This is a genomic window from Streptobacillus ratti, assembly GCF_001891165.1.
Classification (GTDB): Bacteria; Fusobacteriota; Fusobacteriia; order Fusobacteriales; family Leptotrichiaceae; genus Streptobacillus; species Streptobacillus ratti.
This window is the reverse complement of record NZ_LKKW01000006.1, coordinates 1-46,033: the sequence shown is the minus strand read 5'-3', so window position 1 is coordinate 46,033 and position 46,033 is coordinate 1. Positions and strand designations below refer to the sequence as shown.

The window sequence follows — 46,033 nt, the reverse complement described above, 5'->3', positions numbered from 1 at the left end:
TCAACATTTTTAGGTGGATAAATATATGCAAAATAATACCACCATACAAAATATAATAAATAAATTATACTTGTTATTAAAGCCTCTTTATCAATTTGTTTTTTCATAAAATATCCCCTTTAAAAATAATTTTTTCTAAAACTAAAAATTTAGGATCCATAGGTTCTTTTTTTCCTTTTAAAATATATCCACTCATTCTTCTAACTTGTTGTGGCATAAAAGAATTACCCTCAAAATAAAGCCTATCTTCTATATAGGTTACTTTAATATCTCTAAAATGATTTTTTAGTTTTAACCCCTTATGATTTGTAAATTCTGAAAAATCCTTATATCCACTAACTTCTTCACATCTTTTTAATATAGTTTCCTCATCAACATTTAAAAATTTCTTAGGGTAAAAATAGATATATATTCTTTTTTCAACAATATCTGGTAAAACTATATCATTTCTTGTCTTTATAACATTTTTAATTTTTAATCCTTGAATATCTACATCTATATCAAGTATATTTAAGTCAAAATCATCAGCTATAAAATAAATATAATTTGAATATGCTGATACCCTTGCATCTGTTCTACCAGCTTGTTGTAATCCCTTATATATCTTTATTCCTTTTGATAAAATATATTCTTTAAGTACACCTTTTACTGTTTTTTTATCCTTAATTTCATCAAAACAATAAAATTTCTTACCCTTATATGATATTTCTAATAAATATCCATTTTTTCTATTTCCCATTATATTCCTTTAATGCTATTTCTAATAAATTTATACCCTCTTCAATTTCTCTAAGATTATTCCCACAGAAAGAAAATCTTAATTCATTTTTACCTAAGTTTCTATGTTCACTTGCATAAAATCCACTACCTGAGGCAAACATTAAAGTTTTTCCATTATGTCTAAAATCACATAATAACCACTTATTAAATTCTTCGGTATCTTCAACAGGAAGTGAGGCAAAAATATAGAAAGCTGCATCTGGTTTATTTGCTTTTACACCCTCTATTAAACTTAATTTTTCATACATTAAATCTCTTCTTTTCTTATACTCTGCTCTAACATCATCTATATATACATCAATTCCTCTTACAAGATTTGCACTAGCATACTGCTCTATAGTTGAAACAGATAATCTTGCTTGACAGAATTTTAAAGATTGAGAAATAATATCCTTATTTCTCGATGCAAGTATTCCTATTCTAGCTCCACATGCACTATAATGCTTAGATATACTATCTATCATTATTACTCTATCTGAGATGTCCTCAAAACTTAAAAATGATTTAAATTTTGTATCAACATCATATATAAACTGTCTATATACTTCATCAGAAATAATAAATAAATCAAATTCTAATGCTAACCTCTTTATATCTTCTATTTCTCTTTCATTTAATACAACACCAGTTGGATTAGATGGATTAGAAAACAATATAGCCTTAGTTTTAGGTGTAATTAATTTCTTCATTTCCTCATAACTCGGTAATCTATATCCCTCTTCTATCTTTGTAACTATAGGAACTAATTTAGCATCTGCTATTCTTAAAAAAGAATCATAATTTGAATAATATGGCTCTGGAACTAATACTTCATCATCTTTATTACATATTGTATTAATTGCAAACTGTAATGCCTCACTACCACCATTAGTTACTAAAATTTCATTTTTAGAAATTTTAAGATTGTATCTTGAATAATATTCAACAAAAGCATCAAGTAATTCTTCTAACCCTTGTGAATTTGTATATTTAATTATTTTTTCTTGATATTTTGTAACTCCATTAAAAAAAGAATCAGGAGTTTTAACATCTGGTTGACCTATATGAAATTCAAATATTTTTACACCATCTTTTTTTGCTTTATCAGCAAAAGGTACAAATTTTCTTATAGGTGAATATTGCATTCCTAAAACTTTATCTGATAATTTCATTTTTTCCCACTCTCTCTATAATATATAATATTAATAACAATATTAAAACACAAACATATATTGAAAATTTATCTAAAAATATTATACTAATATCTCCTAATAAAGCACCTGATAGAAAACCACTAACTACAACAAAATAATCTTTAATATCTTGTTTTTTCCCATTAGCTAAAGCTTCAACCAATGCTCTAGTATTACCTGTACACATAGTAGACATGTATACATTATCTGAAATTCTTCTAAATGTTTGTATTTGTATTCCTGATATAAAAGCTATCAAAGATACAGCAATTAACTGTAAACCTATAAAAGGTATAAATAATAAAATTAATATTTCTAAAAATATTACTAATTTAGAAAATTTAATTGTAATTTTTGATTTAATTTTTTCTGCGATTAAAACACCAAAACAAAAAAATATTATTGGAACTACATATTTAGTAACATTACTTAATTCAAATCTTTTCAAATTAAAAACCATTAATACTAAATTTCCAGTAATAGTTGTAGCAAATACTTTTCCTAACAATAAATATGAATAAATTTCTAAAAAACCACCTATCATTGTAAGAAAAAATGCAATTCTTCTCTTATTTATAACAATACTATTTATCATATTTTTCTAACTCTTTCATTGCTTCTTCAAATGAATAAACTAAAACACCATATTTTAGTATTCCACCAAGTACAAAATGATTCATTGCATAACTTGGTATATCATATTTATTTGCTGATTTAAGTCTAATATCTGAATTTATTGCAATAATCTTTTTATTATGTGCAATTGCAAGTCCTAATTCAACCATTACTCCTGAATCTTCATTAGTCATGTCAAGAATAACTATATCTGAATTAATAATTGCATTAGCATCGCCCTCATATATATCTATAGGTGTTGGTAATGTTTGCTTATTTTCATTAAATGGTTGTTCAATTGGATTAAATAAATCAATATTTGAAAATTTTTCTCTTAATAATTTTCCTTCTTTTAATCTTTGTGCTACTTCAGCTTCATTAAATAATGACCCTGCTAAATAAACTTTCATTTTATTCCTCCTCTAAAATTATTACAAATAATTGTATAAATGCAAACAATAATATATACTTAATATTCTCAGTATTTATTTGTTTAATAAAAACATAAAAAGTTTTACTTGGATAAATAAATAAGTCCCATGAATTTAATCTAATAAATCTTCCCACAAAAACTGCAAGACCTGTTAAAAATGAAACCACTGAATAAAAAGTATATTTTGTAAATTTACTCATTCTATACTTCTTAACATAATTATTTATTGCAAGATAACTTAATTTCATAGAAATAATAACAGCTAGAAATATAAGGGAAACTTTTATCCAATTTAAATAGTTCATAAAATAAACTACTTCAGCTCCTCTTTTATAAAAAGTTAAATTGCTAATATGTATTAAATCTGTAAATAAATAAACTGCATTAGGATAAAATATTAATGCAATGAAAGATAAAATAATATCTACAAAAATATTTTTCTTCTTTATATTGCTAATATAAAATGGAACATATGCTAAAAATAAATTCCATGTTAAAAAATAATATTTGGGATAAATTAAATTTGAAAGTATAGCAAATCCTAAAGAAATTAAACTATATTTTATAAATGTTTTTCTCATTTTTCTCCTTAAAAATAAAACATACATCACTATGTATGCTTATATATTATTTAATAATTTTATCATATTTTATTATTTTTTTCTATTGATTTTTAATAAAAAGTGTTGTATACTCTTTATGTATATGAGCCAGTAGCTCAGTTGGCAGAGCAACGGACTCTTAATCCGTGTGTCCAGGGTTCGACCCCCTGCTGGCTCACCATTGTATATTAAAAATTAATTGCTAGTAAATACTAGCTTTTTTTATTTATATATTTTATTAAAAACATGTATCATTAAAGATACATGTCATATTTATTATTTATCTTCTAAATTTAACATTAATATTACAGTTCCTATAAAAGATAAGATTAAAGAAGTCAATAACATGAAATTTAATGAATATATTTCAATTATTTTCCCACCCAATAAATTTCCTAATATAGAACCTATAGTTGCTGATACAGCCATATAAGCTTGTCCTTTTATTCTATCTTTTTCTTCCATAATATGATTTGTATAATAAACTGAAACAGGTACATATATTGCATATCCAGCAAATTGTGTAATTTGTGCTATATAAAATAAGGTAATATTACCTGTTAAAAGTGTAGCATATGTTATTATTACCTTTGTTAAAAAGGCAATAGATGATATTTTTAATAATTTTGAATAACCAAATTTTTGATTTAGTTTCAATATATAAAACATGGCTGGTAATTCAACTACAGCAGATAGCATAAACCCTATACCTACTTCTTCCGAACCTCTACCTAAACTTTCTAAAATATTTCTCATAAATGTATTTAAAGTAGTATGTGTAAAAAATACAAATACCATTCCTAAAAGTACATAACAAAACTTATTATACTTATGAAAAAAATCTATAAAATTTGTTTTAAGTTCTAATTCATTATTTATTATTTCTTTCTTTATATCTTTAAAACTAATGATGACAAATATAACAAACAATGATAATATAGTTGCCCATATAGGTATAAATTCAAATCCTATCTTAGAACCTAATAATCCATAAAAATATGATGAAATTGCAAATGCAGCAGATCCCATACCTCTTGCTAACCCAAAATTTACATTTTCTCCCTTATTTATATATTGAAATATAAAAGTATACATATATGTTTGAGCATTAAGTAATCCTGTAATTAAAATTACAAAAAATACTGAAACCATAATCTTATTACTTGTATAACTAATAAATAAAGCATTTACTAAAACTAATCCCATTGATGCTACAAGTGAATTTTTTACTGTTATTGGCTTATAAATCTCAATAAATTTTGCCGTTAAAGGTTGTAATAAAACAGAAAAAAATGAAGACAATGCCATAATAGTTCCAATTAATGTTGAATTAAATCCTCTCGAACTTAAAAAGCTATTTGCAAAAGCATATACAGAACTAAACATTGCCCAATATAATATTTGCATCAAAGTATATTTTTTAGTCATTTTTACCTCCTAAATATCTAAATCTGTATCAAAATCTTCTTTCCAATCATCATCATTTAAATGTACAACTTCTAAGGTCTTTTCATAATTTGTAGATTTTTTAGAAAAGAAATCATGTTGTGTAGTTTCAACATTTAATCCATTTAATACTATAGCATTAACTTCTTTAATTTCAAATTCTTCCTTAAATCCTAAATTCATTAAAGCCTTATTCCCGTTATATCTAATATATTCCTTAACTTCTGATGTAAGTCCAACATCTGAATATATCTCATCAGTAAATTTCAATTCATTTTCATATAATTCATAAAATAAATTCATTATTTCTTTTTTAACACTTTCTTTTTCAACAAATGTCATTTCTTCAAATATTTCTTGAGCTAATTTACCTACGAAAACACCGTGTATAGATTCATCAGCAATTATTTTTTTAATAATATCTGAACTTGCAACCATTTGACCATGACCAGAAAGCCAAAGTGGTAAGAAAAATCCACTATAAAATAGGTATGATTCTAAAAAAACAGATGCTACTAATGCCATATATATTTCTCTTGGAGTAGCATTAGGATTATTTAAACATTGATAATATTCATCAATCTTTTCTGCTTTAAATTGTAAATATTGATTATTTTGTACCCATCTAAATATCTCATTTATTTCTTCAGTTGAAGCAACTGTAGTAAATATTGTTGAATATGATTTAGCATGTATAGATTCCATCATACACATATATGATAGAACCGATCTACATTGCAGTGATTCAATATGATCTATAATCTTAGGCATACCTGTATGAGATTGTAATGTATCAAGTAATGTTAATCCTCCTAATACCTTTTTATAAGTTTCTCTCATTTCAAATGATAAAGAATTCCATGAATCAATATCCTTTGATGGTATGTATTCTGTATCTATCCAAAATTGTCTTAAATTTTGTTCCCAAAATGTTTCTACATAATCATTATCTAATGTATTCCAATTAACAGCTTTATATATCTTTTTTTCCATTTCAATTTCCTTTCATTATACTGAACAGCTTAAACACTCTTCAATAGTTGATTTTCTAGTTCTTGTATAGTATAAAGATTTTAACCCTAACTTATGAGCTAAAATATATAGTTTTGATAAATCTCTTGTAGTATCATTAGTCTTAGTATAAAGAATAGTTGATATCCCTTGATCTACATGTCTTTGAATTACAGATATCAATTTAAGTATATTTTTTTGATCCATATCATATGCAGATTTATAGAAAAAGAAATTATCATAATTTAAATATGGCATAGGATAAAAAGTAGTAGAATCTCCATATTCTCTAACTTCAACCTTATCAACTATAGGCATAACAGATGCAGTTGCATTCATAATATATGAAGTCGATTGATTCGGTGCTATTGCCATTCTATATGCGTTATATACACCATATTTCATTACATTTTCCTTTAATCTTGTCCATTCTTCTATTCCTGGTATATTTATGTCTTCAAATAATTTTTTAACTTTATCTGTTACTGGAACATATTCTTTAGTTATATATTTTTCAAAATATTTACCATTTGCATATTCAGATTTTTCAAATCCTACAAAACTTTTACCTCTCTCTTTAGCAATTTCCATACTTCTCTCTAATGAATAATAATTCATCATCATAAAGAATACATTACAAAAATCAAGTGCTTCACGTGATTCATATTGTATCATATTTTTAGCTAAATATCCATGTAAATTCATCGCACCTAATCCAACTGAACTTAATTCCTCATTTGCCTTTTTAATGCTTGGAACTATAGAAATATTTGTAATATCTGAAACTGTAGTTAATGAATCTATTGCATTTTTAACAACCTCTTCTATTGACTTATTTTCCATAACTGTAGCAATATTTAAAGACCCTAAATTACAAGAAATACCACGTCTAATAGTATCTTCTTCATAATAATTATTAATATCTGAAACTTCAGTAATTTGCATAATCTCTGTACATAAATTAGTAAATTTAACATCTCCTATTTCTTTTAAAGCATGTTCTTTATTCGCATTATCTTTAAAGAATAAATATGGATATCCACTTTCTTTTTGTGTTTGTGCAACCTTAACTAAAAATTCTCTTGCATTAATTTTTTTCTTTTTAACTCTAGGATTTGCTACAAGTTTTTCATACCACTCATTCATATTTAAATCATCTAAATACTTTCCATATTCCATATAAACAGAATGTGGATAGAATGTGTAACAAGGTAAATCATCACTTGCAAGTTCCATAAATTTATCTGGTATTATTACTCCTATAGATAATGATTTAATTCTAATTTTTTCATCAACATTAATTTTTTTAGTATCTAAAAACTCTAATATATCTGAATGAAATACATTTAAATATACTGCCCCTGCTCCTGGTCTTTGTCCTAATTGATTAGCATATGAAAAAATATCTTCAAGTATTTTCATTATTGGAAGTACTCCACTTGCTCTACCCTCAACACCTTTAATAGATTCACCTCTTGCTCTTAGTTTAGAAAGGTTAAATGCAACTCCACCTCCTATTGAAGATAGTTTCATAGCCGATTCAAACGCATAACCTATTCCTGATAAATTATCTCCTATTTCATCTAAAAAACAAGATACAAGTTCTCCAGATCTTTTCTTTCCAGCATTTAAAAATGTTGGTGTTGCTGGTTGATACTCTTGATTTATTAACATTTTTGCATATTTTAATGCTTTTTCTTTATTTCCCTTAGCTAAATAAAGAGCTACTATAGATACTCTATCTTCATATCTTTCCAATATTTTTTCTCCAGTATCATCCATTAAAGCATAACTTTGATAAAATTTTGATGCAGCCATATATGATTGAAATCTAAATTTTTTAGAATATACAAATTTAAAAACTTCGTTAATTTCTTCAAAAGAATACATATTATAGAAATTTATATAATAATCTTTTTCAATTAAATAATCTATTTTTTCTTTTAAATTATGGAAAAACACCGTATTTTTATTAATATGGTCAACAAAATATGAATAAACTGCTTCCTTATCTTTTTCAATTTGTAATTTTCCATCACTGTTTTTTACCATTATTTCATTATTTAAATAAACCCATTTCATTAGTTACTCTCTCTTTCTTTTTCATATTTCTTTAATTTTCTAATATATTCTTTAACATCTTGCATAGTTCCAGAAAGTTCAAATTTAAAAATAAAATGAATTCCATATTTTTCACTAATAAGTTCTCCAGCTTTTGCAAAATTCTTACCCCAATTCATATTACCACTAGAACATACAGTTTTAATTTTCCTATAATTCTCATTATTAGTTAGAAAAAAATCTGTATTTTTTGAAATTTGTCCAAACCCAGTTGTAAAAGTTATCAAATGTCCCTCTTTTTCAACTATAGTTTCAGATGAAATTTTTATAAATTCAAAATCTTCATAATTCTTAATTTTACAAATAAATTTTTCAACATTACCTGTCAAACTTTCATAATATATTATAATTTTTTTATTCATATTCTACCTTTCAAAACACAATATATTGTGTTAAATACTATACATTCATTCCATTATAATGTAATTATGTATATAATAACCTTTTTCAATTTCTTTTGCAATAGATTAATTTAAAATATTTTTTTATCTTGGATAATAAAAATAGTGTATTGCTTTTTGGCAATTTTGAATGTATAATTAAAATGAAATGCTAGGGAGATGATGTTAATGAAAAAAATGCTTTTATTATCATTTTTATCTTTGATTGCATTATCTAATGTTAATAATTTTAATAAAGATAATATATCAAAAAATGATAAAAATGATTTTGAAATAGTAAGTACAAAATATACATATTTTCATTCAATAAATTCAAAAAAAGAGAAGAAATATTATGAAGATTTAATGTATAAAATAGATCGCAATAAAGCAAATCAATTCAAAAAACAGGTTGAAGATGTAGAAAAAATATTTTCACGTGTATTTAAAAGTGAAAAAAATTTAGTACCTAAAATAATAAAGTACATCTACTTTGAACCTATTAAAACAGATGATAAAAAGCTTATTGACGAACAAATACAAAAGATTATGGTAGCATTTAATGCTAATGATAATTCAATAATTTATATCAATAATACTGATAATAATGCTGAACAATTTTTAGACAGAATTTATTCAAGAGCTAATAAAAATCAGGTTTTATTATTTAACAACAGTGATAAAGATATACTTAATACTATTAATGAACAAATAAAAAAAGATTATCCTGAAAAGAATAATTTTTCATTAATAGAAGTTAGAGTATTAATAATTTCTGCTTCTTCTAAAGTAAAAGAAAAACTTGCATTATCAAATGCAATATTTAATAAAGAGCTAAAAGGAGTTGAAGTTGACGATTTTTCTTATCTTGATAAGCAAAGATATCTTTTAGATACAACAGATCAAGAAACAAGAGAAAAAACATTTAAATCATTTATTAATGGTATATATTAAGAGAATATATAAGTAAGAAAATTTAGGAGGATAAAGATGAACAAAAAACTATTAGCTGGATTATTAGCTGTTTCAACACTTGGGTTTTCAGCAAACAAAGCACTTGATTTAAGCATAATCCACATTAATGATCACCACTCTTATTTAGAACCAACTGAACAAAGAATTACAGTTGATGGTAAACAATTCAAGGTTAATATAGGTGGATTTTCAGCAGTAAACCAAAAGATAAAAGAATTAAGAAGAACTCGTAAAAATCCATTAGTATTACATGCTGGAGATGCAATTACAGGTACACTATACTTTACATTATTTGGTGGGTCAGCTGATGCTGCTGTAATGAATGAAGGTAAATTTGATTACTTTACTTTAGGTAACCATGAATTTGATGCAGGTAATGAAGGGCTATTAAAATTATTGGAACCATTAAAAATACCTGTATTATCAGCAAATGTTATACCTGATAAAAGTTCTATTTTACATAACAAATGGAAACCTTACGCTATAAAAGTTATTAATGGTGAAAAAGTTGGAATAATAGGATTAGATACAGTAAGTAAAACTGTAAATTCATCTAGTCCAGGTAAAGATGTTAAATTTTATGATGAAGTTACTACTGCACAAGTAATGGCAAACGTTTTAAAATCACAAGGTATTAACAAAATTATCTTATTATCACATGCTGGTACTGAGAAAAACTTTGAAATAGCTCAAAAAGTTAATGATATAGATATAATAATAACAGGAGATTCACACTACTTATATGGTAATGATGAATTAAGAAAATTACAATTACCTGTAATACATGAATATCCAACAGAATTCAAAAGTCCTAATGGAGAACCTGTATTCGTAGTTGAAGCATGGGCTTATTCAGGTGTAGTTGGAGATTTAGGAGTACATTTCACTAAAGATGGTATAGCATCTATAACTAGAAAAAATCCTTATGTGTTATTACATACTGATAAATTAAAAACAAAAAATAAAGATGGAGTATGGGCTGAATTAGAAGGTAAAGAAAGAGAACATATTTTATCACACTTAAAAGCTCTTAAATCAATTTCATTTGCAAAAGAAGATCCAAATACTTCTAAGATATTAGCTAAATATAAGGCTGAGAAAGATGTATTAGCAAAACAAATAATAGGTTCAATTTCAGGAGCTAATATGCCTGGTGGTTCAAATAATAGAATACCTGGAAGAAAAGGTGCTTCTGAACATGGTTCAATAGCTACAAGATTTGTTGCTGAAACTATGTTAAATGAATTAAAATTCGTTGATTATGTAATACAAAATTCAGGTGGAGTAAGAGCTGACATACTTTCTGGAGATGTATCATTTAATGATGCTTATACTTACTTACCATTTGGAAATACTCTATATACATTTAAAATATCTGGAGCAGATACTTTACAAGTATTAGAAGATGCAATTAACTTTGCTTTAACTAAATCTACAGGAGCTTTCCCATATGGAGCTGGAATAAGATATGAAGCAAATGAAACTCCTGATGCTAATGGTAAGAGAATTGTAAAAGCTGAAATATTTAATAAAGAAACTGGAATGTGGGAAGAAGTAATGCCTGAAAAAATGTATGTAGTTGGAACTAACAACTATATTGCAAGTGGTAAAGATGGTTATGCTACATTTGGAAAATTATTCAAAGATCCTGCTGCTGAAGGTACAGATTCATTCTTACCAGATGCTGAAAGCTTTATTAAATTCATGAAAAATAATCCTGGATTTGAATCATACACAACATCAAATGTTATATTCCATAACGCAAAATAAAAAAAGGCACAGATTAATTTCTGTGCTTTTATATTTCTAAAGTAATTTTCATATATTCCATTTGTTTTTTCCATGCAATAATAAATACCATTACAGATACTATTCCTTTAAATACCATTGAAAAATGTATAGTCCACCAAATAGATAATAAACCAAAGATAGGTAATGTAATCATAATTATAGGAATCCTCAAACTAGTTCCAACTATACCTATAATATTAGGTTCTTTAGTTTTTCCTACACCATTAAATGCTCCCGTAGTAATAATTTCTATCCCCTGTGGAATTTGTGCTAATCCAATAATTGTAAGATATTTAACACCCTCTTCTATAAGTCTACTATCCATAAAGAACATAGAATAAAGTGGTCTAGCAAAAAAAACAAATACTGTTGTAAGTAAAAGGCAAAATCCTGAAATACTAATAATTGACACCTTATATATCTTTAAAATTCTATCATATTTACCTGCACCATAATTATGCCCTATAAATGTTGCTACTGCTGCTGCAAATCCCCCTGCAACATTCCATGAAAATGATTCAAATTGTATCCCTAATCTTTGAACTCCTAAAATACTCTCATCTACTTCTGATATCATTTTAGCAATAACAATAGAAATTAAAGTAAATAATGCTTGACTTATACCACTAGGTAATCCTAGTTTTATTATCTTTCTATAAAATTTAATATCATCTAATTTAAAGAATTTCATATTTCTAAATACAGAATTTTTTCTCTTTAAATACAAGAATAATAAAATAACTGATATTAATTGAGAAAATACTGTTGCTATTGCAGCACCCTTTATTCCAAAAGGAAATATACCTAAAAATATATAATCAAGAAAAATATTTAATACTACTCCTAATGAAAGAAATATGAAAGGACCTAATGTATCTCCTTGTCCATTAATAATAGCTGATAAATTTTGTGATAAGAATAAAAATATAAATCCAAATGTTGATATTCTTAAAAAATCAATAGCTGGATATAAATAATTGGGGCTTTTAACTCCAACTATTTTTATTAATTGTTCTGCAAATATATATGTAATTAATCCATATAATATTGAAAAAATAACAGAAATAATTAACGATACCCTTGCATATCTTTTTGCTGAATTTTTTCTATTAGCACCTATAGATTGTGCCACATATATTTGTACACTATTTTTTGTTATAAATAACAAAGCATAACTTAAACCGATATAGAAACTTGCAGCTGTTGCAGAACTTACTGCATCATCTCCAAGATAATAACTTATAAATTTTATATCAGTAAGATTATATAATATAGACATTAATGAAGTTAAAATAATTGGAAATGCCAATTTAAATAAATTAATACCTATACTTCCTTCTACTAAACTTAATTTTCTTTTCATTGTTGCTCCATATATTAAATTTAAAAAGGAACTTACGTTCCTTTTTATTATTTTCTAATTCCTAATTTTTCGATTAATTCTCTGTATTCATCTACATTTCTATTTTTAATATAGTTTAATAATCTTCTTCTTTTACCAACTAATTTTAATAATCCTGCTCTTGAATGAACATCTTTAAAATGTAATTTTAAATGTTCTGTTAAGTGAGAAATTCTTTCTGTTAAAATTGCTACTTGAACATTAGCAGATCCTGTATCTTTTTCATCTTTTCCAAATTCTGCAATAATTTGTGATTTTGGTTTCATTGCCATTTTTATTTCCTCCTAAATATATATTATTTAAACCAAGCATATATTAGGCAAAAATATATCCTTAGTATAAATTCAAAGTTATTATAACATAACAAAATAAAACTTTCAAGTATTTTATATATCTTTGAATAATAAAGATTGATATGCAACACTCAAAAAAATTTTTATTAAAAAATGAAGTTGATTTGCAACACTTACATTGATTTATTAACTCTTATTTTATATAATATTAATGAAGATTATTTGTTCTTTAATAGAACTACCTCTTCAGATGTATAAGCCCTTAATGATAACTTATTTAAAAGTTTTATTCCAAATCTTTCAATAAACATATCATTAGGGGTTTTCCCATTATATCTAATCTTCTTTAAACTATTTATATTACTTACTACCTCATATATATCTTCTTGTGTTACACTACTTAAATCTGTATTCTTTATATATACTTTTCTAAGTAGTTTATGTATATTTTCTATTTGTGCTTTTTGGGTAGGACTTACTGCATCACAATAAAATATCTTACATCTTCTTTTTAACTTTTTCTTACTATAACATAACTCAGTATACTTTAAAAATTCACTCCCTCTATCTGTAAGTATTACTCCAAACTTTTTTTAAAATTACTAAAACCTATTTTACTTTCTATACTATCAAGAACCCTTAATACTTCTTGTGGACTTTTATTATCTAATTTATATCCCATTAAAAATCTTATTTTTGGAATAAATATTGTTAATATATATCCTTTAGTAAAAATAGAACCACAAACTAAATCCATTTCAACTGTATCAACATTTTCTTTCTTTACATATTCTAAATAATCTATATATTCTTTACCTTTTAAAAATTCATTCCTCTTTTGATATTCTACTTTCTCTTTATTATATTAATCTCTTCTTTTTATTAATATCTATTAAAATTCCCCTATTAATTAAATTATACATAGTTGTTTGAGAAAACATTTCATCATTATATTTTTCTTTCATACTAAGATATATATGACTCTTAGTTTGTCCTAATGATAATAACCTATTTATTTCTCTTATTAAATCACTATTGTTTTTCTTTATATTACTTATTGATTTTAATTTTTCATATTTTAATTGTGCTTTATATCCATCATATACCATAAAATGATATGAACATGTTTTATTTATATATCTAAAACATGAATTACATACATAGGGTGTTTTTTTTAATATACTGCATGGATGATTTACAATAATATCATTTTCACTTTTTGTTTTTAATGTAATTACTTTTGGATTTTTAACTAAATGTTTGTATTTTTCAATTTCTCTTAAAATTGTACTTGGACTTTTATTAAGTTTGTTTGCAATATTTCTTATACTTAGACCATCTTTAAGTCTTATTTCTATTTCAAGTCTTTCATTTATTTTCATCTTTATTTTTACCTTTCTAATGTTGCATATCAACTTAATAAAAAGGTGTTGCATATCAAGTTTAATTTTATCATTTTTAAAATTAAAAAAACATAGTATTAATACTACTTTTAGAACTTTTATTGTTTTAAAGCATATTCAATAAATTTTTTCTAAAACTCTGTAAGTATCATTTTTACTATGTTTCTTATTATTTTTTTAGTGTTGCATATCAATCTTTATTATTCATTTATATATCTTTTAAATTTAGGTTTGATATTTTATTTTAATCATAAAATTTTTCATTAAATTTTATAAAATAATCCCAACTCTACTCCATTACCCGTGTTTTTAACATCACTAAATCTATGTAACATATTTGTCCATAAACTTAACTTCTTATTTATCTTTATTTCTCTTAATCCCCACTTTATTTCAAAACTATTCTTACCATTATATCTATAATCTTCATCTTCTATCCTAACCCCAAATAAACTTGTATCATAATTCCAATTAAATTCTACATAAGGATTAATGTTTTTTGTTGTATATAAAATTAGATTTGTCCCAAGTCTTAATCTTAAATTAATATCAGTAAAATATTTTAATCCATCTACTTTCTTCATTATCGGTTCCGTTACTTTACTTAATATCAATTGCTCATATAAGCTTACATGCAATCTATTATTAAATATATACATATCTCCTCTTGTCCCTACCTCTATTGAACCCTTTAAAGAATGTAATCCATAATTAAATACATCTTTTATCTTTATTCTATTTTGTAAGTAATTGTAATTTATCCAATTATCTATGTAAAAATGTTTATTATTCCATGTATTATATAAACCTAATCCCAATAAGTTACTTTCTCCTTTTATTGTATTAATAAATCCTATATTTCCAAATATTCCATATTTATGTATATTGTTTTGCTTTATATCATAACCTACTAATATATTTATTATGTTACTATCTATATTTAAGTTATAACCTCTATTATTTGTAAATGTATTCTTACCTGATATATTTGATAACTTTGTCCATAATCTTTCCTTATCATGGTCATTATAGCTTAGATTAAATTCATTCCTTGCCTTTTCCATTGAATTTATTATTGTCGCTATAACAGGCTTATTATATTCTTGTTTTAAATACCATTTATTATCTTCTAATCCTAAACTATATTTAAATACTCCATGTTCTGGATTTAATAAATTAAAAGCATCTTGTGTTGAACTTGTTGTTTCTATTAATTTTAATTTCTCTTTAGTCCTTTTATACATTAAAGTATTATCTGGGCTTAATATATTTACTCCTGTTTTTCCCGTTACATTTCCATCTACTTTAAATATATCTGATTTTGGATTATTATTATCTATATATGTTCTCATTGATAATGTTCCATTATCTCCTACATAGTTTCCTTTAAGGTTAAAAGTATCTATTTCATTTTTATTCTTTAAAAAGCTTATTATTCCTTTATTGGTAAACTTTTCAGTTGCTTTTACACTTGAATTTTCTAATACATTTATAGTTGATGTTTTATCATTTGTAAACTTCTTTGTCTTTAGTTGTCCTTTATTTATATTTAATTTACTATTTTCAACTAATATTTCATTATTTGTTTTATACTCTCCATTTTTAAATGTCCAATCTGCATTTTGTAAATGTGTCTTTTCAAAATCTTTAAATTTATTAACATCATCAATTGTGTCTTTCCCTATTAATCTTAGGGTATCATTATCTCCCTCTGTACTATCTAACACTCCAGTTACATTTCCTAGTGATTTTATTGTAGTAATAGTCTCATTAGAATTAACTCTTTCTAATTTCAAATTCCCTTCTAACATTCCATTTTGTAAGTTAATTCTTAATGGTGCAAATTTTTTTATTCTTTCTTCTTCATAATTAGCACCATCAAATTTTGTATTTATATCCCCTTTAATTATACCATTATTTTCTATTAATCCAGTTAATGCTTCAAAATGAAATTGATTATTTCTATCTTTAACAAGTTCGATATAACCAAAATTTCTAAAATTTATTTTTCCAGCAGAAATATCAAAATATTTTGATTTAATTACAGCATTTTTAGTATTTAAATAATAAGAAACTTTATTATTTATATCATCATCCTCCATTGTACCTTCATCATTATATAGAGAAGTAATTTTACTAATAAGTGAAAATGTATTTATTATACCAGTATTTACAAATTTTAATTTTTTACCATAACTTAAAGCAAAATCTGAATTTGCTTCACATATTTTACCTTCATTCTTAAAATATGTTGAACCCTCATCGGTAGAATTTAACATTAAATCTCCACTTAATATTCCTGTTTTCCTGTTTATAAAAGTTACATTTTTTTCAGATTGTACAGAAACATCACCAATCATTTTTCCACCATTATCTAATAGTGATAATTCTTTACTATCAATACTAAGATTAGAATTAAATATACCTTTTCTAGAATTTTTAAAATAAGCATATTTAGAACCTATTTCAATTTTACGTGATGAGTTAGATTCTATTATGTTATTATTTATCACATATACTAAATTAGAATAATCTTCTCTTTTAACAATAAGTCGAGTCATTCCTTCAATTGAAATCCTACCATTGTTTATAAGCTTTAAGCTATTTGGTATATCATTTTCTTCTGAATATATCTTATTTTCATCAGAAGCTGTATAGTTATTATTAATTTCAATACTTGCTTTTTCATCATTTTTTAAATGAAATTTACCAGTTAAATTTTTAATAATGCTATCATATTTAATCTTTTTTTCAATTTCATTTATTTTTTTAATATCCTCATTTATTTTATCATCTATAGTTTCAGCATTAACTAAAATAGATATTAAAGAAATAAATGAAAGTATATACAGTTTTTTACTCATAATCATATCCTTTTTATTGATTGTTATTTTTTTATCAAATCAATAACATTATACCCCCCCCCAGAGATTTTGTCAATTATTATTTGTGAAATTTTATTACAATATTTCATAGTATAATAAAAAATGTATCTCTAAATCTATTGAGATACATTTCATAATCATGCTTTATGTATATTTTATCTAGTTTTAATTACTTCTGTTAATGGTGGAACTACTTGTTTTTTTCTTGAAACAACTTTTTTTAGTACTATAGTATTGTCATTTATTTTTTCATTAAATGCTCTTTCAACTACATCTAAATTATTTCCAACTACTAAACCAATTGAATTATTAGTTAAAATATTTGTAATAACAAATAGTACAAAAGTTGATTTTTCTTTTTCAATTAAATTATTCATTTCAATTAATAATTTTTCTTTTCTTTCAAGCATTTCAAATTCATTTACTGAATTTACTTGTGCTATAGACATTTTAATGTCTTCTACTTCAAACATTTTCATGTCCATATTTAACAATTCAACTTCTGTTTTTGAAGATAAATTTGTTCCAGCTTTTAACATTTCTAAACCATATTCTTTTAAATCAAGTTCTGCTATTTTAGCAAGTTCTTTACCAGCTACTACATCTTTTGGAGTACAAGTTGGTGATTTAAATAATAAAGTATCTGAAATTATAGCACTTAACATTAAACCAGCCATTTTTTTACATGGTTTAATATTATTTTCTTTATACATATCAAATAAGATAGTTGATGTACAACCAACAGGTTCAACCCTCATGTATAATGGATCAGATACATTAAAATTAGCAACTCTATGATGATCTATTACTTCTAAAACCTTAGCTTCTTCAAATCCATCTGCTGTTTGAGTTCTCTCATTATGGTCAACAAGTATAATAGATTCTCCTGCAACATTATCAATAAACTCAGGTGCATCAATACCAAAGTAATTTAATGCAAATTTTGTTTCTTCATTTATTTCCCCTAATCTTCTAGCTTCGGCTTTAATTCCTAAATCTTGTTTTAAATGTGAATAAACTATAGCTGAACAGATAGTATCTGTATCAGGATTTTTATGTCCAAAAATAATCATTTTTACCTCTCCTTTAATTTATTAAAGTTCCAAATTTATATAATATTCCTAAAATTAAAAAACTAATACTAAAACCTAAAATCGCACCTACTATAACTTCGCTTAATTTATGTATTTTAGATTTCACTCTACTTTGTGCAACTAATAACGCCATTAAAAATACTAATGTAATAATTCTAAGATCACTAGTTAAAAACATTACAATAGCAAGCATTGCAAATGCTATAGAAGAATGTCCACTAGGCATTCCACCCTCTAATGAAGTCCCTTTTTTTAAATATGCTTTTATTAATATTACAGATAATGAAACTAAGGTTATAATTATCATAGTAACATTACCTATTCTACCAACTAGTTTGAAAAAATTATCACCATTAAAATATAGTGCTATTAATCTATCATAAAAAATTAAATATCCTACACACACAGAACCTATAGCATTTACTAAAACTGCTCCTGCTGATACATCTTTTACAATTTTTGCTACCTCACTATATTCTGGAGAAACTAAATCTACAATTTTTTCTAAAGCTGTATTTAACATCTCTGAAAAAATCACTAGTGTTATCATAATTATTATTAACATAATCTCAAATTTAGTAATGTCAATTATTAAACTCAATATTAAAACCATTATTGCAAAAAATATATGTATTTTCATATGAATTTCACTTTTAATAGAATGTAATATTCCATTAATAGCATTATTGAAACTGTCAATCTGTGAATTTTTATTATTTTTCATATTTCCCTCGTATAATTAAATTCTGATAAATAATATTCTTCTTTTTCTCTCATTATTTTTTTATCATTTTCTTCAATATGATCATAACCTAATATATGCAGTAATCCATGAACTAAAACATAATAAAATTCTCTAATCACACTATGATTATATTCCTTACATTGTTCTTCAACTCTATCAAGTGAAATTACAATATCTCCTACAACTTCTACTCCACCAAAATTTTCAGTTTCATTATATGCAAACGATATAACATCTGTAGGTGTATCTTTTCCCCTATATTCTTTATTAATTTCTTGTATATTTTTGTTATCAGTTAATAATAGAGATATATATAGTTCTTTATCTAAATAATCTTTTCTTTCATTTTTAATTACAAATTCTGAAAATTCTAATATTTTATCTTCATTAATATATTCTTTATCTACTATATCTTGAAAACTGATATCTAAATTTAACATATTAATTTCCTCTCTTATATTGTATTCTCTCATGATATATACCACGAATTATACTTAAAAATGCCTTTGTAACTTTTTCAATTTCATTCATAGTCATATCACATTCTGAAAGTTGTCCATCTTCAACTTTTGATTTAATTAAATATCTTACTATTTTTTCAATATTTTCTGTACTTTTATCAGCATTAGCTCTTATGGCAGCTTCTATAGTATCAGCAAGCATTACTATACCTGATTCCTTAGTAGTAGGTTTTGGACCCTCATACCTAAAATCACTTTCAACAACTGATTCTTTATTTTCAAGTGCTTGATAGTAAAAATATTGTACTAAAGTATTACCATGATGAGATAAAATAATATCCAATATTTCATCTGGTAGGTTATATTGTTTTCCTAATATATATCCATCTTTAACATGTGATATAATAATTAAGGCACTAAGTGTAGGTTTTAAATTATTATGTGGATTTTCTATACCATATTGATTTTCAACAAAATATTCTGGTCTTTTCATCTTACCTATATCATGATAATATGAAGCAACTCTACATAATATTGGATTAGCATTTACTGCTTCTGCTCCTGCTTCTGAAAGAGCTCCTACCATTAAACTATGATGAAATGTCCCAGGTGCTGTAAGTAATAAATTTTTAAGTAATGGATTAGAAAAATTAGATAATTCTAATAATTTAATATCCGTAAGTATTTTAAATGTATTTTCAAAATATGGCAATAATCCTAAAGAAAATATACCCATAATTAGTCCTGATACAAGTGATATAATAACATTAGGAATAATTTGTATAAGATTAATATTTGAAATCAAGCCCATAGAAAATACTACTAAACTTTGTATCATTCCTATATATATACTATTTTTAACTATTTCATTTCTACTTATTACAGATTTATTAATATATATTGTTAGCATACTTAAAAAAATAACTGCAAATGTCCATTTTAAATCTTCTAAAACAAATATATAGTTAAATGTTATTACTGACATTGTAAATACCCAATTTTTAACAAGAACACTCGCTATAATTGCTGTTAAAAGATATGGTACAAAATATTTTAAATTACTATTATTATACAAAATCAAATAAATACTATTACTAAAAATTAATGTCAGCCATAATGGATAGAATGATTTTGAAGTAAATTCTTCTTTTAAATATCTAACTGAATAATTAAAGAATATCCCTGATAAGATTATAAATAATATTATCTCTCCTATTACCCTATATAATCCATCACTTTTATTAACATAGCCTAAATTTTTTAATTTATCATAAATTGAATCTGTAATTTGTGTTCCCTCTTTTAAGACAATATCTCCTTTTTCAATAACCACAACATTGTTCTTTAAGTTTTCCATATTTTTTTCTATTTTAGCTAATGTTTTAAATTTATTAATTTCTAAATTTGGTTCTATGAAATTTAACAATAGTCTTTTTTCTTCATCACTTAAAACTATCTGTTTTTCTGCAAGAATCTTATTAAAATCTGATTTATGTACAATACCATTTTTGTATATTTCTTCTAAAACATTAGATAAAAATAGATAATATTTTACACTTTTACTAATACCTATAGTTTTTACTTCCTGTAAAGTTAATTTCAAATCATTTGTCCTAATAAATTTCAAAATTTCATTATCATTATTTAAATCAATTTGACTGATATTTTGTAAAAATTGTTCTAATTTATCTAGTTGATTTTTAGCTACATCTTTTATTTCATCATACTCAGGTGTTGTATTTTGTTTGATTTTTTTTCTTAATTCATCATCAAGTATATCTCTGGTATAGCTTACATCTTTATGTGCAATAACATCTTTTTTTGCTATTGTTCCTATAGCATAATTAGTAGAATTATTATTTATTAACATAAACATAAAAAATACTGCAACCATAGAAATATACATTATTACTCTTCTATTAACATTTTGTTTAAAAAGTTTTTTTAAAATAGATTCTTTTTGTTCCATTTTATTATCAAATATATTTATTTGTAATATTTTCCCTAAAAAACTAATTTTCATTTCTATACCTCAACTCTTATTATATTAATACATTATACCATAAATTTTATTTAAAATCTATTTTAACAATATATCTTCTACATCTAATATTTCTATATTTCCTTTAGGTAAAGACTTTAAAATAGTCTTACCATAACTTTTTTTATGTATTCTTTTATCTAAAATAATAATATTACCTTTATCCTCTTTAGATCTTATTAATCTTCCTACTCCTTGTTTCATTTTAAGTACTGCATAAGGTAATTGAAATTCTCTAAAAGCACTATTTGAATTAAGTTCATTTAATCTATTACAAATACTACTAACAATAGGATCATCTGGAGCTTGGAATGGTAATTTAAATATTATTACATTGCTAAGTGCTTCCCCTTGTACATCTACACCCTCCCAAAAACTATAAGTTCCAAGTAAAATAGAATTTTCTTTTTCTCTAAACTTTCTTATAAGTTCTATTATTTCATATTCCCCTTGAGTTAAGACATTTAATCTATTACTGTACTTATTCAAATAATTACTAACAAACTTTAAATCTTTATATGATGTAAATAAGACAAAACATTTACCGTTATTCTTTTCAGCATATTCAAGAATAAATTTTGTAGCCATTTCATTAAAATTACTTTCACTAGGTAGGGGTAAATCATCAGGTAAATATATATTCATATTATTTAAATAATCAAATTCAGAGGGTATATTCTCCTCTATTACATCTGTTAATCCTAAACTATTTTTTATATACTTAAAATTACTACCTACAGTTAATGTAGCTGAAATTAATATTACTTTTCTTAATTTTTCTATAAAGTTTTCTCCAAATTCTTTAGAAATACTATATGGTGTTGCATTAATAATTGGAAATATATTGTCATTATCTAAATTAATCCAATATATATATTTTTCATAATCTAATTCAAATATTTCCTGTAAAATATCTAAATGTTCTTCCAGATTATTATATGTATTTGACAAAAATAATCTTAAATTATCTTGATCTAAATCATCTCTTTCTTCTAAAAAATTAATTAATCTACATATCTCTTTTTTTAAAATTAAATTACTACTAAATATTTTATCTAAAATACTAGTAACATTTAAATCATACATGTCATTAGTTAATATACCAACCTGATTTAAATTAGTATATTTTTCAACTATTTTTTTTCTTAATTCAACTAAAGAATAATAAATATTATCTATATTAGAAAAAAATATTTCCTTTAAGTCATCAATAAAAAAATCATTAGAATTATTAGAAATATTAACTATTATTTTAGCAATTAAACCAGCATTTTCAATATCTTTAACATTATTAGAATACAACTTCCCTATAATCTTAAATACTTCCTTAAAATTAAAAGTCATTGAAAAATATTTTCTAACAACACTTTCAAGATTATGTGCTTCATCAATAACTACTAAATCATATTTAGGTATAAGTCCTGTATTGTTATTCTGTTTAATAATATGATCAAGTAATAAAATATGATGATTGACTATAAAAATATTACAATGTTCATTCTTATTTCTTGTAGAATAAAAATAACAAGATTTGTAATAAGGACATTTTGTAGAAAATGTACTATCCTTATCAGACTTTATCTCATTCCATAATTCGTTATTTATCTTGTATTTAATATCACTTCTATCTCCACTTAGAGAAGATTTTACTGCTTCAATTAAATCTACATACTTTTCATCATTAGATTTCATAATTAAATCTTGTAATTTTCTTTTACAGATATAGTTATTTCTTCCTTTAATTAAAGTATATTTCATTTTTTCTCCAAATAATTGTTTCAAAAGTGGTAATTCTTTATTTAAGATTTGATCTTGAAGATTTAAAGTGTTAGTAGAAATTACAATGTTTTTCATTTCCTTTAATGCAAAATCTATTGTAGGTATCAAATACCCTAAAGTCTTACCAGAACCTGTTTCAGCTTCAAGTAATACAGGAGTATTATTATCTATACCTTTTTTTATTGTATTAGACATATTAATCTGATTTTCTCTTTTTTCAAAATTATAATCAGAATATAATCTACTATATATTTTTTCTATCATATTTTCACCTAATAAAATTATATCAAATATATTTCAATAAAAAAAGACTTGATTTTAATTGCTAAAAATGTTAAAATAACTTGTTAAATTGTGTATAAAGGAGGAAAACAGAATGGCACATACTAAATCATCTAAAAAAAGAATCGTTATTGGTGAAAGAAATAGATTAAGAAATCAAGCAATCACAAGTAGAGTTAAAACTTTTGTTAAAAAAGTATTAGTAGCAATAGATTCTAAAAATATTGATGATGCTAAGGCAGCATTATCTGTAGCTTATAAAGAGCTTGATAAAGCAGTAACAAAAGGTGTAATGAAAAAAAATACTGCTTCAAGAACTAAATCAAGATTAGCTACTAAAGTTCAATCTTTAAACGCATAAGCTACTCATTTGTATATTTATACACAAATATAAGTGTTATAATATATTCATAAATTATATAAATTTTATGAAAGGAGTCCGTAACATGAAAAAAGGTATACACCCAGAATACAGACTAGTTGTTTTTGAAGATACAAGTAATGGTGAAAGATTTTTAGGAAAATCTACTAAATCAGCTAAAGAAACTGTTGAATTTGAAGGACAAGAATATCCAGTAATTAAAGTTGCAATAAGCTCAACTTCTCACCCATTTTATACAGGGAAGTTCAAATTTGTTGATGAAACTGGAAGAGTTGATAAATTTAAGAAAAAATACAATTTATAATATACTACAGAATTACTCTTTCAGTAATTCTGTTTTTTTAAACCACAATAAATAGGAGGAATATTATGGCAATTTTTGAATATAAACACCCATTAATAAGCCACAAATTATCAATTTTAAGAAATGTAGACACTGATACAAAATTATTTAGAGAAAGTTTAAATGAAATTGCATCACTTATGGTTTACGAGGCTACAAAAGATTTAAAATTAAAAAATATTACAGTCAAAACACCTATACAAGAAACAATTACTCAAGTATTAGATGAACCAGTAACTATAGTCCCTATATTAAGAGCTGGATTAGGTATGGTTGATGCACTACTTGCACATATACCTAATGCAAAAGTTGGACATTTAGGAGTATATAGAAATGAAGAAACATTTGAACCTGTATATTATTATGCTAAAATGCCTTCTAATGTTGTGGAAAGTAAAGTATTAATTGTTGACCCAATGCTTGCAACAGGTGGTTCTATAATTTATACTATAGACTATTTAAAATCATTAGGTGTTAAAAATATTTCTATATTATCAATTATAGCTGCACCAGAGGGAATACTTGCTATAAAAGATAAACATGATGATGTTGATTTATATATCGCTTCAATTGACAAAGGATTAAATAAAGATAAATATATTTATCCTGGATTAGGAGATGCTGGAGATAGAATCTTCGGTACAAAATAATGGCAATTATATTTGATTATATAATTGAAGCTAATAAATTACTATTTGAATATGGGTATAAACTATCATTAAAAGATGCTTGTGGTTCTAGTTGTCTTCAAATAAAAAATTTAGATGGTAGTAGAATTACAACAACAGTAGACCCTTTAATATATTCAATAATCAATCAACATTTTATCAAACATGGTATAGAAATAGAATATAGCGAAAGTAAAGAATATTTATTTGGAAAAGATATATAAAACATAAAAAGGAATTGTTTCTATTATTAGAAATAATTCTTTTTAATTTATCCAAATTTAATAACAAAAAAAAGAAGACTTTACGTCTTCTCCTATATATTTTCTTAATTATTTGCTTGAAAATCCAGCTGCTAATAATGGATCAATTTTAATTCCAGGTCCCATAGTTAATGAGATTGCAACTGTTCTTAAGTATTGTCCTTTTGATGCAGCAGGTTTTAATTTAATTATTTGTCCTAAAGCAACTTTAAAGTTTTCAACTATTTGTTCTTTTTCAAAATTTACTTTTCCTATTGGTAAGTGAATTGATCCTAATTTATCAACTTTAAATGCAACTTTACCTTTTTTAAATTCTTCAACTGTTTGAGCAACATTAGTTGTTACAGTTCCAGATTTAGGATTAGGCATTAATCCTTTAGTTCCTAAAATTCTTCCTAATTTTCCTAATTTAGGCATCATGTCTGGAGTTGCTATAACTAAATCAAAATCCATCCATCCTGCAGAAATTTTATTAATATATTCTTCATCTCCAGCAAAATCTGCTCCAGCTGCTAATGCTTTATCAATATTTTCTCCTGAAGTTATTGCTAAAATTTTAATTGTTTTTCCAGTTCCATGAGGTAAAATAACTGTACCTCTAACTTGTTGATCTGCATGTCTTGGATCTACTCCCAATCTAATTGCTAATTCAACTGTTTCTACAAATTTTGCACTTTTTGTGTCAAACACTAATTCTAAAGCTTCTTCTGGTGTGTAGATTTTTAATTTATCTACTTTTTGAGAAATTTCACTATATCTTTTCCCTTTTTTTGACATTATTTTTTTCCTCCTTTGTGGTAATTGAAATTTTTATCTCCCACTTAATTTCATATTATTAGTCTTCTATTTTAATTCCCATACTTCTTGCTGTTCCAGCAATAATATTCATAGCTGATTCTACTGTTCCAGCATTTAAATCTGGCATTTTAGTTTCAGCAATCTCTTGTAATTGAGCTTTTGAAATTTTTCCAGCTACATCTTTAACAGAGTTTTGTGCTCCTTTTTCAACTTTTGCAGCTTTCTTTAATAAATCTGATGCAGGTGGTGTTTTTAAAACAAAACTAAAGCTTCTATCTGCATAGATTGAAATTTCTACTGGAATTATAAACCCAGGTTTATCTTGTGTTTGTGCATTAAATTGTTTACAAAATTCAGGAATATTAATTCCTTTTGGTCCTAATGCTGACCCAACTGGTGGTGCAGGATTTGCTTTACCAGCACTTAATTGTAATTTTACTTTATCCACGACTTCTTTATTGTTTTTAGCCATTTTCTATTTTCCTCCTTTGTGGTAACTGAATATTAAATCTCCCACTTTTATTACTATATAATTCTAAAATTTAGTAACTTCATTTAATCCTAAAGTTAATGTAGTAGGTCTACTTCCTACTTGAATTACTATTTTAACTTGTTTAGCAATATAGTCTATATGCTCAACTGTTCCCTCTATACCATCTAAAGTCTTAACATAATCTCCAATTTCATAATTTGATTTTTCTTGAAAATCTTCATTACTCATTTTGCTAAATATGTCTTCAACTTCCTTTTCATCCATTGGTAATGGATCAGAACCAACACCAACAAACCCTGTAACACCATTAGTATTACGTATTATATACCATGCTCTACTATCTACTCTGTAACTTACAGAATCTTCAGTCGCATCTCTAAAAGCTAACATCTCAACTAGTACATAACTAGGAAATATTTTTCTAAACACTGGTACCATTTTACCTTTTTTTTCTTCAAATACTTTTTCTTCAGGTACTAATATTCTAAAAACTTTATCATTTAAATTTTCTGACATAATTCTTTTTTCTAAATCAGTTTTTACTTTTTTTTCGTATCCTGAATAAGTATGAATTATATACCATTTTTTAACATATTCTTTATTTTCTATTATCATTAGTCTTCAGCCCCCTAACTAAATAGTGATTTTACAATACTTGAAAATCTACCCATAAATGTTGTAAAGCTAAAATCAAATATTAATATCATCAAAGAAACAAATAAAGTTATTAATAATACTACTATAGTAACTTGAAACACTTCAGCCTTACTTGGCCATTGTACTTGTTTATACTCAGCTATTATTTGATTCAATAAATTCATTTTCTCTTTTTTCATATATTAACTCCATATTCTTAAAATGGCAGGCCAGATAGGACTCGAACCTACAACATTCGGTTTTGGAGACCGACGCTCTACCATTGAACTACTGGCCTATTTTAAATAATTATTTTACTTCTCTATATAGAGAATATCTTTTCAACACTGGGTTGTATTTTCTTAACTCAATTCTTTCAGGATGAGTTTTTTTGTTCTTAGTTGTAACATAATGTCTTAACTTTGTTTCAGTGCATTCTAAAATAACTTGTACTCTCATTTTCATTCCTCCCAATATAAAAATTTGTATTGGTAATACAGATACTGATTTTATATCAGCTTTTTAATTCTAGCATAAGATACAGTATTTGTCAACTTTTTTTATCATTTTTTTACCTCTTAAAAAAATCTTGTAACGCCTTAGGTAAATATGCTTTATATCTTTCAAAATCATTTCTTATTTTTGTTGATGAAACATTGTATTCAAATCTTTTAGGATCTATTAAATGTACATCTAATTCTTTTGAAAATACTTCATTATTCACAAAATATTTTTCATAATTACTTTTATCTTCTATCTCATTTGTAAAAACTGTATTAATCTTAATATTATTTTCCTTAAGTAATTTAGCTACTCTATCTGTCCAATCTTTCCAACCATTAGGATAATATGCTATTCCCTCTTCTCTTAATATATGAACTTCAACATTAGGTAGCATTTCTACTTCTTTTTTCAAATAATATAATCTATCATTTTCAGTTAAGATTTTTGGTAATCTTGAATTAATTAATAAATTAAAATCTCTATCTCTTTCAACACACAATAACACATGCAATTTATCTACTTCATTTGAAGCATATTTAATGAAATTTACATGTCCCATATGTAATGGTATAAATTTACCAAAAATAATGCCTACTTTTTCTTTTTTATCTATTTTTTTATTCATCATAAGTACTGCATTTTCAAAGTCAGCATATGATATATTCATACAATTTAACATTGACAATAATCCTTTGGAATTATAGTAACCTATTTTTAATATATCCCCTATAATTTCTCTTTTTAATTTAGATAATTTATCTCCTATTAAACCATTTTCAAGTAACTTATCTATATTATAAACATATTTCTCTTTATTATCATTACTTACTAATTTATTAGATAAATACTCACTAAATATATCATATATTTTTTTATTATTAATATTTTCAACACCTACATTCCCATTTCTTGTAGCCTCTTCCCTGGAAACATATATATTAATGACTTTACCCTCAATATTTTTATTTATCTTTTCTCTTATTTTTTTTCCAGTAAAATCAGGGTCAGTAAAAAGTAAAATATCCTTTCTTTTTGATAATTCATTAATGTATGATATTTTTTCTTTACTAAGACCAGTACTTCCATTTAACTGTACTATTGTTGCATCTATTACTTGAGATAATCTAGTTACATCATCTCTTCCCTCAACAACAACAATTTCTTCAATTTTTAATTTTTTCATAACTAATCAACTAAATTATATTCTTTTAAAATTTGTAATAGGTAATCCCATGTTAAAGCTACACTTTCTATTTCCATTTTTTCATCAGGAGTATGTGCTCCAAATATATTCGGACCAAATGAAATTACATCTAAATCTTTTATTTTTTCTGTAAACATACCACATTCAAGTCCTGCATGTATTGCTTTAATTTCAATATCTCTTCCATATTTATTTTTAAATACTTTAGTAGCAAGTTCCCTTAAAGTTGAATCTTCCTTATATTCCCATGGATAAAATGATGGAACTTTTTCTCCATAAGTTTCATATTTTTTACCTAATTCTATTAAAAATTCTTGTAATTCATCTAATTCCTTTATATTTGAACTTCTTAATAATGAATTTACTCTAAATATTGTTTTATTACCTATTGTTTCTGTTTTTAATACTCCACAATTTAATGAAGTTTGTACTAATCCTTCAATATTTTTACTCATAGTTCTTACTCCATGAGGAAATTCATTATATAAAGCTACGACTTTTCTAGTGTCTCTTTCAGATATTTTTCTTAATGTTCTATCTGTTAAATCATTTAATTCATATCTTAAATTTGTTTCTTCTTCCTTATATTCATCAACTTTAACATCGATAAATTTATCCATTAATTCAGTAATTTCTTCCTTTGAAGCCTTAGTTGCAATATATGCAATAGCTTCCCTAGGTATAGCATTATCTTTATTACCACCATCAAACATGATTAATTCATAGTTTAGTTTTAATTCAAGATGTTTTAAAGCTTCCATTAATATTTTAATTGAATTACCTAATTTTAAATGTATTTCTGCTCCAGAATGTCCACCTTTTAACCCTAAAATTTCTAATGAATATATATTATCATCTGACTTTAATTCAAAATTATCAACTTCAGTTCTTAATTTAATAGATGCTCCTCCAGCACTACTTACATAAATAGCTCCAACTTCTTCTGTATCAAGATTAAGCATTTTTTTAGCACTTAATTTAGTTACATCAAGATTTTCAGCTCCACTCATATTAACTTCTTCATCTGAAGTTAAAAGTATTTCTAAAGCTGGATGTTCTATATCTTTAGAATCTAATAAAGCAAGTGCCATTGCAACAGCTATACCATTATCTGCACCAAGAGTAGTTCCATCTGCTTTTAAAAATCCATCTTCTACTTTTAATTTAATACCTTGTGTTTCAAAATCAAAATTAACATCTTTATTCTTTTCCCAAACCATATCTATATGACCTTGTATAATTACAGGAAGATATTTTTCATATCCTGATGTTGCATTTTTCTTAATTATTACGTTATGATATTTATCTTGATGTACTTCAAGATTTCTTTCTTTTGCAAAATTAACTAACCAATCACTAATTTGTTTTTCTTTACCTGATCCTCTTGGTATTTCAGAAATTTTTTCAAAAAATTCAAATACTAATTCTGGATATATTCCTTTTGTAATCTTATTTCCCATAATAAAAACTCCCTTACATAATATATTTTATATAAAAATTATACCACAGTTTATGGTGTTTTACAAACTAAAAAAAGTCTATTTTACTAGACTTTTTAACTAAATAATTTTTTCGTTTACTTTTAAAGTTACATTATCTTTATTCTTGTTTGCAATTGAACCCACAAGGTTTCTTAAACTAGTAATTATTTTACCATTTTTACCTATAATTTTCCCTATTTCATTCTTATTTGCAAATATATCAATATAATAATTTTTCTCTTTAACTTGAACTGTAATTTCATAATTTTCTCTTGATCCTGTTAAATTTTCCAACCAAAAATTTACTAATTCTAAGTAATAATCTTGCATTATAGTTCTCCTTTCCATATTCTTTCTTCAAGTATTGTCATTTCTATACCATTTTTTATAAATTTATCAATTAATAAATTAACATCATTTATAAAATAAGTATTAGTCAATAATTTTATTAATCCCTCTTTTCTATCAAGAGTTCTTATTATAGCCAAACCCTCATAGGCTTCTACAACTTTATTTATAAAATCAATATTGTATTTATCTGTACTAATAATATATTCGTAACTTTGCATATTTATTCCTTTTCTATAATATTAATCAAATTTATAAAATCTTCTATTGATAATTCTTCAGCTCTACTATTCTTATTCTTTCCAATAATTTCTAATGTATTTTCTGTAATATCTTTAGATATGCCTATAGCTTTTAAATTATTAGAAATACTTTTTCTTTTAGAAACAAAGCTTGATTTAACATATTTCAAATATTTTTCAAAAGAAATTAATTTAGAATATTTTTCTTCTTTATCTATAATAATTCTAATAAAAGCTGAATCAACTTTAGGGACTGGATCAAAAAATTCTTTTTCCACAGTAAATAAATACTCTACTTTAGAATGAAATCCAACAACATGAGTAAATACACCTCTATTACTAGTATTTTTCTCAAAATTAAGTCTTTCACCAACCTCTTTTTGAACCATTAAATATATATCTTTAATGTTATCTTTAAATTCTAAAAGCTTATTTATAATCGGTGCAGTAATATAGTAAGGAATATTAGCTATAACTCTATATTCTTTATCTTTTTCCATAATATTTTCAAGATTATATAAAAGAAAATCAACATGTATTAATTCAAAATTATCATAATTTTCAAATTTTTTCTTTAAAATTGGTATTAAATCATTATCAATTTCAAAAGATGTTAATTTAGCTCCACTTTCTAATATCATTGATGTTAAAAATCCTATACCTGGACCTATTTCAATAATATTGTCATTAGCATTAATATTAGTTACTTCTTTTATTTTTTCTAATAATATTTTATCATCTAAAAAATTTTGTCCAAATTTCTTCTTATGCTTGTGTTCTTCACTATTTCTTTTCTTTTTCATATTTTTCTAAATCCATTACTCCAATATATGGAATATTTCTATATTCTTGTATAAAATCTAATCCATAACCTAAGACAAACTCATTAGGTATTTCAAATCCAGTATATTGTATGTCAATATCAACTTCTCTTTTAGTTACTTTATCAAGTAAAGTACATAAAATTACATTCTTAGGTCCTCTTTTACCAATAAGTTGTAAAACTTTCTTTAAAGTTAATCCTGAATCTATAATATCTTCCACTATTAATACATTCTTACCTCTTACTGAATAATCTAAATCTTTAATAATTTTAACATCTTTAGTTGTTTCAAAACTATCTCCATAGCTAGAAACTTCCATAAAATCTATTTTTAAAGGTAATCTTATTTTTCTAATTAAATCTGCCATAAATAGTATAGAACCTTTTAATATACCAACAACAATAAACTCTGCATCATCATCTTTATAATCATTAGTAATTTGTTCTCCTAATTCTTCTATTCTTGATTTTAATTGTTCTTCCGTAATAATCTTTCTTACTATTCCTGCTTCCCAATCTTTCACTTTCTTTACCTCTCTTTAGTTATTTCTATTATTTTAACATACCAAACATAATAAAATCAAGTACTAATTAAATTATCATGCAAATAAAATAAAAAATGCCCTAGGGCATTTTTATTTATCTAAATCTTCAGGACCAAAAGAATATGGTATCATATCTTCAACAGTCCATAAAATATAATCATTTGATCTTAATGATCCAAGTACAATTAATGTATCCTTTTTAGCAAATTCTCTAATAAATTGTCTACACATTCCACAAGGGCTAATTGGTTTTTCTACATCTCCAGTGATTACTATTAAATCAATTTTTTTCATTCCTTTAGTAACTGCTGAAGCTATGGCATTTCTTTCTGCACATATAGTAAGTCCATATGATGCGTTTTCAACATTTACACCCTCATGTAATGTTCCATCACTATCTACCATAACAGCTGCCACTTTATATTTAGAATAAGGGCTATAAGATTTTTCTAATAAATTATTAGCCTTTTCAATATATTTTCTAATTTCTTGTTCACTATATCTATTCATATTACTCCTTAAAATGTGATTGCAGAATCTAATGCTAAAGTAATCATTTCATTAAAAGTGATTTGTCTTTCTTCTGCTGTAGTAGTTTCACCTGTAACCAATGAATCACTTATAGTTAATAATGTCAAAGCATTAACATTAAATTTAGCTGCCGTAGTATATAATTGAGATGTTTCCATTTCAACGCATAAAACACCAAATTCAGACCATTTCTTCCACTCATCTATATTATCATAATAAAAAGTATCGCTAGTCAAAATATTTCCAGCTTTTAAATTTATACCTTTAGTTTTAGCCATTTCATATACTTTAAATAATAAATTAGAACTTACAGTAGGTGCATAATCTGCTCCATTAAATCTCAATTTATTAATTGCTGAATCAGTAGATGCTGATAAAGCTACAACTACATCTCTGATTTTAACATCAGCATTAGTTGAACCAGCAGTTCCAATTCTTATTAAATTTTTTACTCCAAATTCATTTATTAATTCATGTATATATATTCCTATTGACGGTACTCCCATACCAGTCCCCTGTACAGATATTCTTTTCCCTTTATATGTTCCAGTAAATCCTAACATTCCTCTTACATCATTATATTTTACTACATCTTCTAAAAATGTTTCAGCTATATATTTTGCTCTTAGTGGATCTCCTGGTAATAGTATCGTTTCAGCTATTTCCCCTTTTGTTGCTCCTATATGTGCCGTTGCCATGGTACATCACTCCTTATATTAATATTTTGTTGGATCTGCTTTAGCTCCAGTTAAAATTTCAACTCCTGAACTTGTACCTAAACGAGTAGCTCCTATTTCTACATATTTTTCAGCAGTTTCTAAACTCTTAACTCCACCACTTGCTTTAACTTCTGCTTTATCTCCTACAACTTTTTTCATTAAAATTACATCTTCAAATGTAGCACCTCCTGTACCAAATCCAGTTGATGTTTTAACGAAATCAGCATTAGCATTTAATGATAATTCACAAGCTAATATTTTTTGTTCGTCATTTAAATAACAAGTTTCAATTATTACTTTTAATACATTACTTCCTATAGCTTCTTTAATAGCACGAATTTCATCTTCTACGTATTTAGAATCTCCCTCTAGTAATTTACCAACATTAATTACCATATCTATTTCATTTGCTCCATTTGAAATAGCTTCTTTTGCTTCAAAAACTTTAGCATCTTTAGTCATTGCTCCTAATGGAAATCCAACTACTGCTGCAATTTTAACTTCACTACCCTCTAATAATTGTTTTGCTTCTTTAACGTAACAACCATTTACACAAACAGAATAAAATCCATATTCTTTTGCTTCCTCACAAAGTTTTTTAATTTCACATGATTTAGTTGTAGCTTTTAATACTGTATGGTCAATATATTTCGCAATATTTAACATAATTATTCCTCCTATTTTTTATTCTATAATATCTAATATTGGTGTTATTACTTCTAATTTTTCATTTCCAATAACATATGATTCAATTACCATTTCTTTTGAAGTATTTACTCTACTTGCATCATTATAGTAAATCTTAGCAATAACTTCATCTTTTTCTACTTTATCTCCTACTTTTTTAAGTATACTTATTCCAACTGCATGATCTATAATAGAATCCTTAGTTTCTCTTCCTGCACCTATAACCATAGCTGCCTTACCTATTTCTTCAGTTTTTATTTTAGTTACTATTCCAGAAGATATTGATTTAACTTCTAAACAGTTTTTAGCTGTAGGAAGTAATTTATAGTCATTTACTATTTCTGGATTTCCTCCACTTTCTTTAATGAATTTAGCAAAAAATTCTAATGGTTTACCAGTTTTAATAATATCATCAATAATTTGTTTTCCTTCTGATAACTCTTTAATATCACCTTTAGCTTTTAATGCAAGTGAAACTATTGTATATACTACTTCTTTTAAATCGGCAGATATATTCCCTTTTAAGGCTTCTATCCCCTCTATTATTTCTAATGCGTTACCAATATTATGTCCTAAAGGTTCATCCATATTAGATAAAACAACCTTAACTTGTCTATTAGTACCTTTACCTATTGCAACCATTCTTTTTGCAAGTTCTCTTGCAATTTCAATAGTTTTCATGAATGCACCATCACCAACTTTAACATCTAGTATGATTACGTCATTTTGTATAGCTAATTTTTTACTCATTATACTACTTGCAATTAATGGTATTGATGGTACAGTAGCTGTAACATCTCTTAAAGCATATATTTTTTTATCAAGTGGAACTATCTTATCACTAGATCCCATTAAACCTATTCCAGTTTTCATAGCAATTTCAGATAATTCTTCCTTAGTATTTGAAAAGTTAAAACCGTCTATAGATTCAAACTTATCTATAGTTCCTCCAGTATGCCCTAATCCTTTTCCTGATAATTTAGCTGTCGCCATACCTAATGATGCAAGTAATGGAGCAAGTACAACAGTAACTTTATCTCCTACCCCACCAGTACTATGTTTATCAACTAAAAATTTGTCAATTTTAGGAAATTCAATAATATCACCTGAATCTCTCATAGCCATTGTAAAATCAACTAATTCTCTATCTGTCATTCCTTGAAAATATGTTGCCATTAAAAATGATGCAATTTGATATTCAGGAACTTTTTCTTGCATGTACTCGTTTAATATAAATCTTATTTCTTCAGTACTTAATTCAAAACCATCTCTTTTATTTTGAATAATATCAACAACTCTCATAACAATTCCTTTCATATATTAATCTAATATTATTAATTTACTTTCCAGACAAAAAAACAGGAAAAATAATTCCTGTTTTTTTTAACTTAGGTTGAATTTATTGCAACTAAGTGTATTAATAATATTTATTTATTATTTCTATATCATTTTACCTCTATTTCAATAATTTGTCAATATAGTTAATAAAAATCAGGACCTAAGTCCTGATTTTATTTATCCTATTTTAAAGGACCGTTTTCATCAACTTTAATTTTACCTTCTTTAATTTCATTTTTTAAAGCATCTAATTTGTCAATATTTTCTTGTCCAATTAAATCTTTAGTAAATTCTAATTCAGTAATTCCAACTCCATCTTCAGCAATACCAAAGTATTGAACACCTGATTTAAAGTTTCCTTCAAGAACAGCTTTAATAGTTTCAAAAACTGCTACGTCAACATTTTTAACCATTGAAGTTAAAATTATTCCAGGAGCTTCAGCATCTTGATTAGAGTCAACTCCTATAGCGTATACATTTTTTTCTTGTGCTGCTTTAAATACTCCTGCTCCACTAGCTCCTGCTGCGTGCATAACTATATCAGTGTTTTGAGCTATTAAGCTTTCTGATAATTGTTTTCCAGCAACTGGATCATTGAAAGGATTAGAACCATTTATGTAAGCTGATAATATTGTTATATCAGGATTAACGTGTCTTGCTCCTTGAATAAATCCTGTAGCAAATCTATGAATAACTGGAGCTTCTACTGCTCCTACAAATCCTAAAACGTTAGTTTTTGTCATCATAGCTGCTAAAGCACCTGTTAAGAATGCTCCTTCTTGTTCTCTGAACATTAATGAAGCTACATTGTCTTTTCCTTCGATAACATCATCTATTAAAGCAAATTTTTGATTAGGATATTCAGCTGCAACAGCTTCTACTGATTCTTTCATAGTATATCCAACACCAATTATTAATTCATATTCTCCTGTTTGAGCATATTCAGTTAATTGGTTTTTAGCTTCTACTGAAGGATCTTTAGGTTCGTATTCTGAGAATTCGATTCCTAATTCTGCTTTAGCTTTTTCCATTCCTCTAAATGATGAATCATTAAATGATTTATCTCCTTTTCCACCTGTTGAATAAACAATAGCTATTTTTTTAGCTGGTTGATCAGCAGATGAGTTTTCAGTTTTTGCTCCACATGATAGAACAAAAATGAAAGTTAATAAAACTGTAAAAATTCCAAATAATTTTTTCATTTAAAATTCCTCCTAAATATTTGTTGCATTTAATTATACCTTTTTTTCACTTAAAAAGCAATACCCTTATTTTAAAATTTTCAAAAGAAAATTTTTAAAACATATAATATTTTAACTATTTTTCGTAAGGTTTTCCACTTGCCTTAGGTGCTCTTGATTTACGTCCGAACATTACTAATGCAATTAAAGTTAAAAGATACGGTATCATAGCTAAAAATTCTTGTGGTACACTTCCACCACTTGCTTTTGTAAAGTCTGAAACTGCTTGTCCAAACGCAAACAATAAACTAGCAAGTATTGCACCTAATGGGTTCCATCTACCAAATATCATAGCAGCTAACGCCATAAATCCACGCCCAGCTGACATATTATTTGTAAAGTTTGAAAGTATTACTGTAGTCATATATGCCCCTCCAAGTCCTGCATATACACCTGAAAGTAAAACTCCTATATATCTATATTTATATACATTTATACCTACAGTATCAGCAGCTAATGGGTGTTCCCCAACTGCTCTTAATCTAAGTCCAAATATTGTCTTAAATACTAAGAAATATGAAAGTATTGCTAAGGCATAAATCAAACAAATTATTAAAGTATTATTAGGATGACTTGAAGCAGCTGGAGTAGATCCAGAAGCTTTAAATATTACTTTAACTAAATATGAAGTTACTGCAACTGCAAATAAGTTAATTGCAACCCCACTTATAATTTGCTCACCTTTTAAATGTATACTTATTACTGCATGTATTAATGACATTATAGCTCCAACAAACATACCACAAACTATAGCTAAATACGGATTACCTGTGAAATAATTTACAACAGCTGCTGTAAATGCACCTGTAAGCATCATTCCTTCAAGACCAATGTTAGTAACCCCTGATAATTCTGATAAACAAGCTCCAACTGCAGTAATTAAAACTGGAGGAGCAACCTTAATTGTTTGTATTAATATTATTTTTAGTGCTTCCATCTATTTCCCCTTTCTCTTATTTAAAAGATACTTAAATAAGTTCTCAGCAGCAACTAATATAATTATCAATGCTTGAATAATGAATACTATTTCTTTATCTATATTAAATTGTCTTTGTAAAGTTTGTCCACCAATTTCAAGCGAAGCATAAAATATAGCCGCAAAGAATATTCCTATAGGATTATTTTTACCTAATAAAGCTATCGCTAGACCAGTGAATCCATAATCACCCATAATAAAATCTGTATATCTATATTCAGCAGCACCACCTAAAACTCTTTCAGCTCCACCTAAACCTGCAACTGCTCCTGCAAGTCCCATAGCTATAAATGCTACTAATTTAGGATTAATCCCTGCATTTTCAGAAGAAGTTGGATTAAATCCTACTGCTTTAATTTCATATCCAAGTCTTGTTTTTTCAAAGAAGAAATATGAAGCTATAATTAACACTATTATTATAATAAACCCAAGATTTAAATTTTGTTTAGTTTGTTCATAGAAAAACAAAGGTAATCTTGATGCTTCAAATACTTTTTCAGTAATGTTATTATTTGTAGTTGGATCTTTTAAAGGTCCATTTGATGGATTTATTAAATATCTTTGTAAATTAATCATAATATAATTTAACATTATAGTACTAATTACTTCATGTATATTATATTTTGATTTCAAGAATCCTGCAAGTGATGCCCATAAAAATCCAAATAATGCAGCAAAGAATAAACATATTAATATATTTAAAATACCAAAGCTATCTAAATATCTAGTAATAAATGTACCTGAAATTACTGCCCCTAATCCTCCAGCTACTAATTGTCCTTGTACTCCTATATTAAATAATCCTGCTTTAAAAGCTATCATTACTGCTATAGCAGAGAACATTAATGGTGTAGCAAAAACTAATGTCTTTGCAAGACCATTAAATGGAAACTTAGGAGATGATTGATATAAAGAACTCTTAAACATTGCAGCATAAGCTTCAATAGGATTAACTCCTCTTGACATCATTATTAAAGCTCCAGCAAATAAAGCTATAATTACAGCTAATAATGATGGTAAAATATTATAAAATGTCTTTTTAAATTTACTCATCTAATTTACCTCCTGCCATTAATATTCCTAATTTTTCCATAGTGGCATCTTTTCTATCTAATAACCCAACTATTTTACCAGAATACATAACAGCTATTCTATCACTTAATGTCATAACTTCTGTAAGTTCAGCGGATACAACAAGTATAGCTTTCCCTTTAGTTCTTTCATGTAATATTGTATTATGTATCATTTCTATCGCACCTATATCTACTCCTCTTGTAGGTTGAGATGCTATAATAAATTTATTTTCTTTTTCTAATTCTCTAGCTATAACAACTTTTTGTTGATTTCCACCAGATAATCCACCATATATTACAGTTCCATCAACAGGTCTTATATCATATTTTTCTATCATTTCCTTAGTATTTTTAAGAACTGTATTAAAGTTTATTATACCTTTATTTACATATTTATCCATATCTCCTAAGATTAAGTTTTCATTTACTGTAAACTCATCTATAGTAGCTCTTTTATGTCTATCTTCAGGTACATGTGAAAGTCCAGATAATCTAATATTTCTAGGACTAGTATTAACTAATTCTACACCATCAATACTATATGTTCCTTCTTGTGCTTTTCTAAGTCCAGCTAATACTTCAATAAGTTCAGTTTGACCATTACCTTCAACCCCTGCTATACCAAGTACTTCACCTTCTTTAATTTCAAAAGATACTCCTTTTACTTTTTTAGCACCTTGATCATTTAAAGCAACTATATTTTCTACCTTAACTAAAGGTTTTCCTATTTCAACTTTTTCTTTTTTAATATCAAATAGAACTTCTCTTCCTACCATCATATTTGCTATTACTGTTTTTGTTGCTTCACTTGTTTTTAAATTACCTACATCTTTTCCACGACGTATAACTGTGATATTATCTGATAAATCTAGTACTTCTTGTAATTTATGTGTAATAAATATTATTGTTTTACCCTCTTTAATTAAATTACGCATAATTCCATATAACTCTATAACTTCTTGTGGAGTTAAAACAGCACTTGGTTCATCAAAAATTAATAATTCAGCACCTTTAAATAAGATTTTTAAAATTTCAATTCTTTGTTGTATACCAACAGATAAATCTCCTACTTTTGCATCTGGATCTATATTTAATCCATATTTTTCAGAAACTTCCATAACTTTTTTTCTTGCTGTTTCTAAATCAAAAAATATCTTATTTTTTGACGGTTCAAATCCTAAAACCATATTTTCGGCAACAGTTAATGTTTCAACTAACATAAAATGTTGATAAACCATTCCTATACCAAGTTTTGCAGCTTCAGTTGGTGTATCTATAGTAACTTCATTCCCCTTATAAAAAATTTTACCTGATGTTGGATCATATAATCCATTTAAAATTTTCATTAATGTTGATTTCCCAGCTCCATTTTCACCGACGATAGCATGAATTTCTCCAGTTTGTATTTTTAGTGTAATATCATCATTTGCAACGATTTTACCACCGAAGAATTCTTTTCTTATATTAAGCATTTCCAAAATATAATTACTCATTGCTTCCTCCTATTTGTTTTTTCCGTACTGTTATATTATACAACATAAAATGTCAAAATGCAAAATTCTAATTTTTTTTTATTTCTTGCACTACATTTAATGGAACTATTTCTAACAGTTCTTTTTCACTTGCCTCTAAAATGTTTTTAACACTTCCAAATTTCAATATTAATTCTTTTTTTCTTTTTGGGCCTATTCCTCTTATTTCATCTAAAACTGATTTTATATTCCTTTTTGATCTTAATTTTCTATGATAAGTTATACCAAATCTATGTACTTCATCTCTAGTTCTAATTAATATTTTTAAAGCTTCATCATTTCTATCAAATCTATAAGGCTCACTTTCTTCTGCCTTAAAAATTAATTCTTCTTTCTTAGCTATACTAATTATATCTACAAAATCAATTTTTTCTAATTCTTTTAATACTTCTACTGCAACTCCTAATTGACCCTTACCACCATCAATTAAAATTACATCAGGTAACTCATCAATTTCAAGTTTTGAGTATCTTCTAGTAAGAGTTTCTCTCATCATCATAAAATCATCAGGAGTATCTTTTACAGTAATCTTAAAATGTCTATATCTCTTATTATCTGCCTTACCATTAACCGTAACACTCATGGCTGAAACAGCATCTTTACCTTGTATATTTGATATATCAAAACATTCTATAACCTTAGGTATTTTTTTAAGACTTAAAACATTTTTTAAATCTATTAAACCTTTAGATATAGCTTTTTCACTTCTCATATATTCATCAAGATAATAATTTAAATTTTTCTTACCTAATTCAAGTAAACTTAATCTTCTACTTTTTATTATAGGAGCATGTATCTTAACTATTTTATTTTTTTCAGTTTCAAAATATTTTTCAAGCATTTCAATTTTGCTTTTATACTTATTTTCTATAATAATATTCTTAGGCATTTTCTTATTATCATAATATGATAAAAATAATGTCTCAAATATATCTTGTTCTTCATATTTATTATCAACTCTAATATTATTTTTACCAATAATTTTACCATCTCTAATATTTAATATACAAATAAATATATTATTACCTACATTAGTTAATACAAATACATCTTCATCAACTTGTTGGCTATGCTCTATTAATTGAGTTTTTATTAATGAGTTTAATTTTTCTATTCTATTTCTAATAACTAATGCTTTTTCATATTCTAAATTTTCAGAATATTCTACCATTTCATTATGTAATTTATCTATTATACTCATATCCTTATTTTTAAGAAAATTTATCATTGCTTTTGAATTTTCAATATATTTATTTTCATCTTCAATATTTTCAAAATATAGGTTTCTATTTATATTATTATATCTTAAATTATTACCTATAATTTTCTTATTATACATATCTATATTAAAATATTGCATATCAAATGCAGAAAGTAACAACTTTATCATTTCTTTCATATTAAATGGATATGGTCCAAAATAATAAGCTTCTGTACTTTCTTCTAAATACTTTCTACTTCTAACTACACTTATTTGTGGAATTTTCTCATTTGTTATCTTTAAATATGGATATGTTTTATTATCTTTTAATAAAATATTATACTTGGGTAAATATTTTTTGATTAAATTATTTTCTAAAATCAAAGCTTCTAATTCACTATTACATAAAAAAAATTCTATATCATTAATATGTTTTACAAGTTCAAAAGTTTTCATAGATGATTTAGGATTATTAAAATATGAACTAACCCTATTTTTAAGATTTTTAGCTTTTCCTACATATATTACTTTATCATTAATGTCTTTCATCATATATACACCGGGATTTGTTGGAATATTTTTTATATCAAACATTACTTTATCTCCCTATGTAATTTATATACTTCATATTTATTTTTAAGTTTATTGTATAATTCATTAACCAAAGTAACTGATCTATGTTTTCCTCCAGTACAACCAATAGCAATATGTATACTATTTTTTGTATTTTTAAAATATATTGGTAATATATACTCAAAAAAATCATGTATTTTTTGAAATAAATTTATACTTTCATCAAAAGACATAACATAATCTACTACTTCTTTATCATTCCCCGTCTTATATTTTAATTCTTCTAAATAATATGGATTATCTAAAAATCTAACATCAAAAACATAATTAGCATCTTGTGGTATGCCATATTTATATCCAAAAGATGAAATTAATATTTTCTTTTTTAATAAATATGTATTTTCTAATCTTTCACATAACATTTTAGGTGTTAATCCTGTGGTATCTAATATATTAATATCATAATCTTTTAATACTGATAAAAATTCTCTTTCAGCATTTATAGAGTTTTTTAAATCTACATTTTTTAAAAATGGATGAGTCTTTCTAAATAACTCATATCTCTTAATAAGTTCTTCATTACTAGCTTCTAAAAATATTATACTAAATCTATCAGATTTAATTACAGTTTTTAAAATTTCAAGTTCTTCTTTAGACTTTACATATATACCTATAGCACTTTTAGTATTATCTTTTATTTCTAATAAATGATTAATTGGATAATTTAAACTAACATTATATCCATTATCTTCTAAAAATTTAAGTGCTGTAGTTTTACCTGAACCACTAAGCCCAAGTATTAAAATATTTTTATCCATAAATACTCCTTAATATAGTCCAAAACTAATATGTCTAAGAATCTTTTCAAACCAATTTAATTTTCTATTTTCATTTTTAGCAAATATTGGTTTAGTAACAACAACTTCTCCATTAAGCATTACATATAAAGTGGCAATTTCATCATCTATATTTATATTATCATCTATATCATTTAATTTTATATCATATGTAAATTCTTGACCTAAATTAATAAGATTTACATCTTCTTTTAAATAACCCTCTAATGTTTTCTTTTTGTAATCTTTTAAATCAAATAAATAATATGATTTATCTTTATCAATAAATTTTTCTAATCTTTCACTTAATTTTGAAAGTATCTCTCTTTGTAAGTCATATCTTTCTTTTTCTGTTTCAGAATTAAGAGAAATTGAAATAACCATTGAATCACCTATTTTAGAAACAATTATAATATTATAACCTGATTCACTATGATATCCAGTTTTTAATCCAATTACTCCATATTCTCCTAATATACTAATTCTATTATAATATACTCTTAGTGAATCTTTACTATTAGGAAATTTAATACTTTTTGTATTACTGTAATCTAAAATATCTGTATTTTTAATTACATATTTAGTTAATAAATATAGGTCTTTTGCAGTAGAAACATCCATTCCAAATCCTTTATTAAGTCTTGGTGGAAGCCCTGCTGGAGATGCGAAATATGTATTATACATTCCTATTTCCCTAGCTTTTTTATTCATTAATCTAATATATTCATTAATATCTCCTCTACCTACATGCTTTGCAACTGCATATGCAGAATTATTAGAAGAAAATATCATCTGTGCCTTTAATAAATCTTCTAAAGTGTAACTATCATCTCCACTCCATACAGATATAGCTCCTCCCGTTATAAAAGCAGTATATTTATCAAAAACAACCTTATCTTTTAAAGAAAAATTCCCTTTTGATATTTGATCTTTTGCAACTAATACATTCATAACTTTTGTTAAAGAAGCAATAGGTACTATATTTTCTGAATTAATATCTATAACTTCCGTTCCATCAGCTAAAGCAGTATAGATTATTGGTATTCTTTCTTCTTTCTCTTTTTCCATACCATAAATACTTAAAGTAAAAGTGCAAATTAATATTAATATTTTTTTCATTTCTATACCTTTTCTTTGTTTTTTTCATTATATTTACATAAATACCTTATTTCACATTCATGACATTTAGGTCGTCTGGCAATACATTTATCTCTGCCATGTAAAATTAAAAAATGTGAATATTCATACCAATATTTTTTAGGAATTATCTTCATTAATTCTTTTTCAATAACCTCTACATTATCAGTATCAACAAAACCTATTAAATTAGATAATCTTCTAACATGTGTATCTACAACTATTCCCTCTCTTTTTCCCCAAAGATCTCCTAAAAGTACATTAGCAGTTTTTCTACCAACACCAGGAAGTTTGATTAATTCTTCCATAGTCTTTGGTAATACAGAGTTATATTTTTCTATTAAAATTTTTGCATTAGCTTTTAAATTCAATGCTTTGTTTTTATAAAAACCTGTAGATTTAATATACTTTTCAACTTCTTCTAAAGATAGTTTTTCCATGTCTTCTGGTTTCTCTATAACTTTAAAAAATTCCTCTGTAACTATATTTACTCTTTTATCTGTACATTGTGCAGATAAAATTACTGCAACCATTAACTGATATTCATTTTTGTAATTTAAGGCTATTTGTGGATTTTTAAACTTATTTCTAAGTACTTCAAGAACTTGTTTTACTCTATATTTTTTAGTCATATATATTCACCTTTAAAAAAAAGCCTTTTATTATTAAAAGGCTTTTCTTATTTATTATTTAACTATTTTTTCTGGATAAATACTTACTCTTTTTTTACCTTTGAATGTTTCAAATTTAACATAACCTTCAATTAAAGCAAATAAAGTATAATCTTTCCCAATTCCCATGTTATTTCCTGCATGGAATTTAGTTCCTCTTTGTCTAACAATTATATTTCCAGCCTTTACAGCTTCACCATCATATCTTTTTACTCCTAAATATTTAGGATTAGAATCTCTTCCATTCTTAGTAGATCCTTGTCCTTTTTTTGAGGCGAATAATTGTAAATTCAACTTTAATATCATTTTTCATACCTCCTAGTTCTAAATTGTACATTTTTTGGATAATCCTTTGCAATACTTTCAAGCATTATAGATAATGATTTTATTAAACTTTGAGATTTAATTAAATCATCTTCATCAACATTTCTTAAATCACAAAAAATATATCCATCCCTCATTTCATAATTCAATTTCTTAACTTTTAAAACTTCTATTAATCCATTTAATGTCATAATAGATGTAGCAGAAATTGATGCACAAACTATATCTTTACCATAGTTATATGCTTCTGTATGCCCTTTAATTAAATAGGATACAATTTTATCTTCTTTTTCAGAAAATTCAATATATGTCATAATTATCCTTTAATTTCTTTAACTTCAATTAAAGTATAGTGTTGTCTATGACCTTTTTTTCTGTAGTATGTTTTTTTGTTATATTTAAAGTTGATAACTTTTTTACCTTTACCATGTTCTTTAACTTCAGCTACTACTTTAGCTCCCTCAACTAATGGTGATCCAATTTTTTCTCCTACCATTAATACTTCTTCAAACGAAACTTCAGCTCCAACTTCTACGGCTAATTTTTCAACTTTTAATAATGAACCTACTTCAACTTTGTATTGTTTCCCTCCAGTTTTAATTACTGCAAACATCTGTTCACCTCCGAAATTATAAAATCGCTGCTTCAGGTATTAGCCACCTAACACATGCGTACATAGTATAATATCACATTTCATCATGACTGTCAATTATTTATACAAAAAGATGATTTAAAACCTAAATTCCAAAAGTA

General features: G+C 25.4%; 52 protein-coding genes and 2 tRNA genes. 7 read left to right on the top strand and 47 right to left on the bottom strand.

Features of this window, described 5'->3' with window-relative positions:
• The 6 genes from BT993_RS02095 to BT993_RS02070 form a co-directional block, all read right to left on the bottom strand.
• On the bottom strand, positions 1 to 107 hold a 107-nt coding region (locus tag BT993_RS02095; protein WP_143604231.1), incomplete at its 3' end, for a DUF997 family protein.
• A complete protein-coding gene (locus BT993_RS02090; RefSeq protein WP_072592998.1) occupies positions 104 to 739 on the bottom strand; it encodes a pseudouridine synthase family protein in 636 nt (211 codons plus the stop codon). The genes BT993_RS02090 and BT993_RS02095, both read right to left, overlap by 4 nt.
• Positions 729 to 1,931, bottom strand: coding sequence for a pyridoxal phosphate-dependent aminotransferase (locus BT993_RS02085; protein WP_072592997.1), 1,203 nt, complete (start codon positions 1,929 to 1,931; stop codon positions 729 to 731). The genes BT993_RS02090 and BT993_RS02085 overlap by 11 nt, the downstream gene beginning before the upstream one ends.
• A complete protein-coding gene (locus tag BT993_RS02080) occupies positions 1,915 to 2,547 on the bottom strand; it encodes a YoaK family protein (protein ID WP_072592996.1) in 633 nt (210 codons plus the stop codon). Before BT993_RS02080 ends, BT993_RS02085 begins: the two co-directional genes overlap by 17 nt.
• The gene (locus BT993_RS02075) at positions 2,537 to 2,977 is read right to left on the bottom strand and encodes a nucleoside 2-deoxyribosyltransferase (RefSeq protein WP_072592995.1); all 441 of its coding nucleotides are present in this window, start codon (positions 2,975 to 2,977) and stop codon (positions 2,537 to 2,539) included. Before BT993_RS02075 ends, BT993_RS02080 begins: the two co-directional genes overlap by 11 nt.
• Position 2,978: 1 nt before the next feature.
• Entirely contained in the window at positions 2,979 to 3,581 is a 603-nt protein-coding gene (locus BT993_RS02070; protein ID WP_072592994.1) for a DUF1361 domain-containing protein, read from the bottom strand.
• 126 nt (positions 3,582 to 3,707) lie between these two features.
• On the opposite strand from BT993_RS02070, the gene BT993_RS02065 reads away from it, so the two are divergent.
• A tRNA-Lys gene (locus BT993_RS02065) sits at positions 3,708 to 3,783 on the top strand.
• Positions 3,784 to 3,878: 95 nt separating this feature from the next.
• On the opposite strand, the gene BT993_RS02060 is transcribed toward BT993_RS02065, so the two are convergent.
• From BT993_RS02060 to nrdI, 4 genes are read right to left on the bottom strand one after another with little or no spacing between them, the layout of a single operon-like run.
• Entirely contained in the window at positions 3,879 to 5,030 is a 1,152-nt protein-coding gene (locus tag BT993_RS02060; RefSeq protein WP_072592993.1) for an MFS transporter, read from the bottom strand.
• A 9-nt stretch (positions 5,031 to 5,039) separates the two neighbouring features.
• Entirely contained in the window at positions 5,040 to 6,041 is a 1,002-nt protein-coding gene (nrdF, locus tag BT993_RS02055) for a class 1b ribonucleoside-diphosphate reductase subunit beta (RefSeq protein WP_072592992.1), read from the bottom strand.
• 15 nt (positions 6,042 to 6,056) lie between these two features.
• A complete protein-coding gene (gene nrdE, locus BT993_RS02050) occupies positions 6,057 to 8,141 on the bottom strand; it encodes a class 1b ribonucleoside-diphosphate reductase subunit alpha (protein WP_072592991.1) in 2,085 nt (694 codons plus the stop codon).
• Entirely contained in the window at positions 8,141 to 8,542 is a 402-nt protein-coding gene (gene nrdI / locus BT993_RS02045; protein ID WP_083557356.1) for a class Ib ribonucleoside-diphosphate reductase assembly flavoprotein NrdI, read from the bottom strand. Before nrdI ends, nrdE begins: the two co-directional genes overlap by 1 nt.
• Positions 8,543 to 8,749: 207 nt before the next feature.
• Here nrdI and BT993_RS02040 point away from each other — a divergent pair, with 207 nt between their 5' ends.
• Both BT993_RS02040 and nadN read left to right on the top strand, forming a co-directional pair.
• A complete protein-coding gene (locus BT993_RS02040) occupies positions 8,750 to 9,514 on the top strand; it encodes a hypothetical protein (protein ID WP_083557355.1) in 765 nt (254 codons plus the stop codon).
• 36 nt (positions 9,515 to 9,550) lie between these two features.
• Positions 9,551 to 11,305 (top strand): NAD nucleotidase, encoded by a 1,755-nt coding sequence (nadN, locus tag BT993_RS02035; protein ID WP_072592990.1) that lies wholly within the window; start codon positions 9,551 to 9,553, stop codon positions 11,303 to 11,305.
• A 28-nt stretch (positions 11,306 to 11,333) separates the two neighbouring features.
• Here the strand turns inward: nadN and BT993_RS02030 are convergent, their stop codons facing one another.
• The 10 genes from BT993_RS02030 to BT993_RS01985 all read right to left on the bottom strand — a co-directional run bounded on the left by BT993_RS02030 (position 11,334) and on the right by BT993_RS01985 (position 23,693).
• Positions 11,334 to 12,689: an MATE family efflux transporter gene (locus BT993_RS02030; RefSeq protein WP_072592989.1), complete on the bottom strand. Its 1,356-nt coding sequence runs from the start codon at positions 12,687 to 12,689 to the stop codon at positions 11,334 to 11,336.
• Positions 12,690 to 12,736: 47 nt separating this feature from the next.
• Complete coding sequence (rpsO, locus tag BT993_RS02025; protein WP_072592988.1) at positions 12,737 to 13,000, bottom strand: 30S ribosomal protein S15; 264 nt, start codon at positions 12,998 to 13,000, stop codon at positions 12,737 to 12,739.
• 598 nt (positions 13,001 to 13,598) lie between these two features.
• Entirely contained in the window at positions 13,599 to 13,778 is a 180-nt protein-coding gene (locus tag BT993_RS02020) for a hypothetical protein (RefSeq protein WP_072592987.1), read from the bottom strand.
• Positions 13,779 to 13,881: 103 nt separating this feature from the next.
• Entirely contained in the window at positions 13,882 to 14,403 is a 522-nt protein-coding gene (locus BT993_RS02015) for a helix-turn-helix domain-containing protein (RefSeq protein ID WP_072592986.1), read from the bottom strand.
• A gap of 284 nt (positions 14,404 to 14,687) precedes the next feature.
• A complete protein-coding gene (locus tag BT993_RS02010; protein WP_072592985.1) occupies positions 14,688 to 17,288 on the bottom strand; it encodes an autotransporter domain-containing protein in 2,601 nt (866 codons plus the stop codon).
• Positions 17,289 to 17,464: 176 nt separating this feature from the next.
• The gene (locus tag BT993_RS02005; protein ID WP_072592984.1) at positions 17,465 to 18,382 is read right to left on the bottom strand and encodes a manganese-dependent inorganic pyrophosphatase; all 918 of its coding nucleotides are present in this window, start codon (positions 18,380 to 18,382) and stop codon (positions 17,465 to 17,467) included.
• Between the two features lie 13 nt (positions 18,383 to 18,395).
• A complete protein-coding gene (locus tag BT993_RS02000; RefSeq protein ID WP_072592983.1) occupies positions 18,396 to 19,127 on the bottom strand; it encodes a diacylglycerol kinase in 732 nt (243 codons plus the stop codon).
• Positions 19,124 to 19,588, bottom strand: a complete 465-nt coding sequence (gene ybeY, locus BT993_RS01995; RefSeq protein ID WP_072593000.1) for an rRNA maturation RNase YbeY — start codon at positions 19,586 to 19,588, stop codon at positions 19,124 to 19,126. Before ybeY ends, BT993_RS02000 begins: the two co-directional genes overlap by 4 nt.
• Before the next feature lies 1 nt (position 19,589).
• Positions 19,590 to 21,632, bottom strand: a complete 2,043-nt coding sequence (locus BT993_RS01990) for an HD family phosphohydrolase (RefSeq protein ID WP_072592982.1) — start codon at positions 21,630 to 21,632, stop codon at positions 19,590 to 19,592.
• Positions 21,633 to 21,689: 57 nt separating this feature from the next.
• Positions 21,690 to 23,693: an ATP-dependent DNA helicase gene (locus BT993_RS01985; protein WP_072592981.1), complete on the bottom strand. Its 2,004-nt coding sequence runs from the start codon at positions 23,691 to 23,693 to the stop codon at positions 21,690 to 21,692.
• A gap of 112 nt (positions 23,694 to 23,805) precedes the next feature.
• Here BT993_RS01985 and rpsT point away from each other — a divergent pair, with 112 nt between their 5' ends.
• The 4 genes from rpsT (at position 23,806) to BT993_RS01965 (ending at position 25,328) form a co-directional block, all read left to right on the top strand.
• Entirely contained in the window at positions 23,806 to 24,072 is a 267-nt protein-coding gene (rpsT, locus tag BT993_RS01980) for a 30S ribosomal protein S20 (protein ID WP_072592980.1), read from the top strand.
• Between the two features lie 85 nt (positions 24,073 to 24,157).
• Positions 24,158 to 24,397, top strand: coding sequence for a type B 50S ribosomal protein L31 (locus BT993_RS01975; RefSeq protein WP_072592979.1), 240 nt, complete (start codon positions 24,158 to 24,160; stop codon positions 24,395 to 24,397).
• Positions 24,398 to 24,462: 65 nt separating this feature from the next.
• Positions 24,463 to 25,086: a uracil phosphoribosyltransferase gene (gene upp / locus BT993_RS01970; protein WP_072592978.1), complete on the top strand. Its 624-nt coding sequence runs from the start codon at positions 24,463 to 24,465 to the stop codon at positions 25,084 to 25,086.
• Positions 25,086 to 25,328, top strand: a complete 243-nt coding sequence (locus BT993_RS01965) for an RDAC family protein (protein WP_072592977.1) — start codon at positions 25,086 to 25,088, stop codon at positions 25,326 to 25,328. Before upp ends, BT993_RS01965 begins: the two co-directional genes overlap by 1 nt.
• 108 nt (positions 25,329 to 25,436) lie before the next feature.
• Here the strand turns inward: BT993_RS01965 and rplA are convergent, their stop codons facing one another.
• From rplA to rplU, 27 genes are all read right to left on the bottom strand, one after another.
• Positions 25,437 to 26,144, bottom strand: a complete 708-nt coding sequence (gene rplA, locus BT993_RS01960; RefSeq protein ID WP_072592976.1) for a 50S ribosomal protein L1 — start codon at positions 26,142 to 26,144, stop codon at positions 25,437 to 25,439.
• 58 nt (positions 26,145 to 26,202) lie between these two features.
• Positions 26,203 to 26,637, bottom strand: coding sequence for a 50S ribosomal protein L11 (gene rplK / locus BT993_RS01955; protein ID WP_072592975.1), 435 nt, complete (start codon positions 26,635 to 26,637; stop codon positions 26,203 to 26,205).
• Between the two features lie 63 nt (positions 26,638 to 26,700).
• Positions 26,701 to 27,273, bottom strand: a complete 573-nt coding sequence (locus tag BT993_RS01950; RefSeq protein ID WP_072592974.1) for a transcription termination/antitermination NusG family protein — start codon at positions 27,271 to 27,273, stop codon at positions 26,701 to 26,703.
• A 14-nt stretch (positions 27,274 to 27,287) separates the two neighbouring features.
• Complete coding sequence (gene secE / locus BT993_RS01945; RefSeq protein ID WP_244147531.1) at positions 27,288 to 27,494, bottom strand: preprotein translocase subunit SecE; 207 nt, start codon at positions 27,492 to 27,494, stop codon at positions 27,288 to 27,290.
• 23 nt (positions 27,495 to 27,517) lie between these two features.
• Positions 27,518 to 27,592 (bottom strand) — tRNA-Trp (locus tag BT993_RS01940).
• 11 nt (positions 27,593 to 27,603) lie between these two features.
• The gene (gene rpmG / locus BT993_RS01935; RefSeq protein ID WP_012858555.1) at positions 27,604 to 27,753 is read right to left on the bottom strand and encodes a 50S ribosomal protein L33; all 150 of its coding nucleotides are present in this window, start codon (positions 27,751 to 27,753) and stop codon (positions 27,604 to 27,606) included.
• Between the two features lie 112 nt (positions 27,754 to 27,865).
• Positions 27,866 to 28,981 (bottom strand): ribonuclease M5, encoded by a 1,116-nt coding sequence (gene rnmV / locus BT993_RS07315; protein WP_072592973.1) that lies wholly within the window; start codon positions 28,979 to 28,981, stop codon positions 27,866 to 27,868.
• A 2-nt stretch (positions 28,982 to 28,983) separates the two neighbouring features.
• Positions 28,984 to 30,462 carry an aminoacyl-histidine dipeptidase gene (locus BT993_RS01925; RefSeq protein WP_072592972.1) on the bottom strand — a complete coding sequence of 493 codons (1,479 nt, stop codon included), beginning with the start codon at positions 30,460 to 30,462 and terminating at the stop codon, positions 28,984 to 28,986.
• A 99-nt stretch (positions 30,463 to 30,561) separates the two neighbouring features.
• A complete protein-coding gene (locus BT993_RS01920; protein ID WP_072592971.1) occupies positions 30,562 to 30,813 on the bottom strand; it encodes a KH domain-containing protein in 252 nt (83 codons plus the stop codon).
• A complete protein-coding gene (locus BT993_RS01915; protein ID WP_072592970.1) occupies positions 30,813 to 31,052 on the bottom strand; it encodes a DUF4911 domain-containing protein in 240 nt (79 codons plus the stop codon). The genes BT993_RS01920 and BT993_RS01915 overlap by 1 nt, the downstream gene beginning before the upstream one ends.
• Before the next feature lie 2 nt (positions 31,053 to 31,054).
• Complete coding sequence (gene rsmA, locus BT993_RS01910) at positions 31,055 to 31,876, bottom strand: 16S rRNA (adenine(1518)-N(6)/adenine(1519)-N(6))-dimethyltransferase RsmA (RefSeq protein WP_072592969.1); 822 nt, start codon at positions 31,874 to 31,876, stop codon at positions 31,055 to 31,057.
• Positions 31,857 to 32,420: a hypoxanthine phosphoribosyltransferase gene (gene hpt / locus BT993_RS01905; RefSeq protein ID WP_072592968.1), complete on the bottom strand. Its 564-nt coding sequence runs from the start codon at positions 32,418 to 32,420 to the stop codon at positions 31,857 to 31,859. Before hpt ends, rsmA begins: the two co-directional genes overlap by 20 nt.
• Positions 32,421 to 32,531: 111 nt before the next feature.
• Positions 32,532 to 32,951: a cytidine deaminase gene (cdd, locus tag BT993_RS01900; protein WP_072592967.1), complete on the bottom strand. Its 420-nt coding sequence runs from the start codon at positions 32,949 to 32,951 to the stop codon at positions 32,532 to 32,534.
• An 8-nt stretch (positions 32,952 to 32,959) separates the two neighbouring features.
• Positions 32,960 to 33,670, bottom strand: a complete 711-nt coding sequence (gene deoD, locus BT993_RS01895; protein WP_072592966.1) for a purine-nucleoside phosphorylase — start codon at positions 33,668 to 33,670, stop codon at positions 32,960 to 32,962.
• Positions 33,671 to 33,688: 18 nt separating this feature from the next.
• Positions 33,689 to 34,357, bottom strand: a complete 669-nt coding sequence (gene deoC / locus BT993_RS01890; protein ID WP_072592965.1) for a deoxyribose-phosphate aldolase — start codon at positions 34,355 to 34,357, stop codon at positions 33,689 to 33,691.
• Positions 34,358 to 34,375: 18 nt separating this feature from the next.
• A complete protein-coding gene (locus BT993_RS01885) occupies positions 34,376 to 35,680 on the bottom strand; it encodes a thymidine phosphorylase (RefSeq protein WP_072592964.1) in 1,305 nt (434 codons plus the stop codon).
• A 218-nt stretch (positions 35,681 to 35,898) separates the two neighbouring features.
• Entirely contained in the window at positions 35,899 to 36,918 is a 1,020-nt protein-coding gene (locus BT993_RS01880) for a BMP family lipoprotein (protein WP_072592963.1), read from the bottom strand.
• 115 nt (positions 36,919 to 37,033) lie between these two features.
• Positions 37,034 to 37,894 (bottom strand): ABC transporter permease, encoded by an 861-nt coding sequence (locus BT993_RS01875; RefSeq protein WP_072592962.1) that lies wholly within the window; start codon positions 37,892 to 37,894, stop codon positions 37,034 to 37,036.
• A complete protein-coding gene (locus BT993_RS01870; RefSeq protein WP_072592961.1) occupies positions 37,895 to 38,986 on the bottom strand; it encodes an ABC transporter permease in 1,092 nt (363 codons plus the stop codon). It lies immediately after the preceding gene.
• A complete protein-coding gene (locus tag BT993_RS01865) occupies positions 38,979 to 40,499 on the bottom strand; it encodes an ABC transporter ATP-binding protein (RefSeq protein WP_072592960.1) in 1,521 nt (506 codons plus the stop codon). The genes BT993_RS01870 and BT993_RS01865 overlap by 8 nt, the downstream gene beginning before the upstream one ends.
• A 67-nt stretch (positions 40,500 to 40,566) precedes the next feature.
• A complete protein-coding gene (gene uvrC, locus BT993_RS01860; protein WP_072592959.1) occupies positions 40,567 to 42,333 on the bottom strand; it encodes an excinuclease ABC subunit UvrC in 1,767 nt (588 codons plus the stop codon).
• On the bottom strand, positions 42,333 to 43,130 hold the full coding sequence (rapZ, locus tag BT993_RS01855) for an RNase adapter RapZ (protein WP_072592958.1): 798 nt from the start codon (positions 43,128 to 43,130) through the stop codon (positions 42,333 to 42,335). The genes uvrC and rapZ overlap by 1 nt, the downstream gene beginning before the upstream one ends.
• A gap of 9 nt (positions 43,131 to 43,139) precedes the next feature.
• Positions 43,140 to 44,267, bottom strand: coding sequence for a D-alanyl-D-alanine carboxypeptidase family protein (locus tag BT993_RS01850; RefSeq protein ID WP_072592957.1), 1,128 nt, complete (start codon positions 44,265 to 44,267; stop codon positions 43,140 to 43,142).
• Between the two features lie 2 nt (positions 44,268 to 44,269).
• Positions 44,270 to 44,917 (bottom strand): endonuclease III, encoded by a 648-nt coding sequence (nth, locus tag BT993_RS01845; RefSeq protein WP_072592956.1) that lies wholly within the window; start codon positions 44,915 to 44,917, stop codon positions 44,270 to 44,272.
• 54 nt (positions 44,918 to 44,971) lie between these two features.
• On the bottom strand, positions 44,972 to 45,262 hold the full coding sequence (rpmA, locus tag BT993_RS01840; RefSeq protein ID WP_072592955.1) for a 50S ribosomal protein L27: 291 nt from the start codon (positions 45,260 to 45,262) through the stop codon (positions 44,972 to 44,974).
• On the bottom strand, positions 45,259 to 45,594 hold the full coding sequence (locus BT993_RS01835; protein WP_072592954.1) for a ribosomal-processing cysteine protease Prp: 336 nt from the start codon (positions 45,592 to 45,594) through the stop codon (positions 45,259 to 45,261). The genes rpmA and BT993_RS01835 overlap by 4 nt, the downstream gene beginning before the upstream one ends.
• A gap of 2 nt (positions 45,595 to 45,596) precedes the next feature.
• Entirely contained in the window at positions 45,597 to 45,893 is a 297-nt protein-coding gene (gene rplU, locus BT993_RS01830) for a 50S ribosomal protein L21 (protein ID WP_072592953.1), read from the bottom strand.
• Positions 45,894 to 46,033: the final 140 nt, after the last annotated feature.

Coding starts and splice junctions, on each gene's coding strand:
- BT993_RS02090 (WP_072592998.1), bottom strand. CDS start 739: ATGGGAAATAGAAAAAATGGATATTTATTAGAAATATCATATAAGGGT.
- BT993_RS02085 (WP_072592997.1), bottom strand. CDS start 1,931: ATGAAATTATCAGATAAAGTTTTAGGAATGCAATATTCACCTATAAGA.
- BT993_RS02080 (WP_072592996.1), bottom strand. CDS start 2,547: ATGATAAATAGTATTGTTATAAATAAGAGAAGAATTGCATTTTTTCTT.
- BT993_RS02075 (WP_072592995.1), bottom strand. CDS start 2,977: ATGAAAGTTTATTTAGCAGGGTCATTATTTAATGAAGCTGAAGTAGCA.
- BT993_RS02070 (WP_072592994.1), bottom strand. CDS start 3,581: ATGAGAAAAACATTTATAAAATATAGTTTAATTTCTTTAGGATTTGCT.
- BT993_RS02060 (WP_072592993.1), bottom strand. CDS start 5,030: ATGACTAAAAAATATACTTTGATGCAAATATTATATTGGGCAATGTTT.
- nrdF (WP_072592992.1), bottom strand. CDS start 6,041: ATGGAAAAAAAGATATATAAAGCTGTTAATTGGAATACATTAGATAAT.
- nrdE (WP_072592991.1), bottom strand. CDS start 8,141: ATGAAATGGGTTTATTTAAATAATGAAATAATGGTAAAAAACAGTGAT.
- nrdI (WP_083557356.1), bottom strand. CDS start 8,542: ATGAATAAAAAAATTATAATATATTATGAAAGTTTGACAGGTAATGTT.
- BT993_RS02040 (WP_083557355.1), top strand. CDS start 8,750: ATGAAAAAAATGCTTTTATTATCATTTTTATCTTTGATTGCATTATCT.
- nadN (WP_072592990.1), top strand. CDS start 9,551: ATGAACAAAAAACTATTAGCTGGATTATTAGCTGTTTCAACACTTGGG.
- BT993_RS02030 (WP_072592989.1), bottom strand. CDS start 12,689: ATGAAAAGAAAATTAAGTTTAGTAGAAGGAAGTATAGGTATTAATTTA.
- rpsO (WP_072592988.1), bottom strand. CDS start 13,000: ATGGCAATGAAACCAAAATCACAAATTATTGCAGAATTTGGAAAAGAT.
- BT993_RS02020 (WP_072592987.1), bottom strand. CDS start 13,778: ATGGATTTAGTTTGTGGTTCTATTTTTACTAAAGGATATATATTAACA.
- BT993_RS02015 (WP_072592986.1), bottom strand. CDS start 14,403: ATGAAAATAAATGAAAGACTTGAAATAGAAATAAGACTTAAAGATGGT.
- BT993_RS02010 (WP_072592985.1), bottom strand. CDS start 17,288: ATGAGTAAAAAACTGTATATACTTTCATTTATTTCTTTAATATCTATT.
- BT993_RS02005 (WP_072592984.1), bottom strand. CDS start 18,382: ATGATTATTTTTGGACATAAAAATCCTGATACAGATACTATCTGTTCA.
- BT993_RS02000 (WP_072592983.1), bottom strand. CDS start 19,127: ATGAAAAATAATAAAAATTCACAGATTGACAGTTTCAATAATGCTATT.
- ybeY (WP_072593000.1), bottom strand. CDS start 19,588: ATGTTAAATTTAGATATCAGTTTTCAAGATATAGTAGATAAAGAATAT.
- BT993_RS01990 (WP_072592982.1), bottom strand. CDS start 21,632: ATGAAAATTAGTTTTTTAGGGAAAATATTACAAATAAATATATTTGAT.
- BT993_RS01985 (WP_072592981.1), bottom strand. CDS start 23,693: ATGATAGAAAAAATATATAGTAGATTATATTCTGATTATAATTTTGAA.
- rpsT (WP_072592980.1), top strand. CDS start 23,806: ATGGCACATACTAAATCATCTAAAAAAAGAATCGTTATTGGTGAAAGA.
- BT993_RS01975 (WP_072592979.1), top strand. CDS start 24,158: ATGAAAAAAGGTATACACCCAGAATACAGACTAGTTGTTTTTGAAGAT.
- upp (WP_072592978.1), top strand. CDS start 24,463: ATGGCAATTTTTGAATATAAACACCCATTAATAAGCCACAAATTATCA.
- BT993_RS01965 (WP_072592977.1), top strand. CDS start 25,086: ATGGCAATTATATTTGATTATATAATTGAAGCTAATAAATTACTATTT.
- rplA (WP_072592976.1), bottom strand. CDS start 26,144: ATGTCAAAAAAAGGGAAAAGATATAGTGAAATTTCTCAAAAAGTAGAT.
- rplK (WP_072592975.1), bottom strand. CDS start 26,637: ATGGCTAAAAACAATAAAGAAGTCGTGGATAAAGTAAAATTACAATTA.
- BT993_RS01950 (WP_072592974.1), bottom strand. CDS start 27,273: ATGATAATAGAAAATAAAGAATATGTTAAAAAATGGTATATAATTCAT.
- secE (WP_244147531.1), bottom strand. CDS start 27,494: ATGAAAAAAGAGAAAATGAATTTATTGAATCAAATAATAGCTGAGTAT.
- rpmG (WP_012858555.1), bottom strand. CDS start 27,753: ATGAGAGTACAAGTTATTTTAGAATGCACTGAAACAAAGTTAAGACAT.
- rnmV (WP_072592973.1), bottom strand. CDS start 28,981: ATGAAAAAATTAAAAATTGAAGAAATTGTTGTTGTTGAGGGAAGAGAT.
- BT993_RS01925 (WP_072592972.1), bottom strand. CDS start 30,462: ATGGGAAATAAGATTACAAAAGGAATATATCCAGAATTAGTATTTGAA.
- BT993_RS01920 (WP_072592971.1), bottom strand. CDS start 30,813: ATGCAAGATTATTACTTAGAATTAGTAAATTTTTGGTTGGAAAATTTA.
- BT993_RS01915 (WP_072592970.1), bottom strand. CDS start 31,052: ATGCAAAGTTACGAATATATTATTAGTACAGATAAATACAATATTGAT.
- rsmA (WP_072592969.1), bottom strand. CDS start 31,876: ATGAAAAAGAAAAGAAATAGTGAAGAACACAAGCATAAGAAGAAATTT.
- cdd (WP_072592967.1), bottom strand. CDS start 32,951: ATGAATAGATATAGTGAACAAGAAATTAGAAAATATATTGAAAAGGCT.
- deoD (WP_072592966.1), bottom strand. CDS start 33,670: ATGGCAACGGCACATATAGGAGCAACAAAAGGGGAAATAGCTGAAACG.
- deoC (WP_072592965.1), bottom strand. CDS start 34,357: ATGTTAAATATTGCGAAATATATTGACCATACAGTATTAAAAGCTACA.
- BT993_RS01885 (WP_072592964.1), bottom strand. CDS start 35,680: ATGAGAGTTGTTGATATTATTCAAAATAAAAGAGATGGTTTTGAATTA.
- BT993_RS01880 (WP_072592963.1), bottom strand. CDS start 36,918: ATGAAAAAATTATTTGGAATTTTTACAGTTTTATTAACTTTCATTTTT.
- BT993_RS01875 (WP_072592962.1), bottom strand. CDS start 37,894: ATGGAAGCACTAAAAATAATATTAATACAAACAATTAAGGTTGCTCCT.
- BT993_RS01870 (WP_072592961.1), bottom strand. CDS start 38,986: ATGAGTAAATTTAAAAAGACATTTTATAATATTTTACCATCATTATTA.
- BT993_RS01865 (WP_072592960.1), bottom strand. CDS start 40,499: ATGAGTAATTATATTTTGGAAATGCTTAATATAAGAAAAGAATTCTTC.
- uvrC (WP_072592959.1), bottom strand. CDS start 42,333: ATGTTTGATATAAAAAATATTCCAACAAATCCCGGTGTATATATGATG.
- rapZ (WP_072592958.1), bottom strand. CDS start 43,130: ATGGATAAAAATATTTTAATACTTGGGCTTAGTGGTTCAGGTAAAACT.
- BT993_RS01850 (WP_072592957.1), bottom strand. CDS start 44,267: ATGAAAAAAATATTAATATTAATTTGCACTTTTACTTTAAGTATTTAT.
- nth (WP_072592956.1), bottom strand. CDS start 44,917: ATGACTAAAAAATATAGAGTAAAACAAGTTCTTGAAGTACTTAGAAAT.
- rpmA (WP_072592955.1), bottom strand. CDS start 45,262: ATGATATTAAAGTTGAATTTACAATTATTCGCCTCAAAAAAAGGACAA.
- BT993_RS01835 (WP_072592954.1), bottom strand. CDS start 45,594: ATGACATATATTGAATTTTCTGAAAAAGAAGATAAAATTGTATCCTAT.
- rplU (WP_072592953.1), bottom strand. CDS start 45,893: ATGTTTGCAGTAATTAAAACTGGAGGGAAACAATACAAAGTTGAAGTA.